At 48.6% G+C, this 57,671-nt stretch carries 48 protein-coding genes and 1 rRNA gene (1 of these 49 running past the window's edge); 13 read left to right on the forward strand and 36 right to left on the reverse strand.

Features of this window, described 5'->3' with window-relative positions; genetic code table 11:
* Positions 1–90: ribosomal RNA gene (locus tag ACR0QE_RS00915) — 16S ribosomal RNA — on the reverse strand; the annotation flags it as partial.
* 560 nt (positions 91–650) lie between these two features.
* Here ACR0QE_RS00915 and ACR0QE_RS00920 point away from each other — a divergent pair.
* Complete coding sequence (locus ACR0QE_RS00920; RefSeq protein ID WP_432626506.1) at positions 651–2,147, forward strand: DUF1576 domain-containing protein; 1,497 nt, start codon at positions 651–653, stop codon at positions 2,145–2,147.
* A gap of 91 nt (positions 2,148–2,238) precedes the next feature.
* On the opposite strand, the gene ACR0QE_RS00925 is transcribed toward ACR0QE_RS00920, so the two are convergent.
* The 8 genes from ACR0QE_RS00925 to ACR0QE_RS00960 all read right to left on the reverse strand — a co-directional run bounded on the left by ACR0QE_RS00925 (position 2,239) and on the right by ACR0QE_RS00960 (position 11,133).
* Positions 2,239–3,378 (reverse strand): M20/M25/M40 family metallo-hydrolase, encoded by a 1,140-nt coding sequence (locus tag ACR0QE_RS00925; protein ID WP_432626507.1) that lies wholly within the window; start codon positions 3,376–3,378, stop codon positions 2,239–2,241.
* A gap of 120 nt (positions 3,379–3,498) precedes the next feature.
* The gene (locus ACR0QE_RS00930) at positions 3,499–4,185 is read right to left on the reverse strand and encodes a phosphoribosylanthranilate isomerase (protein WP_432626508.1); all 687 of its coding nucleotides are present in this window, start codon (positions 4,183–4,185) and stop codon (positions 3,499–3,501) included.
* A 7-nt stretch (positions 4,186–4,192) separates the two neighbouring features.
* Entirely contained in the window at positions 4,193–4,978 is a 786-nt protein-coding gene (gene trpC / locus ACR0QE_RS00935; RefSeq protein ID WP_432626509.1) for an indole-3-glycerol phosphate synthase TrpC, read from the reverse strand.
* A 28-nt stretch (positions 4,979–5,006) separates the two neighbouring features.
* Positions 5,007–6,035, reverse strand: coding sequence for an anthranilate phosphoribosyltransferase (trpD, locus tag ACR0QE_RS00940; RefSeq protein WP_432626510.1), 1,029 nt, complete (start codon positions 6,033–6,035; stop codon positions 5,007–5,009).
* A 56-nt stretch (positions 6,036–6,091) separates the two neighbouring features.
* A complete protein-coding gene (locus ACR0QE_RS00945) occupies positions 6,092–6,694 on the reverse strand; it encodes an anthranilate synthase component II (protein WP_432626511.1) in 603 nt (200 codons plus the stop codon).
* Positions 6,691–8,160: an anthranilate synthase component I gene (gene trpE, locus ACR0QE_RS00950; protein ID WP_432626512.1), complete on the reverse strand. Its 1,470-nt coding sequence runs from the start codon at positions 8,158–8,160 to the stop codon at positions 6,691–6,693. The genes ACR0QE_RS00945 and trpE overlap by 4 nt, the downstream gene beginning before the upstream one ends.
* 551 nt (positions 8,161–8,711) lie before the next feature.
* Positions 8,712–10,415, reverse strand: a complete 1,704-nt coding sequence (locus tag ACR0QE_RS00955) for an ATP-binding protein (RefSeq protein WP_432626614.1) — start codon at positions 10,413–10,415, stop codon at positions 8,712–8,714.
* Between the two features lie 25 nt (positions 10,416–10,440).
* Positions 10,441–11,133 carry a response regulator transcription factor gene (locus tag ACR0QE_RS00960; RefSeq protein ID WP_432626513.1) on the reverse strand — a complete coding sequence of 231 codons (693 nt, stop codon included), beginning with the start codon at positions 11,131–11,133 and terminating at the stop codon, positions 10,441–10,443.
* Positions 11,134–11,407: 274 nt separating this feature from the next.
* Here ACR0QE_RS00960 and ACR0QE_RS00965 point away from each other — a divergent pair, with 274 nt between their 5' ends.
* Positions 11,408–11,995 (forward strand): GNAT family N-acetyltransferase, encoded by a 588-nt coding sequence (locus ACR0QE_RS00965; RefSeq protein ID WP_432626514.1) that lies wholly within the window; start codon positions 11,408–11,410, stop codon positions 11,993–11,995.
* On the opposite strand, the gene ACR0QE_RS00970 is transcribed toward ACR0QE_RS00965, so the two are convergent.
* The 3 genes from ACR0QE_RS00970 to ACR0QE_RS00980 are packed head-to-tail and all read right to left on the reverse strand — an operon-like array spanning position 11,992 to position 17,324.
* Positions 11,992–14,841 (reverse strand): AAA family ATPase, encoded by a 2,850-nt coding sequence (locus ACR0QE_RS00970; protein WP_432626515.1) that lies wholly within the window; start codon positions 14,839–14,841, stop codon positions 11,992–11,994. The two genes, ACR0QE_RS00965 and ACR0QE_RS00970, sit on opposite strands and share 4 nt — an antisense overlap.
* A gap of 2 nt (positions 14,842–14,843) precedes the next feature.
* Positions 14,844–15,983, reverse strand: coding sequence for an exonuclease SbcCD subunit D (locus tag ACR0QE_RS00975; RefSeq protein WP_432626516.1), 1,140 nt, complete (start codon positions 15,981–15,983; stop codon positions 14,844–14,846).
* Positions 15,984–15,986: 3 nt separating this feature from the next.
* A complete protein-coding gene (locus ACR0QE_RS00980) occupies positions 15,987–17,324 on the reverse strand; it encodes an MATE family efflux transporter (protein ID WP_432626517.1) in 1,338 nt (445 codons plus the stop codon).
* 498 nt (positions 17,325–17,822) lie between these two features.
* Between ACR0QE_RS00980 and ACR0QE_RS00985 the strand changes: the two genes are divergently transcribed.
* Positions 17,823–19,901: a M28 family peptidase gene (locus ACR0QE_RS00985; RefSeq protein WP_432626518.1), complete on the forward strand. Its 2,079-nt coding sequence runs from the start codon at positions 17,823–17,825 to the stop codon at positions 19,899–19,901.
* 72 nt (positions 19,902–19,973) lie between these two features.
* A complete protein-coding gene (locus tag ACR0QE_RS00990; protein WP_432626519.1) occupies positions 19,974–20,609 on the forward strand; it encodes a GNAT family N-acetyltransferase in 636 nt (211 codons plus the stop codon).
* 137 nt (positions 20,610–20,746) lie between these two features.
* Here ACR0QE_RS00990 and ACR0QE_RS00995 read toward each other — a convergent pair whose 3' ends face one another.
* The 10 genes from ACR0QE_RS00995 to ACR0QE_RS01040 form a co-directional block, all read right to left on the reverse strand.
* Entirely contained in the window at positions 20,747–21,484 is a 738-nt protein-coding gene (locus ACR0QE_RS00995) for a transglycosylase domain-containing protein (protein ID WP_432626520.1), read from the reverse strand.
* Positions 21,485–21,792: 308 nt separating this feature from the next.
* Positions 21,793–22,941: a class II fructose-bisphosphate aldolase gene (locus ACR0QE_RS01000; RefSeq protein WP_432626521.1), complete on the reverse strand. Its 1,149-nt coding sequence runs from the start codon at positions 22,939–22,941 to the stop codon at positions 21,793–21,795.
* Positions 22,942–22,993: 52 nt separating this feature from the next.
* On the reverse strand, positions 22,994–24,490 hold the full coding sequence (locus tag ACR0QE_RS01005; protein WP_432626522.1) for a lactate racemase domain-containing protein: 1,497 nt from the start codon (positions 24,488–24,490) through the stop codon (positions 22,994–22,996).
* 17 nt (positions 24,491–24,507) lie between these two features.
* Positions 24,508–25,395 carry a triose-phosphate isomerase gene (locus tag ACR0QE_RS01010; RefSeq protein ID WP_432626523.1) on the reverse strand — a complete coding sequence of 296 codons (888 nt, stop codon included), beginning with the start codon at positions 25,393–25,395 and terminating at the stop codon, positions 24,508–24,510.
* Positions 25,392–26,588, reverse strand: coding sequence for a diphosphate--fructose-6-phosphate 1-phosphotransferase (locus ACR0QE_RS01015; protein ID WP_432626524.1), 1,197 nt, complete (start codon positions 26,586–26,588; stop codon positions 25,392–25,394). Before ACR0QE_RS01015 ends, ACR0QE_RS01010 begins: the two co-directional genes overlap by 4 nt.
* 48 nt (positions 26,589–26,636) lie before the next feature.
* On the reverse strand, positions 26,637–27,809 hold the full coding sequence (gene nagA, locus ACR0QE_RS01020; protein ID WP_432626525.1) for an N-acetylglucosamine-6-phosphate deacetylase: 1,173 nt from the start codon (positions 27,807–27,809) through the stop codon (positions 26,637–26,639).
* 15 nt (positions 27,810–27,824) lie between these two features.
* Positions 27,825–28,643 carry a glucosamine-6-phosphate isomerase gene (locus ACR0QE_RS01025; RefSeq protein WP_432626526.1) on the reverse strand — a complete coding sequence of 273 codons (819 nt, stop codon included), beginning with the start codon at positions 28,641–28,643 and terminating at the stop codon, positions 27,825–27,827.
* Between the two features lie 220 nt (positions 28,644–28,863).
* Entirely contained in the window at positions 28,864–29,955 is a 1,092-nt protein-coding gene (locus ACR0QE_RS01030; protein WP_432626527.1) for an ABC transporter substrate-binding protein, read from the reverse strand.
* 87 nt (positions 29,956–30,042) lie between these two features.
* Positions 30,043–30,834, reverse strand: a complete 792-nt coding sequence (locus ACR0QE_RS01035) for an ABC transporter ATP-binding protein (RefSeq protein ID WP_432626528.1) — start codon at positions 30,832–30,834, stop codon at positions 30,043–30,045.
* On the reverse strand, positions 30,810–31,616 hold the full coding sequence (locus ACR0QE_RS01040; protein WP_432626529.1) for an ABC transporter permease: 807 nt from the start codon (positions 31,614–31,616) through the stop codon (positions 30,810–30,812). The genes ACR0QE_RS01035 and ACR0QE_RS01040 overlap by 25 nt, the downstream gene beginning before the upstream one ends.
* 347 nt (positions 31,617–31,963) lie before the next feature.
* Between ACR0QE_RS01040 and ACR0QE_RS01045 the strand changes: the two genes are divergently transcribed.
* Positions 31,964–33,034 (forward strand): LacI family DNA-binding transcriptional regulator, encoded by a 1,071-nt coding sequence (locus ACR0QE_RS01045; RefSeq protein WP_432626530.1) that lies wholly within the window; start codon positions 31,964–31,966, stop codon positions 33,032–33,034.
* Positions 33,035–33,155: 121 nt separating this feature from the next.
* Entirely contained in the window at positions 33,156–34,073 is a 918-nt protein-coding gene (locus tag ACR0QE_RS01050) for an aldose 1-epimerase family protein (protein ID WP_432626531.1), read from the forward strand.
* A gap of 1 nt (position 34,074) precedes the next feature.
* Here ACR0QE_RS01050 and nrdG read toward each other — a convergent pair whose 3' ends face one another.
* The gene (nrdG, locus tag ACR0QE_RS01055) at positions 34,075–34,602 is read right to left on the reverse strand and encodes an anaerobic ribonucleoside-triphosphate reductase activating protein (protein ID WP_432626532.1); all 528 of its coding nucleotides are present in this window, start codon (positions 34,600–34,602) and stop codon (positions 34,075–34,077) included.
* A gap of 79 nt (positions 34,603–34,681) precedes the next feature.
* Positions 34,682–36,808, reverse strand: a complete 2,127-nt coding sequence (nrdD, locus tag ACR0QE_RS01060; protein WP_432626533.1) for an anaerobic ribonucleoside-triphosphate reductase — start codon at positions 36,806–36,808, stop codon at positions 34,682–34,684.
* Positions 36,809–37,167: 359 nt separating this feature from the next.
* Between nrdD and ACR0QE_RS01065 the strand changes: the two genes are divergently transcribed.
* Entirely contained in the window at positions 37,168–38,118 is a 951-nt protein-coding gene (locus ACR0QE_RS01065; RefSeq protein WP_432626534.1) for a nuclease-related domain-containing protein, read from the forward strand.
* On the opposite strand, the gene bioB is transcribed toward ACR0QE_RS01065, so the two are convergent.
* The 6 genes from bioB to ACR0QE_RS01095 all read right to left on the reverse strand — a co-directional run bounded on the left by bioB (position 38,087) and on the right by ACR0QE_RS01095 (position 44,575).
* Positions 38,087–39,079 (reverse strand): biotin synthase BioB, encoded by a 993-nt coding sequence (gene bioB / locus ACR0QE_RS01070; protein ID WP_432626535.1) that lies wholly within the window; start codon positions 39,077–39,079, stop codon positions 38,087–38,089. The two genes, ACR0QE_RS01065 and bioB, sit on opposite strands and share 32 nt — an antisense overlap.
* A 56-nt stretch (positions 39,080–39,135) precedes the next feature.
* Entirely contained in the window at positions 39,136–39,294 is a 159-nt protein-coding gene (locus ACR0QE_RS01075) for a hypothetical protein (protein ID WP_432626536.1), read from the reverse strand.
* A 162-nt stretch (positions 39,295–39,456) separates the two neighbouring features.
* A complete protein-coding gene (locus ACR0QE_RS01080; protein WP_432626615.1) occupies positions 39,457–39,663 on the reverse strand; it encodes a hypothetical protein in 207 nt (68 codons plus the stop codon).
* A 12-nt stretch (positions 39,664–39,675) separates the two neighbouring features.
* Positions 39,676–41,877 (reverse strand): phenylalanine--tRNA ligase subunit beta, encoded by a 2,202-nt coding sequence (gene pheT, locus ACR0QE_RS01085; RefSeq protein WP_432626537.1) that lies wholly within the window; start codon positions 41,875–41,877, stop codon positions 39,676–39,678.
* A 20-nt stretch (positions 41,878–41,897) separates the two neighbouring features.
* On the reverse strand, positions 41,898–42,941 hold the full coding sequence (gene pheS, locus ACR0QE_RS01090; protein ID WP_432626538.1) for a phenylalanine--tRNA ligase subunit alpha: 1,044 nt from the start codon (positions 42,939–42,941) through the stop codon (positions 41,898–41,900).
* A 716-nt stretch (positions 42,942–43,657) separates the two neighbouring features.
* A complete protein-coding gene (locus tag ACR0QE_RS01095) occupies positions 43,658–44,575 on the reverse strand; it encodes a LysR family transcriptional regulator (RefSeq protein ID WP_432626539.1) in 918 nt (305 codons plus the stop codon).
* A gap of 371 nt (positions 44,576–44,946) precedes the next feature.
* On the opposite strand from ACR0QE_RS01095, the gene brnQ reads away from it, so the two are divergent.
* The 5 genes from brnQ (at position 44,947) to ACR0QE_RS01120 (ending at position 48,426) form a co-directional block, all read left to right on the forward strand.
* Positions 44,947–46,329: a branched-chain amino acid transport system II carrier protein gene (brnQ, locus tag ACR0QE_RS01100; protein ID WP_432626540.1), complete on the forward strand. Its 1,383-nt coding sequence runs from the start codon at positions 44,947–44,949 to the stop codon at positions 46,327–46,329.
* Positions 46,330–46,414: 85 nt separating this feature from the next.
* The gene (locus ACR0QE_RS01105) at positions 46,415–46,546 is read left to right on the forward strand and encodes a TetR/AcrR family transcriptional regulator (RefSeq protein ID WP_432626541.1); all 132 of its coding nucleotides are present in this window, start codon (positions 46,415–46,417) and stop codon (positions 46,544–46,546) included.
* 36 nt (positions 46,547–46,582) lie between these two features.
* Positions 46,583–47,026: a TetR/AcrR family transcriptional regulator gene (locus tag ACR0QE_RS01110; protein ID WP_432626542.1), complete on the forward strand. Its 444-nt coding sequence runs from the start codon at positions 46,583–46,585 to the stop codon at positions 47,024–47,026.
* 74 nt (positions 47,027–47,100) lie between these two features.
* On the forward strand, positions 47,101–47,811 hold the full coding sequence (locus ACR0QE_RS01115; RefSeq protein ID WP_432626543.1) for a flavodoxin family protein: 711 nt from the start codon (positions 47,101–47,103) through the stop codon (positions 47,809–47,811).
* 183 nt (positions 47,812–47,994) lie between these two features.
* A complete protein-coding gene (locus ACR0QE_RS01120; protein WP_432626544.1) occupies positions 47,995–48,426 on the forward strand; it encodes an RNHCP domain-containing protein in 432 nt (143 codons plus the stop codon).
* 114 nt (positions 48,427–48,540) lie between these two features.
* Here the strand turns inward: ACR0QE_RS01120 and ACR0QE_RS01125 are convergent, their stop codons facing one another.
* Together ACR0QE_RS01125 and ACR0QE_RS01130 are read right to left on the reverse strand one after the other, a co-directional pair.
* Positions 48,541–49,077, reverse strand: coding sequence for a MazG nucleotide pyrophosphohydrolase domain-containing protein (locus ACR0QE_RS01125; protein WP_432626545.1), 537 nt, complete (start codon positions 49,075–49,077; stop codon positions 48,541–48,543).
* Positions 49,078–49,165: 88 nt separating this feature from the next.
* Positions 49,166–51,124: a sigma-54-dependent Fis family transcriptional regulator gene (locus ACR0QE_RS01130; RefSeq protein ID WP_432626546.1), complete on the reverse strand. Its 1,959-nt coding sequence runs from the start codon at positions 51,122–51,124 to the stop codon at positions 49,166–49,168.
* Between the two features lie 422 nt (positions 51,125–51,546).
* Between ACR0QE_RS01130 and iolM the strand changes: the two genes are divergently transcribed.
* Positions 51,547–52,722, forward strand: a complete 1,176-nt coding sequence (iolM, locus tag ACR0QE_RS01135) for a scyllo-inosose 3-dehydrogenase (protein ID WP_432626547.1) — start codon at positions 51,547–51,549, stop codon at positions 52,720–52,722.
* A 70-nt stretch (positions 52,723–52,792) separates the two neighbouring features.
* Here the strand turns inward: iolM and ACR0QE_RS01140 are convergent, their stop codons facing one another.
* From ACR0QE_RS01140 to ACR0QE_RS01155, 4 genes are all read right to left on the reverse strand, one after another.
* Positions 52,793–53,914, reverse strand: coding sequence for a 5-methyltetrahydropteroyltriglutamate--homocysteine S-methyltransferase (locus ACR0QE_RS01140; protein ID WP_432626548.1), 1,122 nt, complete (start codon positions 53,912–53,914; stop codon positions 52,793–52,795).
* Between the two features lie 359 nt (positions 53,915–54,273).
* Positions 54,274–54,657 (reverse strand): hypothetical protein, encoded by a 384-nt coding sequence (locus tag ACR0QE_RS01145; protein ID WP_432626549.1) that lies wholly within the window; start codon positions 54,655–54,657, stop codon positions 54,274–54,276.
* A gap of 23 nt (positions 54,658–54,680) precedes the next feature.
* On the reverse strand, positions 54,681–57,308 hold the full coding sequence (ppdK, locus tag ACR0QE_RS01150) for a pyruvate, phosphate dikinase (RefSeq protein ID WP_432626550.1): 2,628 nt from the start codon (positions 57,306–57,308) through the stop codon (positions 54,681–54,683).
* Between the two features lie 295 nt (positions 57,309–57,603).
* Positions 57,604–57,671 carry the end of a DJ-1 family glyoxalase III gene (locus tag ACR0QE_RS01155; RefSeq protein WP_432626551.1) on the reverse strand. 487 nt of this gene lie beyond the right edge of the window, so the window shows 68 of its 555 coding nt (coding positions 488–555); its start codon lies beyond the right edge, outside the window — the gene reads right to left on this strand; its stop codon occupies positions 57,604–57,606.

Consider the following 57,671-nt stretch of genomic DNA (forward strand, 5'->3'; position numbering starts at 1 on the left):
GAAAAGTCATTCACAAGCGCTTCGCTCGACTTGCATGTGTTAAGCACGCCGCCAGCGTTCATCCTGAGCCAGGATCAAACTCTCAAATTAAAGTTTGTTTCCCGATCCAATGATTAACTACTAGCTAATAATTAAACCGTTCTACTGTTGTTTGGTTTGTTTTGTTTCTGAATTTCTCAATTCAAAGATGCCTTTACCAAAAGACTCTTTTTTATAAGAATTTTCAGGGTTTTAAACACTGTTCAATCTTTCATTTTCAAGGTTCAGTTTGTTGCTTTTGTTCTCAGCAGCAACTCGTTCATTATATCAGAGTGTCGCGAGTTTGTCAAGCACTTTTTATTTTTATTTTTTCGATCTTTTTCAGATCGTTGCTCCGTTTTGCGGTGCGTTCATTATATTACCAGACCCTCCACAAAATGTCAACCACTATTTTACATTTTTTTACATTTTCTTTTTTCAGATTTTCCCATTCCTCTCCACACCCCCGCAAATCCCGGTATTTATGCTCATTTTCACCAAATACTTTCCCGTTTTCTTCGATTTCTTATTGTTTTTATAAAAAAACAGGTTTTTCTCAACAAATCATGTTATGATTACGTTAAGAAGTCATTATTTATTCTATCTATTAATCAGGGGGATTTTTTTCGTTTATGAACGCCACAAAAAACAGCCGAATCATCAACGGCATTGCCTTCGGTTTTTCAGCCGCATTTCTTATCTCAGCAGGAATCGCTACATTATATACGGGGAAAACGATTTCTGCGGTTTTATATGGATGGTATCTGATCATGATCACTCCATGTCCCCTCGTCACCGACTATTTCGCTGTCGGCGGTCTTTCCAGCGCCATGCTCAATGCCGGCGCCTGCGGTCTTCTGTGTGCCATTTTGATGGTCAGCCTCAAAGGTGAATCCCGTGCCAACACGATGGCGGGATATTTTCTTGTCGTTGCGCATTGTTTTTACGGATTAAATATCCTGAACATGCTGCCCTGCCTCTTTGCTCCTTTTATCTATTTAAAACTGAAACACTTGAACTTTAAGAGTAACCTGCATGTCTGCATGTTCACCACCTCTTTTGCTCCATTCATCAGCGAATTTTTGTTTCGCTACACGATCGGGGACAATTTTGTTTTCGGACAGGTGCAACTCACTGCGAAAGGCGTAATCCTTGCAATCCTGTTCAGCCTGATGCTCGGTTTTGTCGTACCGGCGATCCTTCCGGGTGCACATGCCTGGCACAAAGGCTACAATCTGTACAACGGTGGACTGGCATTCGGCATCTTCGGTTTTCTCGTATTTAACTTCATGTACCGCACAATGGGAATCGAAGTTCCGAGTTCTCTCGTCGTGGACACTCCGGTCTATGAACATTTTGGTCACAGTTTTCGCCTGTACGGAAACTGTTTTTACCTGACAATCTTTGCAATCTGCATCGTAAGCGGATATCTTTTAAACGGAAAGAGTTTTCATGGACTGAAACATCTGTTTAAAGACACCGGTTTTCGGAGTGACTTTGCAGAAAAGTACGGAATGCCGATCTGCCTGATGAACATTGGATTTTACGGCTGTATCTTCTTAATTTATTTAAATCTTGCCATTCAGTTCTCCGAGGGTGCCGGTTTCACCGGTCCGACTTTTGGAATTGTTCTGGCTGCACTGACCTTCACCGCAATGGGACAGCATCCGCGCAACATCCTGCCGATTCTTCTCGGCTATGAATGTCTGTACCTGTTCACCCTGTTTTTCTGTCATATCAACGGCAGACAGCTCACCTGGTCAATCTCGATGCAGGGTTACTTAAACGGTGCGGCTTTTGCCACCGGCATGAGTCCGATTGTCGGACGCTACGGCACACGCGCCGGCATCGCCTGCGGCTTTTTATGCGCCTCGATCTGTACGGCAACAAGTGCTCTCCACGGTGGTTTCGTGCTCTATAACGGCGGCTTTACTGCCGGAATCACAATCCTGATTGTTCTGCCAATCCTCGAGCACTATGTTCCTGCCACCCGCGAGGAGATGAAAGATCAGAATATGAATATGAGGGATCTGATCACCCTTGTCCAGAACAATGTGGATCCCAATCTGATCCGCCCATACGATTCCTCCCGCTACAACGAGCTTGGCGACGATATGGACGAACATTGAGCTTTCCGATACAAAAAGATACAAAAACAGCAACCCTGCAACAAAAAAGCCTCCGCTGACCATTTTACTGGCAGCAGAGGCTTTTTTTAATCTAAAAATATCTCAAAACGCCGCTCAAGGCTGTCTCATATCCCATCTCGAGTGAATTCCGCTCCACATACTCTTCCCTCGTGTGCGCCCCTGCACCAAAACACGTTCCATAGCACACACTTGGAATTCCCATTGAAAGTGGAATATTGCAATCCGTAGAAATCGGAACCAGTTCCGGCACCTTTCCGGTCACATGCGTGAGTGTCTCTCTTGCAAAATCAAGCATTTCCCGGCGGGTTTTCTCCTGACTTCCGCTCAGCCGCTCGCAGGGGCGCAGCCCCACAACTTCCACCGTTACCTCTGCACCCTCTCTCTTCTTTGAAAAAATCTCCTCAAAGCGCGCTTTCATCCACTCAAGGCTGTCCGCATCATCCGAACGGTATTCACAGAGCAGGTGAATTTCCTGAGCGATGGTATTGACTGATGTTCCGCCCTCGATCACGCCGACATTGTAAGTTGTCTTCCCACCTTCCGGCACCGAGATCTCATAAATCTCCCGAACCAGATCTGCCATAACCGCAATCGCATTGGTGTTTCCAAAACAGCTGTACGAGTGTCCACCCTCCGTCTTCACGCTGACACGAAAGCGCTCTGATCCCACTGCCCGGCAGGCGATGGTATCCATCGTACAGTCAAAACTTGTAAATGCCGCAATTCTCGTTCCATAATCCTCACAGATCTTTCGAGACCCCCTGAGATTTCCAAGCCCTTCTTCACCCGTGTTGCACACAAACAGAACGCCGTATCCGTCTGCCGGTTTCAAATTTCTCTGTGCGACATACTTTGCGGAGAGCAGAAGTGCAACAAGGTTTGCCGTGTCATCTCCGACACCCGGACAGTATAAGCGTCCGCCCTGCTCTTTCCACGGAAGCGGAGTCTCATCCGGGAACACCACATCCATATGTGCCATAAAGACAATCACAGGATTTGTTTTCGTCACATGATGCGGATACACCACATTTCCGGCAGAATCCACATAGACTCCTTTTGCCCCGTTCGCCTCAAGCCAGTTTTTGCAAAACTTTGCCCGGCGTTCTTCATGATTCGACGGCGCCGGAATCTGCGCCAGTTCCTTTAGAAGCTCATATCCCTCTTCTGCATGTTCCCTGATGTACGATTTTTCTTCTATTCCAAGTTCCATGATCCCATTCCTCTCCCGTATGTTTTTTGCTTGTTAACGCTCCCTCTTGCCTGCACTCGCAAACTCGTGCTAACACACTCCTCTGTCTGCTAACGCAGACGGTTTGCTCGTTAACGCTCATTATATCACCGAATTTGAGGAATGGGAACGCACCGCTGCAATCATCCGGCGAATCTTTTGGGGATCTTTTTTTCCATCAGTCTCAACTCCGCTGCTGACATCCACCCCGAACGGCGAGAATCTCGCAATCGCAGCGGCGGCATTCTCCGGGTTCATTCCCCCTGCAAGAAACCATGGTTTTTGAATCGGCAGATGGGAATCAATCAGATTGTGATCAAACGTCTTTCCCGCCCCTGCATTCACCGCATCCAAAAGCAGGTAATCTGCCTCACTCTGATCCCAGATTCCAAGATCCGTCTCTGTGCTCATCCGAACTGCCTTAATCAACGGAACCTTTCTGCCAAGATGCATCCTCAGTTTTTCAAGATCACAGGGAGTCTCTGTGCCATGCAGCTGGACCATATCGATGACCTTCCCGGCAACAAGGCATTCAATCTGCTCAACCGGCGCGTTCACAAACACCCCGACCACCAAAATCTCAGCACTCAGGCGCGCGCGAAGTTCCATTGCCAGCTCCTCACTTACCTGTCTGCGGCTTGGCGCAAACACAAATCCTGCAAAATCAGGTCGGTACCTATTCAGCGCATCGATATCCTCCATCCGTGTCAATCCACAAATTTTCACTTTCGTCTGTTTTGTCTTTTTGCTGTCCGTCATTCTGTGATCTGCCATTCTGCTGTCTGCCATTTTATTTTCATTTTCCCCCAAGCTGTCTCAATGTCTCTGCCTTATCCGCACTCCTCATCAGAGTTTCACCGATCAGCACGGCATTTGTCCCGTTCTCATAAAGTTTTCTCATATCCTCTGCTCCCCGGATTCCACTCTCCGATACAAACACGATCTCTCTCGGCACAAGACTTCTCAGACGCACAGAATTATTGACATCCACCTGAAATGTTCTCAGATCACGGTTATTTACCCCGATGATCCTCGCTCCGGCATTCTGCGCGCGTTCTACTTCTGTTTCATCGTGAGCTTCCACGAGGGCAGAAAGACCAAGCTCATGCGCCTGCGCTAAATATTCCTTCAACTGTCCATCATCAAGAATGGCACAGATCAGAAGAACTGCCGATGCCCCAAAGACTTTTGCCTGATCGATCATGTAGGAATCCACTGTGAAATCTTTTCGAAGAACCGGAATGGAAACCATCTTTACAATCTCCTTAAGATACTGATCGCTTCCCTGAAAATAAAATGGCTCTGTCAGAACCGAGAGCGCACTCGCGCCCGCCTGTTCATACTCTCTTGCAATCTCAAGATACGGAAAATGTTCTGCAATCACACCCTTTGACGGAGATGCCTTTTTTACCTCGCAGATAAAAGAAAGCCCCGGTTCTCTAAGCGCTTTTTCAAAGCGAAATTTTCTATCTTCGGGATTCCGAGCAGACTCTGCAAGTTTCCGCATCTCCTGCGCAGATATGTTTTTCTTTTCTTCCTGAATTCTCGCCCTTGTCCTCTCTGCAATCTCATCCAAAATCATACGATTTTTTCCCCTTTATTTTTCACTTTTATTTTTCTGACGGATCATTCAGACCTTTTGAGCCATTTACAAAGGCTTCGAGCTGGTGCTTTGCCCTTCCGCTGTCAATGATCTCTCCGGCAATCCTGATTCCGTCCGCGATTGATTCTGCCTTTCCTGCCAGATAGATCGCTGCTCCGGCATTCATCATCACCGCATCTCTCTTAGGACCTTTCTCTCCGTTCAGAATTGCCATTGTAATTTCAGCATTCTCCTGCGGTGTTCCGCCAGCCAGATCTTCTTTCTGGCATCTCGAAAATCCAAACTGCTCCGGCGTAATCTCGTAACTGGTAAATGCACCGTCCTTTACCTCGCAGACTTTTGTCGGTGCACTCATCGAGATCTCATCGAGATGATCCGTTCCATACACGACAAGAGCTCGTTTCACACCGAGATTTGCAAGGACCTGGGCAAGCGGCTCCACTAAGGTCTCATCATAGACTCCCATCAGCTCCATATTTGCACCTGCCGGATTCGCTAACGGTCCGAGAATATTGAAGATGGTTCGAATACCGAGTTCCTTTCTCACCGGAGCAACGTACTTCATTGCGCCGTGATATTTCTGTGCAAACAGGAAGCAGATTCCTATTTTTTCCAAAAGTTCCCTGCTTTTTTCCGGAGAGATCGTGATGTCAACACCGAGTGCCTCAAGCACATCTGCCGCCCCGCATTTGCTCGACGCAGCGCGGTTTCCATGCTTTGCGACCGGAATTCCCGCCGCTGAAATCACAAGGGCGGACGTTGTGGAAATGTTAAACGAGTTTGCCCCGTCTCCACCGGTTCCGACAATTTCAAGCACATCCATCTCGTGAAGCAGGCGGACACAGTGCGCTCTCATTCCTGCCGCAGATGCCGTGATCTCCTCCACTGTCTCTCCCTTCATCCCAAGTGCAGTCAGGTAAGCACTCATCTGCACCGGGCTTGCCTCACCCTCCATGATCTCATTCATCACCTGCTCTGCCTCATCATAGCTGAGATTCTCTTTTCTGTATGCTTTTAAAATAGCTTCCTTAATCATCGTCGCTCTCTCCTTTTTTATTTTTCTTTCCGTGCTGTTTCAGACCTCACCATGATTCAGATTCCACCGGATTTTGTAAATCCGTTTTCGCTGCAAAGGCGGAGAAAATTTTCAAGAATCGTCCTGCCATCCGGCGTCAGGATGGATTCCGGGTGAAACTGCACCCCAAACACCGGGCTCGTTTGATGTTCCACTGCCATGATCTCTCCGTCCTCTGTCCTCGCTGTCACAACCAGTTCTTCCGGCATCGTCTCTTCCTCTGCCGCCAACGAATGATACCGTCCGACCGGAATTGTGTCATCCAGTCCCGCAAACAGCCGGCTCTCCGGATCAAGCGAAATCTCTGAGACCTTTCCGTGCATCAGTTCCTTCGCATATCCCACAGTTGCCCCGTATGCCCTGCAGATTGACTGATGGCCGAGACAGACTCCAAAAATCGGGATCTTTGCTCCGAGTTTCTGCACCACTTCTATGCAGATCCCGGCATCCTCTGGTCTTCCCGGCCCCGGCGAGAGAATGATCGCCCTCGGATGGCATTTTTCAAGTTCCTCCACTGTGATCTGATCGTTGCGGACCACGCGGATATCCGGGTCAATGCTTCCCACAAGCTGATAAAGGTTATAAGAAAAGCTGTCATAATTATCAATCAAAACAATCATTCGTCCATCCCTTTCTGTGCCGTGTCAATCGCACTCACAACTGCTCTCGCCTTGTTCAGGCACTCCTGATACTCGTTCTCCGCTATGCTGTCCGCAACAATTCCCGCGCCCGAGCGCACGTAAACCTTTCCCTGTTTCGCATAGGCAAGGCGGATTGCAATGCACACATCCAGATTTCCGGAAAAATCCAGATATCCGATTGCTCCCCCGTAAATTCCCCTGCGTCCGCCCTCGAGTTCCTGAATGATCTCACAGGCTCTGAGCTTTGGCGCTCCGGACAGGGTGCCTGCCGGAAGAATCGCATCAACTGCATCGACCGCATCACACTCGGGGCGAATCGTTCCGCTCACAGTCGATCCAATGTGCATCACATGGGAGTATCTCTCGATCTCCATATATTTTTCCACGCTCACGCTTCCGATGCGGCTGATTTTTCCGATGTCATTCCTGCCAAGATCCACCAGCATATTGTGTTCCGCGCGCTCCTTCTCATCTGCGAGCAGTTCCCGCTCAAGTCTCTGATCTTCTTCCCTTGACGCTCCCCTTGGGCGGGTTCCGGCAAGCGGGTAAGTGAAAAGTTTCCCATCTGTGAGTTTGACGAGCGTCTCGGGGGAAGCTCCGGCAATCTCGATGTCATCGCTGAAGAAATAAAACATATACGGGGAGGGATTCGTCGTCCGAAGCACGCGGTACACATCGAGAAGACTTCCCTCCATCTGTGCTTCCAGACGATTTGAGAGAACCACCTGAAAAATATCTCCCTCGCGGATAAAATGTTTTGCTTTCTCTACCATCTCACAATATTTTTCTTTTGAGAATGTCGGCCGAAGCTCTCCTTTCAGTTTCAGAGGCTGATTCGGTGACAGTTTCCCATTTCGGATCAGATAAGCGAGGCGCTCTAATTCCAGTTCTGCCTTGTGATACTCCTCCTCCATCGCATCTGTTTTCATATTGACGATCAGAATGATTTTCTGGCGGAAATTGTCAAATGCGATCACTTTGTCAAACAGCATCAGATCCACATCTTTGAATGAATCTTCATCCGCTTTCTCAAGTTCAAGAGTCGGCTCCGCGTACTTGATGTAATCGTAAGAGAAATACCCCACAAGTCCTCCGGTGAATGTCGGAAGATTTTCAAGGCGCGGGCTTTTATTTTCCTCGAGAATCTGACGAATCGCATCTTTTGGATGATCGACTTTCTGTGTCACCGTCGTGGCCCCCTTGATTGTGAGCACTCCATCCTGGCAGCTGATCTCAAGAAGCGGGTCAAACCCAAGAAACGTGTATCGCCCCCACTGTTTTGACTCCTCCACACTCTCAAGCAGATAGCAGTGACGGCTCACCTGCTTTAAAATTCTCAGAACTTCCAGCGGAGTGCGAATATCTGAGTAAATCTCTTTGCTTAGCGGAATTCTTCCGTATCTGCCTTCCTCAGCCAGTTTCTTTGCCTGTTCAAGCGTCATCATCTCTCTTATCCTCCTTCTGACCAGATCAATCGAATGTGGAATATATGATATAGATGGTACGGAGCATTTTTTGTATGGTAGGACGCAGTTTCTTATCATACAAAAAAGTCCCGTCCATGACAGACTCTCAAAATAGAAAGTCTGCCAAGGACGGGACTGGATGTGTTCACTATGCCCGCGGTGCCACCTTGATTCACTTCACCGGAAGCTCTGATTGAACCGGACTTTTCATTTTTCAATAATAATGATCCGTTCTGTATCACATATCACTCCGGCTTCCGTGCGCTTTACGGAATACCATCATATTCCTGACCTCTCACGCGTGTCTCACGTCGCAGAATACTCAGCCGTCTTTTCCTCGCCGGCTTTTGACTGCGCCCTCCGCGGTCCATTTAACAAGCTGCGTTCTGACGGTTCTCAGCCTCCCGTCTCTCTGTAAGTGCACGATTTGTTTTTATCTCCGCTTCATCGGTTTGATTGAATTTATATTTTGTTTTTTCACATTTTAAGACTTTTTTCAATGTTTGTCAACTATTTTCTGTATCTTTCTCTCAACCTTCTCTTGTATCGGTCTTTTCTGTTTTTGCAGCTGTCTCTGCATCGGCATCGCCCTGTGCCTGAAGCGTAAACCAGAACTCCACGCCACCTTCCACATTTGCAACTCCGCACGTCTGATGATGAATATCCATGATTGCCTTCACAATCGAAAGACCGATTCCGCTTCCACCGTAAGCTCTCGTTCTCGCCTTGTCCACCTTGTAGAATTTCGTCCAGAGGTTCGGAAGATCCTCCTCGGGAATCGGATTTCCGGTGTTGAAGACAGTCACTTTCACACTCTCCCCGCTCTTCTCGACGCGGATCTCAATCCTGCGCTCTCCCTCAAGATGATGAATCGCATTTGTCAGATAGTTCGTCACGACTTCCTCAATCTTGAACTCATCTGCAACCACCATGCACGGTCCGTCCGGCTTAAAGCAGACGTTCGCCTCGTTTTGCTGAAGCAGAATCGAGGAAGAGCGTATCAGATCCTGAATCAGCTCTGTGATGTCAAACGCATCCATCGTCGCCGTATCATTTCCAAACTCCAGTGCCGTCAGTGTCAGAAGCTGCTTGACCATCTTGTTCATCTTCCCGGCCTCATCCATGATGACCTCACAGTAATAGTTGCGGCTCTCCTCATCCTCGCACATTCCCTCGGTCAGGCCCTCCGCATATCCCTGGATCAGGGCAATCGGGGTCTTGAGCTCATGCGAGACATTCGCGATAAATTCCTTTCGCATCTCATCAATCTGCGTCTTCTCGTCAATATCGTGCTGGAGCTGACGGTTCGCATCCTGAAGTGCCCCGATCGCATCTTTTAATCGGCTCGAGAGATTGTTCATATTTCGCCCGAGAACTCCGATCTCATCCTTGGCATCCGCCTCATAGTGGGCGTCAAAATCCAGATTCGACATTTTTTCTGAGAGTGCCGCAAGCGCAAGCACCGGCTTTGTCACACGGTCTGCGACAAAATACATGATGATCGTTCCGAGAATCAGAGCCGCAAGTCCCACAAATGTCGTAAAACGGTTCGCAAGCATCACGCTGTCATGGATGCCTGCAAGCGGCATTGACATGATAAACAGCGTGCTGTTGTCGGAAAAGAAGCCCCACGCCTCCATGTAGCTCGCATTGGACCGCTTGTCATAATTGGTCTCCACGAGATAATTGTCGTGCTGTTTTAAGACCTGGGCATCGCCTCCACCTTTTCCGAGCACATAGCGCTGCACCTTCTGGGCGAGAAAATCGCTCTCACGCCCGGAACTTAAGAAGGCCTTTCCAGTGGAACTGTCGATCAAAACGGTTGTCAGATTGTTTCTCTCCCCGTAAGTCCGAATCGTGCCGAGAAGGGTGTCACTGTCCTCATCCGAAGTTGTGGCGATCTGGTACTTGTTTTTCTTTCGTTTTTTCTGATGCGTCTCGGAGTCGGTGCCCTGCTCACCCGCCTCCTCGTCCTCATCAATCGGCATCTGTCCCCAGCGCTTCCACTCTGCCTCTAGCTCACGGCTGATCACACTGCTGATGCTCTCACCGTCCTGCGCTTCCTCCATCACCGCATGATTAACCGTATTGTAAGCTTCCTCCATCACCTTGAGTTTCTGGTTGACGTAGTAGCGCTCAAGCCACCAGTTATTGACGACGAGAATCGCAAGAATCGTCGCCACCATCAGTCCCATGTAAATCAGCATGATGCGGTGACGAATCGAATGGCGCATACTCTTGTCCTGATGAAGCTGTTTCTCAATCTTTCTGATTGTCATCATCCACCTCGAATTTATATCCCATTCCCCAGATTGTCTTGATGTAGTTGCCCTTCTCTCCCATCTTGCTTCTCAGCTTTTTGACATGGGTATCGATTGTGCGCGCATCGCCGAAGTAATCATAATTCCACACATTGTTGAGAATCTTCTCTCTCGAGAGGGCAATTCCCTGATTTTCGATGAAATAGTTGAGAAGTTCAAACTCCTTATAGCTTAAATCAATCGGCTTTCCATCGATCGTCACCTGATGTGCTGCCTTGTCGAGACAGATTCCTCCGACATCGGAGACTTCCTTGACCGCCATATTGCTCCGGCGCAGAATTGCCTCGACGCGCGCAACGAGAATCTTCGGGCTGAACGGCTTGGAAATATACTCGTCCACGCCGAGCTTAAAGCCCTGAAGCTCGTCTCTCTCCTCACTGCGCGCAGTCAGCATGATGATCGGCACCTTCGAATACTGGCGGATCGTCCGGCATACCTCCCATCCATCCATCTTCGGCATCATCACATCGAGAATAATCAAGGAAATATCCTTCTGCTTAAAGAACAGATCCACGGCCTCCTCGCCGTCCCCCGCTTCCAAAACCTGAAATCCTTTCACGGTGAGGAAATCCTTCACCAGTTTTCGCATTCTCGCCTCATCATCCACGACAAGCACTTTTAATCCATCCATTGTCTCATCCTCCTGACTATCGTATTTCATCGTATTCCAATTCCATCTTAATTTCAGATCGACGCCACGTATCTCATAATTCTGGCTTTTTCTCCGGTACCTTAGAAGGCTTCTTTGGTACCTGTTATCTGCATTGTAGCAGATTTATTTTCGCATTTCCACGTTTTCACAGAGATTTCACAGACAGACTCTTCACGACCTTTTCCTTGTTTTTCGACCCATTCTGTGCTAGAGTTTGTCTGAAAATATCCTTACTTACCGGAGGTCAACGATTATGGACATTCGAATTGCATCAAAAAAGGACGCAGCTGCCCTCTTAGACATCTACGCCCCCTATGTGACAGACACTGCCATCACGTTTGAATATGAAATTCCCTCTGTCGAAGAATTCGCAGAGCGGATTGAACACACCTTGAAACGCTTCCCTTATCTCGTCGCTGAGGAAAACGGAGTTCCCGTCGGCTATGCGTATGCCGGTCCGTTCCACGATCGCCCTGCCTACGACTGGGCCGTCGAGACCTCCATCTATGTAGATCGCTCCCGCCGCAAAAACGGAGTCGGCCGTCTCCTCTACCATGCTCTCGAGCGCACGCTCTCCGCCCAGAATATTTTAAATTTAAACGCCTGCATCGCCTGGCCCGCATCTGAGAACGATCCCTATCTGACAAAGGACAGCGTTCGTTTTCACGAGAAACTCGGCTACCGCCTCGTCGGAGAATTCTATGAGTGCGGATACAAGTTCCACCGCTGGTACAATATGGTCTGGATGGAAAAACACATCGGAAAACATCTGACAAATCAGCCTGCCGTGATCCCGTTTTCCGATCTGCACGACGTCTCTAGCTATCTGCAAAATCTTTAGCAGACAATTTTTGCCCGGCTTCCGGTCTTTCCCGCCTGCCGGGTTTTCGTGACCACAATCTTATTCTCAATGCGGTCCTTGAGTTCTGCGACATGGGAGATGATTCCGACAAGCCGGTCTCCCTCTGTCAGATTTTCGAGAGCCCGCACCGCCTGCGAGAGCGCATCCTCATCGAGGGAGCCGAAGCCCTCATCCACAAACATTGCATCGAGCCGAATGCCTCCCGCACGCGCCTGAATCTCATCCGAGAGACCGAGTGCGAGGGAGAGGGATGCCTGAAACGTCTCTCCTCCCGAGAGTGTCCGGACACTTCTCTGTGACCCGTTGTAATGGTCAATGACGTCGAGTTCAAGTCCCGATTTTTCTTTTCTGTTTTCTGAATCGCTGCGCCGCTTCAGCTCGTACTGGCCGCTGCTCATCGTCATCAGGCGCAGGTTCGCCCTTCTGAGGATCCGGTCAAAATACGCCATCTGCACATAGGTTTCAAGCTCAATCTTTTCTTTCCCGGAAAGAGTCCCGTTTGCCGTGTCAGACAGAGCACGCATCCACATATACTTCTGCTCCGCATTCTCAAGTTCCGCCTGTCTGATTTTGACGCGCGCTAAAATCTCCTCATTGTTCTTTCCCGCTGCATACTGATCCTGAACACTCCGGTTCCACTCGCGCTCCTGTGCCTCAAGTTCCGCGATTCTCTGATCGGAAGAAAGTTCCTCTCTCTGCCCGCTCTCTCTCCGTTCCTGTTCAAGCTGCATCAGTCTCTCTCTGCGAAGCCGGACACTCTCCTCCATGCGCGCCCTCATCTCCCCTGCGCTTCTGCGGGCTTCTTCTGCCTGTTTTAAAGCTTCCTCCAGCTTTCTTTTTTCTTCCTGTTTCCTTTGGATCAGCCAATCCAGATCGCCTTCTTCCTGCAACGTCTCTGAAATCAGGCTGTTCTCCGGTTCTTCCTCTTCCTGCCGGATCAGCTCTTTCTGTTCTGCATACATTCCGGCAAGGGCGACTTCCGCCTTCTGGATCTTCTGACGAATCTCAAGGCGCTTCTTCTCCATCTGCCCGGTCCATCTCTCCCACTGCTGATACTCGTTTTCCTCCTCACTCAGCACGTTCAGACAATCTTCAATCTTTTTAATCTGCTCCGTGAGATCCATATCCAGATCGACAAGATCTGCCTCGTCATTTCTTCCTCTGTCATTTCCTGCCTTGGCATTCTTCTCCAAAAATTCTCCGGCGCGCCGTACAAACTCTTCTCCCTCCTGATCTCTCTGCTCCATCCACTGCGCCGCACGCACACTCGCGCGCTGCGACCTGCGGCGGATCTCCTCAAGCTTCTCTTTTTCCCGCTCAAGCTCCGCCTTCTCCGGAACATGCTCAGCAAGATGTGCCGGATTTGGATGTTCAAGCGAACCGCAGACCGGACACGGACTCCCCTCCCGCAGATGGCGCGCAAGAACTCCTGCCTGTGCATCGAGAAACATCTGTTCCAGACACAGATACCGGTGCTCGGCCTCTGCCCGCTCTTCTGATGTCCGCCGGTATTCCTTTTGTTCCCGCTCAAGCTGAAGCTCTAACTGACGAAGATGATTTCCCGTCTGCAAAAGCGCACTTCCCTCAGCCTGACGTTTGATCCGCCCGGCATGCTCGGCCGCTCTCCGCTTCACGGACTCCTCACTCTCAAATTTCTCTGCACAGCATGCAAGCTCTTCCTGAGCGTTTTCCCGTGAACACTCCTCATCCTGAATCAGATTCTGTAACTTGCCAAGACGACTTTTTCGCATTTCCCGGCGTTCTTTCCGTTTCTGTTCCTCCTGAAGAAGTAAAATCTCCTGCTGGAGACCCTGGCCACGCCCGGCCTCTGCCCAGCATTTCTCATATTCCTGCCCTGCCTGCTTCTGTGCCTTAACCGCACACTCAAGCTGTTTTTCATCCTGTTCCAGTTCCAGACTCAGATGCTTACACTGCTTCATCCGCTCCTGATCTTTCCGCTCTCTCTGCAAGCGGTCGCGGCACACGCTGAGATGATCCTGCAAGTTTTTCAGACGCTTCGCATCCGCGGCACAGAACTCCTCTAACAATTTTATTCCATGAACCGTACAGCCCTCAAAACGGGCTGCTTTCATGTTCTCCCACTCGGCGATCCTGTCTGATCTGTCTGCATCCTCATCCCCGTCTTCTCTCAGATCCTCTTCATCCTTTTGTCCCGGGATCCGGACTCCGTCGAGATACTGAACCATGCTCTTTCGCGTCTCATCGTATGTCTTCCAGCACTCTTTTGCAGAATTCTTCAAGCGGTTCTGCAATTCCTGATATGGTCCCGTGTGGAAAATCTGTCGAAAAATCTCTGACCGCTGCATAGTGCCCGCAAGGAGAAGTTTCTGGAAATCTCCCTGTGCAATCATCGCAATCTGCGTAAACTGGCGGTAGTCGAGCCCGATCAGTTGTGTCACCGCCCGGGTCACTTCACGAGTTTTTGTGACCGGAAGTCTCTGATCCGGAAATGTCAAAACAGCATCTGCCTTCTGGACTGTCATTCCCTCCCCGCGCGTCTTTGGACGCCGGTACTCCGGATTTCTCCGCACCGTGTAAGACTTTTCCTGACAGGAAAAAGTCAGCTCCACAAAAGTGTCTGCCGCCGGTTCTGCATACTTGCTCCGAAACATTCCGGCATCGCGCACCTGTCCGCTCGCCTCCCCATAAAGTGCAAAGGCGATCGCATCAAAAATCGTCGTCTTTCCCGCTCCCGTATCCCCGCAGATCAGATAAAGACTCCCTCTTCCAAATTTTGTAAAATCAAGTTCTGTCCGTCCCGCATAAGGTCCGAACGCACTGATAATCAGATGTTCCGGTCTCAACCTTACCTGCCTCCTTCCGAGAGAATCTTTTCGAGCTGTTCTAGACAGAACGCTCTCTGCTGCTCGCTCATTGCACCATTATTCTGAATCTCATAGAATTCCTCAAACAGTTCAAGCTCAGATTTCTTTTCCACATTCTCCGCCGACTCCACACTCTGGTCATCTCTCGTCCTCCGGTTGTCGTACATCAGCTGCATCAGATTCGGATAGATTACCCTGAGTTTTTGCAGACCGTCCGGGATATCCTCCTCGTCCGTCAGTGTTGCCCGGAGATAATCCTCCGTATTCGTTCCCTCATAGAATGATTTTGCCGTCAGCTCTAAATACGTCCCGCGAATCTCCCGAAGATCGCGAAGCGGATGAAGCGGAATGGTTCGAATCGAAGTTCTTCCCTTCTCTGCAAGCTCCACAATCGTCACCGACTTGTTCTGATGCACTTCCGAGAAGGAGTACTTGAGCAAAGTTCCGCAGTATCGGACGCTCTCCCTGCCCACACTCTGGGGACCGTGCAGATGGCCGAGAGCCACATAGTCAAATGCATCAAAGAGTTCTGCCGGAATCTGGTCGACTCCGCCGACTGCAAGCTCTTCCGACTCACACCGGCTGGCCCCCGTCACAAACTGATGCGCCACAAGCACATTTCTCTCCCCGGGAGTGCACTCCATATGGGCGAGCGCCGTTTTAACAGCATCCTCCGTCGTCTCCACCTCATCGTCCTCCCACACATGGCGGACAATTGCCGGTTTCAGAAATGGGAGCAGATGAATCCGAACCGTGCCCCACTCATCACTCAGACAGATGTTCCGAATCTTTCCGTCATAGACCGGCGAGACATAGACATGGCTCTTTTCCATCAGAATATTTCCGAATGCAACGCGCTCCGCACAGTCGTGATTTCCATAAATCACACAGACTGCTTCACAGATTTCTGCGAGGGCGCTCAGAAATTCATCAAACACCCCCACAGCCTCCGCAGACGGCACTGCGCGGTCATAGATATCTCCCGCTAAAATCACCGCAGACGGCTTCTCCGCCCTGGCGATCGCAAGCACTTCCCTCAAAATGTGTCTCTGATCCTCTAACATCGAATACTCGTAAATTCGTTTGCCGATGTGAAGATCAGACAGATGCATCAGCTTCATTTTTTATTTCTCCTCTTTTTTATGGACACCCCGGTAAATCATAACAGAAATAAGTCCGGAGACTGCCTCCGTCACCCAGAATGCATGCCATACTCCGACTGCACCGAGAAACTGACTCAACAGCCATGCCATCGGAATGATAATAACCACATAGCGGCACAGAGAGATCATTAACGACGGAATTCCCTTTCCAAGCGCCTCGAGCGCTCCCGAGGAAACCACAGAGAGCGCAGACACGATAAATCCAAGGCTGATAATCCGAAGAGCCTCTGCTCCCGCCTGAATCGTCTCTGTTCTCGTCGTGAACATCTGAATCAGGGACCCCGGAACGAGCTGACAGAAAACCGTTCCCGCCACCATGATTCCTGCGGACAGCGCAAGTGCCGTCACATAGATCTGGCGCACTCTCTTTTTCTCCCCCGCACCGTAATTATATCCCATTAACGGGCGCATTCCCTGAATAATTCCGTTTGCCGGAAGGTACAAAAATGTCTGGAGCTTATAGTAGACACCGAGCACAAAAACATAAATCTGACCATATCCCGCAAGAATGATATTCAAGGCAGACACGAGCAGGGACGGCAGTGCAAGATTCAGCGCCGCGGGAATTCCGATCGCATAAAGGCGGATTCCCATATTCCGCGTCGGTTTCATCTGACTGAGACGGATATGGACGGAAATCGGTTTGATTGCATAGAAAATCACATATAACCCTGCATTTACCGTCTGTCCGATTCCGGTCGCAAGCGCCGCTCCCTCAATTCCAAGTTTTGGAAATGGTCCGAGTCCAAAAATCAGAATCGGATCCAGAATGATATTTACGACACAGCCCATGATCATGCAAAACATTGAGACTGCCATTTTTCCGACCGCCTGGTACGTCTTCTCAAATGCCAGTTCCACAGCAAGCGCAACCGCAAACAAAAATACGATGTTGGAGTAACGCACGCCGAGAGAAATGATCTCCTCATCTCCGGTAAAAAGCCGCAAAAACGACGGCATGACCGCAATGCACACAACCGTCATAAGCAGTCCCTGTGCAACATTATAAAACAATCCCTGCGAAGCTGCATCATCTGCTTTCTTAAAATCTTTCGCCCCGAGATAAAACGCAATCACTGCGTTGATTCCGACGCCAAATCCGATCATCAATGCATTCACGAGATTCTGAAGCGGATAGACGAGCGACAGCGCCGTCATCGCACTTTCACTGATTTTCGCGACAAAAAAGCTGTCCACGATGTTGTAAAGCGAATTCACCATCATGGAAATGACCATCGGAAGTGCCATCGACAGCAGAAGTCCGAGAACCGGCTTCTCTTTCATTTGTGTCTGTTTCATTTTCTGTTTTCCCCCTGTCCTGTTTTTTCCGTTTATTTTTTGTGTATCCCTGTGGAAGATTTTTGTTTCCCAGAATACAAGTTCCCATACGTTTTCCCAGATATGTTCTAGTCATTTTTTATGTCTTTTCCTGCGAAAGCACATCCTCGCGGATCGTTTTTGTATGATAGGACGCAAGTTCCTATGCAACAAAAAACGCCACGCAGCCACCGGACAAACCGGAAACTGTGTGGCGAAAATAGAGTCTCTCTAGAAAAATCCACATCCTCATGGGTTTTAGCAAACGCGATTATATCATCAACCTTCATCCTGTGTCAAGCACAAAGCCATTTCCATCTGCTCTCTCACTTACCGCACAGAATTTTCTGTTCCGAAAACTCCTGCCCGTGTACAGTAACCAGAAATTCCCAATGCGAAAAATTCCTTTTCAGGAACGGTAGCCAGTTTTTCATTCCGGTGCTATAATGAATCTGAATTTGACAGGAGGAAAAGCGATTAATGACTCTTCAGGAAACGATTTTAAAACATATTGATATCGACTATTCTTACCGTCTTGCAAAACGGATGGAACAGTTTCGTTCCAACGAAGTTCTGGGTTACCGCAGTGCCGGTTCCCGGGCAGAATTTGAGACCGGCGAGATGCTCAAAAAAGAAATGGAAGCCATCGGTCTCTCAGATGTGACAAAAGATGCCATCACTGTTGACGGATGGGAATTTAAAAAAGCGGTTCTTCATTTCACGGAAGAAAATGGAAACTCCCGCGAGGTCCAGCTCGGCGCCTACCAGACGACGCTCGTGACGGATGGCCCCGAGGAATTTGAACTGATGTATCTCGGAAAGGGAACTGCCTCCGACTACGAGGGAAAGGATGTCACAGGCAAACTTGTTCTCGTTGACATCAACCAGCGCGATGAGTGGTGGATCAATTATCCGGTTTATCAGGCTCATTTAAAAGGAGCACGCGCACTGATCGCCGTCCAGTGCGGAGGATACGGAGAGATCGATGATGAAGCGCTCAATGCACAGGATATTGCGGGACCGGAGGATGCCCCTGCATTCTCAATCTCACGCAAAGACGCCGAAGCACTCAAGCACCTGCTCCACGCCAAGGAGGGAGTTGCCGGGGACGAAAGCGTCAAAGTCATTCTCGATTCTGACACGCGCGTCATCCGCGACTGCACGACTTACAACATCGTCGGACGGATTCCGGGACTTCACCCTGACCGCATGGTGATGCTCTCCGCCCACTACGATTCCTACTTCAGCGGATTTCAGGATGACAACACGGCAATCGCGATGATGATTGGCATCGCAAAAGCCCTGATCGACAGCGGATTCAAGCCGCGCAATACGATCGTCTTCTGCGCGATGGCAGCGGAAGAATGGGGGGTTGCAGATTCCAACTTTGACTGGTCCACCGGCGCTTACGAGCAGGTCTTCACCGCCCATCCGGAGTGGGTCGGCAAAGTCATCGCCGATCTGAACTTTGAGCTTCCGGCACTTGCCCACGGCACCCGTGCACGCATCCGAAGCTGTTATGAGTACACCCAGTTCCTTGAGGATTACCTCTCCGAGCTTCCCGAGCTGACCCGGGCTTACCCGGAGGAGACGAGAATCACCGCTCCGATCGAGACCTGGTCGGATGATTTCTCAATTGCCATCTCCGGAATTCCGTCGATGGTCAATGACTTCACCGGCGGCAGCTTTATGGAGACTCATTACCACTCCCAGTTTGACAATGACGAGTTCTACGATGCTCAGGTTTACCGCCTGCACCATGAACTCTTTGCCCTGCTGATTGTGGCTCTCGATGAGACAGCCGTTGTTCCGCTCTGCTTCGCCCCGGTCATGCATCACGCTTTCCACGGACTTGACGACAACGATCTGGATTTTTCCGAGAACAGCAAACACGGACTGCACTCCGGCACCGATGCTTCCGGCGCAGATCTGGAATTCCAGATTTCTTCTCTCTGTGACCTGCTGCGCATCGCAGAGCAGAAAGCCTGGAGAGACTACGATGACCTTGAGGTGTCAAACAACCTGTACCGCCATCTTTTAAATGAGGGCGAGGATGCGCAGGCGGAAGAACTTTTCCAGAGAGCACGTGAGACGGAGGCACTCCTGCTCGACCGCTTCAAAAAAGCGCAGGACGCACTTGTCCGCATCGACTGGTACGGAAATGTCCTGTATCCGCACGAGATTCTTCTCAAAAACTTAAAGCTCGTCTCCGGATCCATCCACGCGCTGAAGAGCGGAAAACTCTCTTCTGCACTCAGACGCCTCTATCAGGTCGACAACAATGCATACGCCTTCATGTTTGATGAAGATGTCTACAATCACTTCACCAACTATGTGCTTCACCAGCCGAAAGAGCGCCTGAAATGGGGATATGGACGTCTGATGCCCCATGAGAACCTCTACGGTCTGGTCAAGAGCCTTCTGAAAAAGCAGGAAACCGGCGAAACGGATTACGAAGAGGAAATCCGTCAGCTCACCGTCATTCGGGACAACCAGCACAGATTACTTGCGGACACGCTGGTAGAACTCTCCCGACTGGTCAAGACGGTATTCCTGTAAGAACCAACAACATTTTACTAGAGGAATATTCACGAAAGGAAAGACAACCGTTCTCATACGGTCAATCAATTTATGGACAGTAACAAACTATACCGCGTACAGCGCAAAGATTTGCCACAGCTTGAACAGCTTTTAAACCGATGTTTTGCACATGATCCCCTTTACGAAACTCTGATTCCCGATCCGGATGTGCGCAAGCGTTTGATGCCGGAACTGTTTCACTGCGATATGGACGAGTTCTACGAGACCTGCGAAATCTTTGCGGACAGCCCGGATTTAAACGGAGTTCTCGTTGTCTCCGATGAGGCGGAGCCGTACAACATCTTCCAGTTTTATCTTGCAGAGACAAAGGCAAAACTTCAGACAGACACCTACCTGATCAAGGAAGACCACTCCCTCAAGACTTTTCAGAACTTTTTGAAGGGAAATGATTACCTCAACTCCAGCTGGACAGACCAGCTGCATCAGGACCAGCGCCTCCACATCATCTATCTGGCAGTGGATCCGCAGATGCAGCACCACGGCATTGCCGCTTCCCTGATGGAAGAAGCGATTGATTATGCTGAAAAACACCGCATGATGATTTCTCTTGAAACACACAATGAGAAAAATCTTGATTTCTATCATCATCTGGGATTCAAGACTTACGGTGTGATGAAGAGGAATTTTCCTCTCAAGCAGTATTGTCTGATCCGTGAAATTCAGTAACTTAAACGTACATATAACCAACTTATTACTCACATAAAAATAACGTGGCTCAAGATCATAAAAAACGGATCCTAAGCCACGTTATTTTGGGTTTTATGTCAATAGTTAGGGGGCGGGGCTTTTTAATTCTTCCTCGCTTAATTCGCTCCCGCAAAATTCAAATTCATCGCGAGAATCTGCGCATTCACCTCACTTGTCTCCTCCTTTGTCAGATATCCGCAGACCTGCATCCGGCTGAGCACCTTCTGCTGGCGCTTTGCCGCAAGATCGGGATGTTTTGACGGGGCATAGCGGGACGGGGCATTCGGAACACCCGCGAGAAGCGTGCACTCGTAGTCACTCATCTTCGACGGGACTTTTCCGAAATATCCACGGCTTGCCTGTCCAACGTTCTGGTAGCCGTCCCCGTAATAAATGCTGTTGACGTACAGTTCGAGAATCTCCTCCTTGGAATACTTCTGCTCGAGATCCAGTGCTAAAAAGACTTCTGCAACCTTTCTCGAGAGCTGCTTTTCCTGACTGAAATACAGGTTCTTTGCAAGCTGCTGGGTGATCGTGCTTCCGCCCTCCACATACCGTCTGGCTTTTAAATCCCGGACCAGAGCCCGTCCAATCGCAATCGGATCAAGTCCAAAATGGTGATAAAACCGATGATCCTCTACAGACACAACCGCCTGCGCATAGGTATCGGGAAGCTCCGAAAGTTTTGTATATCCATTTTTCGCCCGGATCTGTGCAATCTTGTCGTCAAGACTCTGCGCCTCAACTGCCTCCTGATATGCCTCATATCCTTCCTTCAGAACGGTGAACCCGGTACAACTCATCACCGTCAGCGCTGTCGCTGTCATCCATCCAGTTAATTTTCTCAGTCTCATGTTCACCGCTCCTTCCGCGTATTTTATAAATTCTTCTTCATGAATTTCTTTTATGAAACTTTCTTTTATCGATGTATTTATTCTAGCACGGAAGGAGGCGGTAAGACTTTACCAATCTCTTATACTTTATGACAATATTTGGAAAATTCTGACGGATTTATTACAAGATTCGGAATGCCATCTTCATGTTTTCAACACAGTTTCTACACAATTCACGATTTCCCACAAGCATAAATAAGAAGCCCCCCAAAAGTCAGATCCGAAAATCTAACATCTGGAGGTCTTCTCTGGAAATACGGGAATAGCAATCAACCCTTATAAAATTCGATCATTTCATCCAGCGATTTCTGCTTGACAAGCGGTGCCTTTCCGAAAGAGCCAAACCGGACAATCAGCGTTCCGACAACCTCTTTGACTCCGCGCTCAAGGCAGTCCACAATTGCGGCGACATCCTCATCCGGAACCGTTCCATACATCACGGTATCCATGATCGGCGGAAGGAAGACTCTCGGATCAAACTGATCCCGTTTCGTCTCAAGAAGCTCATAAATCGCACCGATCGATGCGCTTGTCCGCTTCTCAGGGTACTTTGCAAAAAGCTCCTTCATGTTGCGGGTCACTGCAAGACGAATGTCTGTATCGACGTTGATCTTGCTGATGCCACACGGAATGGCCGCCTTCAGTTCCTCGATCGAGATACCGTAAGTGTTGCTTAGGGTTCCGCCAAGTGCATTGATCTCATCCACGATATACTTCGGCACGGTGGAGGAACCGTGGGAAACGAGGGCACAGAAAATTCCGAGATGATTCAGACATTCCCGAATCGCAATCGGGATCTCTTTTCTGAGTTTGACATTCTTTCCCTTTGAGGCGCCATGCATCGTGCCATAGGAAACGGCAAGGGCATCAACTCCGGTATTCTGGATAAATTTCACTGCATCGAGCGGATTCGTGTATGTCGAGGAAGCCGCAAAGACGTGATCTTCCACTCCCGCAAGAACGCCGAGCTCTCCCTCCACGCTCACCCCTCTCGCGTGCGCATATTTGACAACTTCCCTCGTCAACTCCATATTCTCCTCAAACGGAAGCGACGAACCATCAATCATGACGGAAGTGTATCCCCCCTCGATCGCTGCCACACACGACTCAAAATTACGCCCGTGATCGAGATGAAGCACAATCGGAATCTCTGAATCTGCCCCATATTTTTTCACGGCATCCGCGATATTTTTTGCGCCGATCTTCTTGTCCTCAATCGTCGCATTCGCAAAATCTGTCCGCCCGCCCATGAATCCATTTGCGAGATCTGCTCCCTGCAAAATGGCAGCGGATCGGAACATCTCATGCACCTCAATCACAGCCTTCGCCTGGGCAACTGCATTCACATTGAATGCACCCTGCCCAAATCCATATGTTACCGTCGCCTCAAGAAGAGGACGTAAAGGAATCAGCGGCATAAATTTTCCCCCTTATCTATTCATCCGAAAGTCCGCCTGATGCTCCATCTTTTTACATGTGATGCATATGGGCAGCACAATGGCAGTCCTGTGCACCCTTTCCATCCGGCGTCTCCCCCTCCATCATCAGATGCACGGCACCCAGCTTGAATGTCTGCGGGAGTGCAAGAATATTCGGGTTTGGTCCGACATACTTCTTCATCGCATCTGCTAAAGCCTCCTCGATTGTCGCACGGGTCTTGAGTCCCATTCCGCGCGCATAGCCCGGTTCCTGGGCTCCGCAGAGGTAAATCGCCGACGTGTTCATCTCCGCAATGTGTGCACAGCTTATCATCGAGAAGCCGTGGAACGGATGAAATGCATTGCAGAAGCGATATTTGCGGATGTACTCCTCATTCGTCGCAAAATACTCACCGTAGCGGTTCAGATCCGGAAGCGTGTTCATGTAATCTTTCTGGAACATCTCATAGAGTTCTCTCAAATACGGCCAGCGCTCATCGTGGAAATATCCATTGCAGATGGAAGAACAGATGATAACGCAGTTGTCGCTCATCACGCGCTTGTGCCGGATCACCTGAGCCGAGATTGCCTGCATGAGCATGATCGGGTTTGTTCCCATTCCGTTTCCATAGTGGAACGCCTGCGGCATACCGAAAATCATCACATCATACTTTTTCTTTGCCCACGGCACATAGGTGCGCTTGTCTGCCATGATCCAGGAGTGCGGCTGCATAACCTTTGCATAGCCGCTGTTGATCTCAATCTGGCGGGAATAGGTATCTAAAACTGCATCGCAGCAGAAGAACTTCTTGCCCATGCACTTCTCCATGTGCTGACCGATCTCATCAAATTTCGTGCGCATCAGGGATTTTCCACTTACCGGGGTGAAATCTGCACGGTGCATAACCTCCGGGACATGGTGGGAGGCAATGGAACGCCAGTGCGTGATTCCGGTCGCACAGTGTTTGTATCCACCGGAATATCCGCCGTAAGGATTTCCCTGCGTGTGTCCGATCAGAATCGCCACATCGCTGTCATACACATATTTGTTCATCAGAACCGGATCCCCGCGGTCTGTCGTTCCGAGATCTACCATGTGATCGTAGTCCTCGCTGTCGTGGGTGATGATCTGATGGCTGTACCAATATTCCTGAAACAGCTCCGGCCCGAGAATCTGGCGAAGTTCCTGTTCCGTGCTTCTCGGATGCAGACCGTTTGAGCAGATCAGAAGAATGTCCTTTTTCTCCACCCCTGCGTTGTAGAGCTCCTGTAAAATCAGCTTGATCGATACTTTTCGATGGGAAGTCGGCTGAGTGCCGCCCTTCACGATGTCCGGGAAAACGATCGTGACCTTTGATCCCTTGTGCGCAAGCTCAGACAGAGGCGGCATTCCCATCGGATTGCGGATAGACTCGAGCGTCTTTGCCTCTATCTGATCTTCCGGAATACACGGCGGATCCGGCACGGTTTCCCCGGGAATAAAAACATCTGTGGTATCCGGCAATTCTGCACTCATCAGTCCCTGTCCATATTCAAACGATAACTTCATTCTCCGTCCCTCCTGAATCAATACTTTTTGTCTTTCTCTACACCATCCATGTAAAGGCGGATGATCTCCAAATACTCCTCCGGATAGAAACCGATCTCCCCGGAAAATCTGGTCAGTGCAATCAGACCGCCATCCATTGACGGCACACCTGCAAGCAGCTTTGCATTCTCCTTCTTCAGACCGCCTCCGTAGACGACATCCATTCCACCGGTGACTTCCTTGACATAAGCGCCGATTTTCTCCATATACGCCTGATCCGGCGGAGTCTTTCCGGGTCCAATCGCCCAGATCGGCTCGTAAGCGATTGTGATCTCAGACCGCTCCACGCCCGCAAGCCCCGTCTCAAGCTGTTCTTTGAGCACGTCTCTCCAGACCGGCTGTTCCTCGGCAGATTCCCCGATGCAGTAGAGCACCTTCATTCCCGCGCGCACGGCCTCCCGGATCTCCTGATTTAAAATGCGGTTTACGGCTTTTCGCACCGCATCTTCTGGAATCTCAGGTGTCCCCGCAGAATGCATCAGTTCCCTCATGATTCCGCTCTTATCCCGTCTCTCCTCACAGTGGCCGATCAGCACACTCTCACAGCCGAGGGCCCGCATCGCGTTTGCGGTTCTTCCGGTCGTGAATGCTCCAAAATTTCCTCCGCACTCGGTATCCGCGCGGAAGACCCCCTGACAGCCGACCTGAATCGGGCTGTTCTCTCCGAGAGCTTCCAAAGCCGGAATCAGATGAGCTTCCGGAAAATACATCGCAAATTCCACGTCTTCCCGGTTATACTCCCGCAGGGCATCCTGCGTATCCCGAATAATCTTTGCTCCCCACTCCCGGATCGGTGCAAGTGCATTCACCCCTCCGGCCTCTTTCGGAATATCAAATCGTTTCAGATTCAGATAAATATGTTTCATTCGCTCTTCCCCTTCCGTTCCCAGTAGGACTCCTGAAAATCGATAAACTCCCGGTGTTTGATATCTGCAAGCGGTCTGCACCATGAGACAAATGCATCCGTCACATCATTTCCCCGCGTGTTGATGTAGGAGTCCGGTACTTTTCGCTCATACATCATGACTTCCTGAATCGGAACTGTTCCCGGATGCATCCGGTAACTTCCGTCCGCACGGTCCTCCCGCACAAAGCTGACCATCACGCCGGTCTGTCCGGAGTGCGCTGCCTCAAATGCGGTTCGCCCTGCAAGCACCGCCTCCTCCCGGTCGACCGCTGACTGGAGCGGAATCGAAGCCCGCCCGCAGATTCCCGGTTTCTCGCTTCTCGCCTTGATTCCAAGCTTACGGATCACAAGCTCCGCAAGATACGCTCCGACATCTCCGTAGTACACGGAACGCCCCGAGCGAAACAGCGGAGGCACGATCGGTTCCCCGTTCTCCTTTTTGAGTCCCTCACTTGCGACGACGACCACTCCGCCAAGTTTTTCGTGCAGGCGTCTGACATCCTCGAGGAATTCCTCCTCCCGGAACGGGCGCTCCGGCAGATAAATCAGGTGCGGGGCATCTCCCTTTTTCTCTCGCGCGAGAGCGGATGCTGCGGTGATCCATCCGGCATTTCGTCCCATCGCCTCGACAATGCACACATGAATCGGCAGCGATTTCACATCGGCGCCAATCTCGGCAACCGTCTCCGCCAAGTAGCGCGCCGCGCTTCCATATCCCGGTGTGTGATCGGTGACTGCAATGTCATTGTCGATCGTTTTCGGAATTCCAACCACACGGATTCCCGTGTTCTCACATGCCTTCTGGATCTTTCCGCAGGTATCCATCGTTCCGTTTCCACCGGTCGGAAGCACATATCGGATGTTCCACCGCCCAAAAATCTCCGGCATTTTCGCGTAATCCTCATCACTCAAGGCATACCGCGAGGAACCGATCGCCGTGCCGGGTGTCACAAGAAGGCGTTTTAAATCCTCTTCCGGAACCTGCATCAGATCCAGAAAATCCTCCTTCAAAATCGCCTCACTGCCTCCGATCGCCCCATACACATGAGAAATCTCTCCGCTCTCTCTCGCCGCCAAAACAGCCCCGTAAAGAGAGGCATTCAGCACAGCTGTCGGACCTCCGCCGTGGATCACGAGCACATTTTTTTCCATCTTCCGATCCGCTCCCTTCTGCTTTTTCGCTGCGGGTTCTCTTTCCTGCTATTTGCTCTGCGGGTAACAGCAGTTTCCCCTCGCAATGGTGTAAACGACCTCCAGGTTTTCATCGATAATCGTCAGATCCGCATCTTTCTCCGGCGCAATCGATCCCGTCCGGTCATAGATCCCAATCAGCTTTGCCGGGTTCTCCGTCATCAACGGCACAACCTCAGCGAGCGATTTGCCGGTAAACTTGACAAGATTCTGAATCGCACGAACCGCAGTCAGCGTACTTCCCGCTCTCGTTCCATCGCTGACCAGTTTTGCATCTCCATCCTTCACGACAACCTCATTGACACCGAGATGATAAAATCCATCCGGAAGTCCCGCTGCCATGATCGAGTCTGTGATTGCGACCGCATGCTCCACTCCCTTTGCCTTCAAAATCAGGCGAACCGTTCCGGGATGCAGATGGCGCCCGTCACAGATCATCTCCGCATAGACATTCTGATCCTCAAGCACCGCCCCGAAAATCGCTGGTTCATGCTGATGCAGAAGTCTCATCGCATTTCCCACATGGGTAGCACTCGCCGCCCCGTTTGCAATTGCCCGGCGCGCCGTCTCATAGTCGGCCCCGGAATGCCCGATCGCAACCGCCATTCCAAGTTTCTTTATCTCCGGAATCGCCTCAACCACACCCTCTACCTCAGGCGACACCGTGATGTAGCGAATGTCTCCTCCGGCTGCCTCCTGATATTCTTTAAGAAGCTTAAGATCCGGAGTCTTTAAGAGATGCTCCGGCATCGCCCCCTTGTATTCTTTTGCAAGAAACGGTCCCTCAAGATGAATGCCGAGCAGCGTGGCTCCCTCGTGGGGAAGCTGTTTCCAGCGCCGGTATTCCCCGATTGCCCACAGCGTCTGCTCCCTCGTGTCCGTCAGAATCGATGCCTGCCATCCAGTCACACCCTGACTCGCCTGAAAGCGGCAGATCTTCTCAAAATCTTCTGCCTGCGCTGAGTTGACGTCCACACCGACCGCTCCGTGTGTGTGAATGTCGATCAGCCCCGGAATCACTGAGAGTCCGCTCACATCCAAAATCTTTGCCTCAGAACCGATACCGGGCAGAGCATCCAGATTTTCTCCCACTTTCACAATTTTCCCGTCCTTAATCCAGACGTCTTTCTCTGCAAATCCATGATTTTGATATACCTTGCCATGTCTCAAAAGCAGTTCCATGAGCGATCTTCCTCCCTACTCCAAATTTGCCACAAAATCTGTGAAAGTCAGTGTGAGATCCGGATGATCCTGAAGAAGTGTCACCGGAAATGCAGATGTCTGCTCTCCGTAAGCTGCGCGCCGAACAACTGCCCGGTGCCAGTTACGGAAACATCCGAGGCGGATCTTTCTCGCATGGGAGATCTCATACATACCGATCGAAATGCAGTAGTGCGGCATGTCCTCAAGCGCACCATTGAAATCCCCGATCGCATTTGCGGTGCGCGTCTCCGGTGTGATCGCAAGCACTCTCGTCTTCTGATTCAGAAACGCTTCATTTGTGAGGGAGGGATCTGCCTCGTTAAATGCCACATGTCCGTTGATTCCGATTCCGCCAAAGGCGATGTCAACCCCGCCGAGTTCCTCAATCAGTCTCGGAATGTATCCCACATCGTTCGGATCCGGAAAAACTCTCTGTCTTTTCGGCATCAGCAGTTCCTCATAAATCTGTGAGTAAACCGTTCTCTCCATAAATCCGCGAAAACTTAAAGGATGATCCATCGGAACCCACTGTTTCTGATCATCTAAATACTCGTCCATATTGATGAACCAGACGTTTTTCAGGCTCAGTCCTCGCTCATTCACCATCTCCACAAAGTACGGATACTGCCCCACCGGGCCGACCGGACAGATAAACACCGTCTTTCTCTCTGCACGATTGTTCTTCTCGATCTCATCGATCATCTGGTCTGCCATCTGGCGGAAGACCGCTTCATTGTCCGGAAGACAGCTCAGAGCGATTTTCGGATCTCTCAGAAGTTCTTCCTTGTTGTACTGATAATACTCATGACGCATATTCTGTTCTTTCCTTTCCTGCTAAATAAATTGCCACGTCTGAAGTCTTCCGTTTCTACGTCCAGGCATGTTTCCGGAAAGACAACGATAAGTGAATGGAAATCCAGTCAGAAAGAGACTGCCGCCAGATGACGGCAGCCTCCATACTGTTTAAGCTGTTCTATTTCCCTTTATTCGTTTCTGTCCCTATTCGCCTATTATTCGCCGCTTTCCGTATCTATTATTTTCCTGCCTCTACCATATTGTCAAGCATAACATAATCGGAAATCGGAACTTCTTTCTCTACCTGACCGCCTGCAATGAAATTCTCCTGCTGGGTCTTGTAGTATTTCTCAACCGTTCCGTCTGCTGCTCCCTTTGCAACTTCTGCTCCGGTCAGCCAGTCTGCATCTCCGCGCTGCTCATACACACTGCTCTCATCCGTCTTTGTCTGGTTGGCAACGTATTTCGCAACTTCCTCATAGTTTCCGTCTGCCGCATAGTCCATTGCCTTAAACAGAGCCTTCGTGAAGCGCAGGATCTTATCCTGATTGCTCTCTGCATACTTAGGAGTTACAATCCAGCTTCCCAGAGAAACCGTCGTGTCAGAGAACGTCATATTATCCGCAAGCTTCGTGGAATCCTTCACTTCCTCGAGAATCTTTAAGCTGTTCGGAGACCAGGTTGCGCATGCATCCACACCACCGGAAACCATTGCGGTAACGATACCGGAGGCATCCATATCAACTGCCGTGATGTCGCTCATCGAAAGACCTGCCTTGGTGAGTGCATTTGTCAGGATATCCTCACTCGAAGTACCGGAGGAGTATGCCACTTTCTTTCCCTTCAGATCCTCAAGCGTCTTGACTTCCGGCCCGCCGATCACGGCATCACCGTTTGAGATGTGAGACAGTGCAATGATCTTTGCCTGTCCGTTGATACACAGCTTATGGGCGCCCTGACCGATGTATCCGATATCGACGCTTCCCGACTCCAGTGCCGCAATGATCGTCGGTCCATCCGCAAACTCGATCATATTTACGGTGATTCCCTGCTCCTCCATGTAGCCTTTCTCTGCTGCCGTCGTCACTGACCAAAGGCTTCCATAGTTCGGCATGTAGGCGATGTTGAGGGTAATCGGATCCTGCGATGTCTGCTCCGCCTTGCTCTCTTCCGCTTTTGCCTCTGCACTCGTCTCTGCTGCCTTCGTCTCCGCTGCTGCCGCAGTTGTCTCCGCTGCCTTCGTCTCAGCCGGTTTGCTGCCTCCACATCCCACTAAGGAGACTGCCAGAAGAGATGCCAATGCCGCCGATAAGATTCTTCGTTTTCTCATAATAAGATCCTCCTTGATCCTTTTCTTTTCTCATCCCACTTTGCAAAATCAAAAAACATTTCTCACGTTCCAAATTCAACTCTCGTCCTATTTTCGAACTTCCAGATATTCCTTGTAAACTTCGCCCCAGATATAGGTCTTGAGATCGAGGAATGGAAGCTCCATCTTCATCTCCTGTGTTCTCGGGTACGGCAGATTGACATTCACGATCTTCTTGATCCGTCCCGGGCGGGCACTCATGATGATAACCTTCGTTGCGAGGATGACTGCCTCCTCCACGTCGTGGGTGATGAAGAAACAGGTCTTCTTCTCCTCCTGCCAGGTGCGGATCAGTTCGGACTGAAGCTGCGTCCTCGTCTGCGCATCGAGCGCTCCGAACGGCTCGTCCATCAGAAGCACCTCCGGCTGTACCGCATACGCGCGGGCAATCGCCACTCTCTGTTTCATGCCTCCGGACAGTTCCTTCGGATAGGCATCCACGAAATCCTCAAGCTGTACCATGCGGATGTATTTCATCGCAATCTCTTTTGCTTCCTCATCCTTCATGCCCTTTAATTTCAGACCGAACATGACGTTCTTGAGAACCGTCAGCCATGGAAAGAGTGCATACTGCTGGAAGACCACGCCTCGCTCTGTTCCGGTTCCTTCCACTTTTTTTCCGTCCACGTACACGGCACCGGAAGTCGGCTCAAGCAGTCCCGCAATGATGTTGAGCAGAGTGGATTTTCCGCATCCGGAAGGTCCTACCACACAGATGAATTCATTCTCCATGATGTCGAGGTCAATTCCGTTTAAAGCGACCATCTTTCCCTTTCGGCCCTCATAAATCTTCTCGACATGGTCTATCTTCACTTTTACACGTTTCTCGTCTCCTGCCATCCCGTAAACTTCCTTTCCAGATATTTGATTACCTTCTCACTTGTCAGTCCGATGATACCGATGATGATGACATACAAAAGCATCGGCGCCACCTCGAAGCTGTTGTTCAGCGACCGGATTCTCATTCCAAGTCCTGCGATTGCACCGGTGGACTCTGCCGCAATCAGAGTCGTCAGCGCTACGGATACACCGAGACGGACTGCCGTGATGATGAACGGCGTCGTTGCCGGGAAAATGACTTTCACAAACAGATCATTATCCTTTGCGCCAAGCACTCTCGCCGCCTTGATCAACGTCTCATCCACATTTCGCACACCCTGATAGATCGTCACGGTCATGATCAAGAACGTCGCCAGCCAGATAACAATGACCTGCGGTCTGCGTCCGACACCCGCTGAGATAACTACGAGTGGTACGTAAGCCAGCGGCGGAATATTTCGAACAAACTGAATCCACGGCTCCACGATATATCGAACCGGGCGATACCATGCCATCAGAAACGCAACCGGCACGGAAGTCACAAAACCAAGTATAAATCCGAGAATTACCGAGATCATACTGCTGGCGAAATCATCCCAGAGTACTCCACGTGAGAGCATCGTCTTGAGCGCCTCGAGCACCTCCGGCAAAAACGGAAAACTGCGCGATGTTCTCGGATTGATCGACAGCCACTTCCACAGTGCAATCGCTGCAAACAGTGAAATCAGAAGCCATCCCCCATTCGGAATCTTTCCAATCAGATCTCTTTCCTTCTTTTTCTGTTTCTCTGCATCAGAAGACATCTCGTTTCCTCCTTCTCCTTTTTCTATTTCATTTGCTTTCCCCTGTCTGTTTTTGCTTTCCCCTATCTTTCCCTTGTCTTTTTCTTATCTTTTCGCTCTGTTCTTCCTCCTTTTTTGCTTTCCCCGTCTATTTTTTGTGTATTTTGACACTTTTCTTTTGAGTTTGTAATGCTATTATAACATATTTCACAATAAAAGCACGTCCTTTTTAAGCAAACGTTTGGCTTTATTTTGCCTAATTTTTTGCCTTCCTTTTTGTGTAATCCGCTCTGTTCTTTTTGCACAAAATCCGCTATACTCTTAATAAATAAAAGAAAATAGCGAAAAAACAGAAGTACCCAAATTTTATGAAAAGGAGGAAGGAACACCAGATGACACTGAAAGAGATTGCGGCCCAGGCCGGAGTTTCCATTTCCACAGTATCCCGCGTAATCAATAAGAGCGGACGCTGTCCTGCCAGCAAGGAAGTGCAGGATCGAATCTGGGAGATTGTCCGCCAGACCGGATACACCCCTAACAGCTCTGCCCGGCAGCTGAAAAAAGGAAATGAGCATTCAGATCTCACCCGATCTCACACTCTCGCCTGCCTGTTTGCGCGAGTCGAGGACACCAACACCGACAATTTCTTTTCCCCGCTTGCGCGCAGCATTGAGAAGGAAGCCTTTCGCCACAACTATATTTTAAAGTACACGTTTTCCGCCTTCGACATCCACCATCCAAACACGTACCGTCTGATTCTGGACAATCACGTGGATGGCGTTGCCGTCCTCGGGCGCTGCGACAAACAGCTCCTGAAATTTTTAAAACAGTACTTTCAATATGTGGTGTATGCCGGACTCAACGGTCTTGATGCCCGCTATGACCAGATTATCTGTGACGGCTATCAGGCTGCCGTCACGGCGATCAATCATCTGATTCATCTCGGTCACCAAAAAATCGCCTACATCGGGGAGACAGAGCGCGAAGACCGCTACCGCGGATATCTCGACGCCCTAGGGGCAGCACAGATCTCCGTCTACAAAGGATATGTCAGCAATGTGACCCTCTCGTCGGAGGGCGGATACCTCGGCGCAAAAAAACTTCTTGAACAGAACTGTGACGCCACCGCCTACTTCTGTCCGAACGATATGACCGCCATCGGCGCCATGCGCGCAATTAAAGAAGCCGGATACTCCATTCCCGGCGACATCTCCGTCATCAGCATTGACGATATCGAGACTGCCCAGTATCTGATCCCGATGCTGACGACCGTCCACATCCCGATTGAGGAGATGGGACAGATGGCTGCCAAAATTCTGATTGACCGGATTGAGGGCGGCCATACTCTCCCGATGAAAATCAATCTTCCGTTTTACATTGCAAACAGGGAGAGCTGTGGACCTGCACGCCCACTGCACCCGAGAGACGAAAATTATTGACGAAAACAATGGGAAAATAAAAGAAAAGAAAATAAAAGAATTCATAATAAAAAGAAACGCCAAAGAAACACGTATAAAAAAAGAAAACCATAAAGAAAAAGAAAAGGGAGGATTCTGCCGTATGATTTTTACGATTCACAGCAACATTTCCGGTAAGCTTCACGAGGATCACGAGAACTTTATATCTTCTGCATCGATCGACTCGCTCGGGGCACAGCTGATCTCTCTCAAAGATCAGTCCGGCAGAGAGCACATCTGGCAGCGGGACCCTGAAATCTGGGGATTCTGCTCTCCTCTGCTCTTCCCCGCGATCGGAAACAGCAGAAACAACCGGACAAAATTTGACGGCAAATGGTACGAGCTTGCCAAACACGGTTTCTGCCGTACCTCAGAGTTTCAGGCGAAACAGCTCTCTGATTCGGAGGTACAATTCACCCTCTGCGCAAACGAAGAGACGCGGGCCCATTATCCATATGAGTTTGTCCTGGCTCTGACTTACCGGCTTGTTGATGGGGTTCTTCAAATGGATTACCGGGTGGAAAACCCAATGAACCGTGAAATCTGCTATTGCATCGGCGCTCATCCCGGTTTTCTCTGTCCGATGGAAGATGGCGCAGTTTTTGAGGACTATCAGTTAGAATTTGAAAAGAAGGAATCGATCTCATCCGTTCTCTATGATCTCGAAAAACTGGAATTCGATCCGGCAAAGCACGGAATCACTCTCGCAAATGAGTCCGTGCTCCCGCTGCACTATGATCTCTTTGATCGGGATGCCGTCTACTTCGAAAAAACCGAGGCTCATGCTGTGCGTCTGGTCAATCGAAACAGCGGTCACGGTGTCGAGGTCGCCTACCCGGATTTTGATGGGATCGGCTTCTGGACCCCAAACGGAAAACATGCTCCTTTCCTCTGCATCGAACCCTGGAACGGATGCGCAATCCGTGCGGACGAGGACGATGAGTTCATCCATAAATATCAGGTCCAGCGACTTGCGGCGCACACGGTAAAAAGTTACCAGATGAGGATTCGGATGGTGTAACTTAGCGGAATTCCTCCACCCAGACGGCTTTTCCCTCTCTCAGTGATTCTTTTACGTTGAGGATTCTCTGATTCTCGGAACCGCGGAATTTCAGGCTTAAGTTTCTCTTTTCCTCCACAAAACGTCCATCCACCATGACATCAAACAATGAGAGAAGCGCTCTCGTCGTCTCTGACTCCGGTACCATCTTTGCGAGGATTTCTTTCTCAAAATCATATCCGGTGAAGCACCAGATTGTCTTATTCGGATAGGTATCGCGAACTTTTTTCACAAACGGAAGCAGAGCTTTCTGGTTGTTCGGATCCATCGGTTCTCCTCCAAGCAGGGTCATTCCCTCGATGTAATCCGGAGCCAGAAGGCCAAGCAGATACTCCTGCGTCTCCTCCGTAAATGGTTCACCGTACTGATAATCCCAGGCCTCCTCATTGAAGCAGGCCTTACAGTGGTGCGGACACCCGCTCACAAACAGAGACACCCTGACTCCCGGTCCGTTTGCGATATCCACCGACTTGATTGTTGCATAATTCATCGTTTTCTCTCCTAATGCCGGCACTCAGATCTGCGCCTTTATATTTTTCTTATTTTCAAACGGACCGGACTTGAAATTCTCACAGGTGCAAAACCCTGCTCTTGATCTCCTTCGTCTTTCCGGTATTCCAGAAATTCTCTCCGAGATATCCACAGGTCCGCCGCGTCACATTCATCTTGCTGTGATCCTTATTTCCGCACTGCGGGCACTCCCACTCCAGATTGTCATTGAGTTTAATCTCTCCCTCATATCCGCACACCTGGCAGTAATCCGACTTCGTGTTGAACTCCGCATACTGGATGTTGTCGTAAATGTAAGTCACGAGAGTCTCCATCGCCTTGAGGTTGTTCATCATGTTCGGGACTTCCACATAGGAGATCGCCCCTCCGGTCGAGAGATTCTGAAATTCACTCTCAAAACGGAACTTGTCAAATGCATTGATCTTCTCGCGCACATCGACATGATAGGAATTCGTGTAATATCCCTTGTCCGTCACATTCTCGATCACGCCATACTTCTGCTGGTCGATCCGCGCAAAGCGATAGCAGAGAGACTCTGCCGGCGTTCCGTAGAGTCCGAATCCGAGACCAGTCTCCTTCTTCCACGCTTCTGTCTTGTCATGCATATACTTCATGACCTTCCATGCAAACTCCCGTCCGACCGGATCTGTGTGGCTGACACCCTTCATCAGATACGTCATCTCATAGATTCCGATGTAGCCGAGAGAAAGGGTGGAATAACCGTCATTCAGGAAACGGTCGATCTTTTCGCCCTTTTTCAGGCGCGCAATCGCCCCGTACTGCCAGTGAATCGGACTCACATCAGAGAGAGTTCCAAGAAGCGCATTGTGACGGCACATCAGCGCCTCACGGCAAAGCTCCAGTCTCTCATCGAGAAGTTTCCAGAACTTCTCCTCATCTCCTCTCGCAAGAATTCCGATCTGCGGAAGGTTGATGCTGACAACACCCTGATTGAAACGTCCCTCCCACTTGTAGTTTCCGTTCTCATCTTTCCAGGGCGACAGAAATGAGCGGCATCCCATACAGCTGAACACATTGCCCTCGTAATTCTCCCGCATCTTCTTTGCGGAAATATAGTCCGGGTACATCCGCTTTGCAGAACATTCCACCGCCATACGGGTCACATCGTCATACGGACCACCCTTTAAGCAGTTGCACTCATCAAGCACGTAAATCAGTTTCGGAAACGCTGGTGTCACATAAACTCCGGCCTCATTTTTCGTTCCCTGAATCCGCTGGCGGAGAATCTCACGAATAATCATGACATTCTCTTCCACATATTCATCATCTGGATCAATCTGCAAAAACAGGGTCACAAACGGCGCCTGGCCATTCGTCGTCATCAGCGTGTTGATCTGGTACTGGATCGTCTGCACACCGGAACGAAGCTCGTCCCGCAGACGGATTCCGACGATCCGCTCGCGCTCCTCGGCACTGATCTCATCATGGAATTCCTCGATCAGCTCCCGCTCAAATTTTTCCCGGCTCCGGCGCAGATACTTTCCGAGGTGTTTGATCGCCACGGACTGACCGCCGTACTGGTTGCTTGCGACTGCCGCAATGATCTGCGTCATGACAATGCACGCAACCTGAAAGCTCTTCGGCGTCTCAATCAGCTTTCCATTCATCACGGTGCCATGATCAAGCATATCTGCGATATCGATCAGGCAGCAGTTGAAAATCGGCTGAATAAAATAGTCTGCGTCGTGAAAATGCAGGACACCGTTTTCATGTGCCATCGTAATCTTCTCCGGCAGAAGCAGACGCTTTGTCACGTCTCTTGACACCTCTCCCGCAATGTAATCTCTCTGCGTCGACGCAAGAACCGTATTTTTATTAGAATTCTCCTCCGCCAGTTCCTTGTTCTCATTGCGAATCAGTTTTAAGATCGATTCGTCTGTTGTGTTGGTCTTCTGAAGCAGTGCGCGCTGATAACGGTAAATCATATATTTCTTCGCCAGCATATATTTGTTGTGCCCCATCATCTGTCTCTCGACCAGATCCCGGATCGTATCGACCGGAATCACATCCTCTGCCTGCTCTTCCACACAGCGAATCGTCTGCTCCACAAGCCCGTCATCTGCCTGTTCGGATTTCTCCACTGTCTCATTTGCTCTGCGAATTGCCGCCCGGATCTTGTTGGCATCATAAACCGCGATTCTTCCATCCCGTTTCTGTACTTTCATCCCCGCTCGTCTCCCAACTATATATAGTTATTTTTCACGCTCATGCATCAATATATAGTATTTATATATGACACTGCAAGCTTTATTATACGAGCAGAAGTCCACTTTGTCTATATGCGGATTCCATAAAAAAATCAGCTCCTGATCTCATGTGCTCCCGCCTTTCCCGCGATACTTCCCTTAAAACCGTTCTTTTCTCGACTATGCAAAAAGCCGAAAAGAGAAAAAGGGGATCTTCGCGGCATACTTGCCGAAAAGAAAATCTGTGCGTATAATAAACTTCGGGATTTCGTAACTGTTCAGTACCTTCACAGTCACGAGCAAAAATCCATTAATAAAACTGGAGGACAAAACTCACCATGCATCTGCTAAACAACAATCTCAATCTATCTGTTTTTATTCCGATCCTTGTCCTTTTTGTGCTTCTTGCACTCTTATGGCATCACTTTACAAACAGCCCTGCCGGACAATTTCGCAAGACCACTTATCACAAAATCACTCACAATTCCTATCGGAAAATCCAACAGGATAAGGGTGCTCACGGCGAATACCAGATTTACCAGAATCTCGCGTCCTACGAGAGAGACGGTGCTAAGTTTTTATTCAACTGTTATCTTCCATGGCGTTCCGGGGAGACAACTGAAGTTGACGCAATGATGATCCACCACAGCGGAATCTATGTGTTTGAGAGCAAAAACTATGGGGGTGTGATTGCCGGAAAGGAAGCAGATGAATATTGGACGCAGACGCTTCCGGCAAAAGGCCATTCCACAACGCAGAATTCCTTTTTCAATCCGATTCTGCAGAACCGCTCCCATATTTCCTGTCTAAAAGAACTTCTGTCACGGGAATTCCGGGATCTTTCTGCACAGAATGGCAGAAACAAAATCTCTGCCGCTGCCTCAAATGGCAGTGCATCCGGGACATACAAATCTGCAAATTCAGGATCGGCACCTTCCCGATATGGAAATGCAAGACAAACAAAAAAAGACGTGCCGATCCACTCGGTCATCGTCTTTTCTGATCACTGTGATTTAAAATCTGTTCCCAAACGGACGACGGAGAGCATCACGGCAACTTACAGCACCCTGCCAAAAACTGTCGCTCCGATCGCCTCAAAAAAGCGCCATGCGCTGAGTGCAGAAGAAGTCGAGCAGATTGCAAACCTGCTCTATCCATGCACTCAGGTCAGCACAGCGCAAAAACACCGTCACATCAAATCCGTCCAAAAACATGCGAGTCAGTCACAGACTCAATCTGCCGGAAAATCAACAAAACCTACACCCCGGAAGACTCAATCTCACAGGTAAATCCGGCATCCGTAACTGCCTTTATGGTGTCGGAGATTCCCTGCCCGCCGGCAGTCAGATAGCCGGATGCAAAGATTGAATCCACGACGCTTAAAAGCTCCTTCTCTCTTCCCTTAAAGTAGATCTCACGTCCTGCCGCACAGCGGATGTCGGTCTGCGGGACGAGAAGGCGCGCAAGGCAGAGCACTTTCAGCCCATACTCCGGAGTCAGGATCGAAGTGTCGATTCCCTCGAGCGGAGTTCCCGGAATCGGGATCAGAAAATTGATCGGAAGCGCCTGCGGACGAATCTCGCGAAGATCGAGAAGCATATCGACAACATCCTCCCTGCTCTCGCCCATTCCGATGATTCCACCGCTGCAAATCTCAAATCCGAGTCTCTGAAGCATACGGATATTCTGGACACGCTGCTCGTAAGTGTGGGTCGTACAGATGTTGTGATAGTAGGAGCGGCTGCTGTTTAAGTTGTGGTTGATCCGGTCAAGACCGGCATCTTTGAGCATCAGAGCCTGCTTTTCTGTCAGAAATCCGATAGAACAGCAAAGATGGGTGCCCTCCGCCTTCATCACGCGGATCTTTGCGGCAAGCTCCTCAATCTCCGCATCGGTAAATCCCATTCCGCTCAGTCCGATGCAATGGCGGGAGAGATGGTTCTCCTGCACAAAGGTATTGTCGCGGTAGAGCTTCTCATCTGCAACCCACTTATACTTGTCAATATCCGCCTGGGAACGGCTCGACTGCGCGCAGTACGCACAGTTCTGGGAACAGTTTCCGCTTCTCGCATTCGTCAGGATGTGAATGCTCACGCGGTTTCCCTTGTATTTTGTCCGCAGATTTCCTGCAACACGCATCAGCTCTCCAAGTCTCTCATCCGGCAGGTTGATAAGCGCAATCGCCTCGTCACGCGTCAGGTTCGGCTCCTCCTGTGCAAAAATCTTTGCATAGATCTCTTCGTTATTCACAGAATTCTTCTCGGCAGTCATGAACAGATTCCTCGCTTTTCTCTATCTCTTTTTTCTTATTTCTTCTCGTACTTCTTCCATGTTTCTTTTCCATCACAAGTACGTTCGTCCTCCGGGCGTCTCCCTTCAGACTCCTTTTTGCGATAATAATAAACTTTATCACGAACCGCCTCATATGTCAACTTGTAATATTTATTCAGTTTACAAGTTGACATTCATATAACTCCTCTGCTCACCCATGACCGGAAAAACAAAAAAACGAGAGCCGGAAGCTGTGCATCTCTGCAAAGTCTTCCGACTCTCATTTAATGAAATCTCTTGCTGATTCTCTTATTGAATTTTCTGTTTTCTTACGTCTCAGCGCTTCTTCTTACGTCTTAGCTTCTCAGCTCAATTCCGTAAGTCTTGTTCAACTGCTTTAAGATTTTCTTTACATATCCATCCACGGTATCTGCACCGAAAGCCTCATCCTTCGGAGTGAACAGAACCGTAAATGCCATTGACTTCTTGTTTGACAGGATCTGCTTGCCCTCGTATACATCGAAGAGGGTGACATCCTTTACAAACGGGCTTGCCTGATAAATGCACTCTTCAACCTATCCGCAGGTGATGTCTTTGTCCATGACAAGAGCCAGGTCACGCTTCTCCTCAGCGAACTTCGGAAGCGGCTCAAATACCGGTGCCTTGCCGTACCACTTCTCAAGAGCCTTCATGTTGATCTCGAGAACATAGGCATCCTCACGCATTGCCTCTTCCTTCATGATCTCATATTTTACCTTTCCAAGGTAACCGATCTTTTCGCCCTCACAGAAGATTGCTGCGGTCTGATACGGATGTAAAAACGGCTTCTCGGTTCTCTCATAGGTGAAAGAGAGATGCAGAACATCTGCAACCGTCTCTGCCATTCCCTTTAAGGTGAAGAAGGACTCATTCTTACCAAATGCACCGATGCACAGCGTCTCGCGCTCGTCCGGATATTCGGTCAGCGGAAGAGACTTCGGAATAAATGCATTTCCGATCTCAAAGATACGACCCTCAAAGATTCCTCTCTTCTGGTTGCGTCCCATCGCATGAATCATCTGCGGAGCAAGCGTCGTTCTCATCAGGGAGAGATCCTCATTAATCGGATTCATGATGCGGATTGCCTTGCGCTCCGGTGCATCCTCTGCAAATCCCATCTCATCAAGGTCTGCCGGGGAGAAGAAGGAGTAATGGATTCCCTCAAATGCGCCCACACTGCACAGCGCTCTCTTCACTTTCAGAATCGTCTTCTGGCGCAGGTTGGTTCCGCCGATCGTCACCTTTGCAGTCGGAAGGAAGGTGGACTTGATGTGCTCATATCCATACATACGGATGACTTCCTCTGCAACATCCGGGTAATCCTCCATATCCTCACGATATGCCGGGAAATGCATCGTCAGCTCATCACCGTTGATCTCCGGCTGGAAGTTCAGACCGGTCAGGATGCGAAGAATATCCTCATCCGGAACGGTGATACCGAGAACACTATTTACCTTCTTGATGCTGGTCTTGAAGGTTACCGGCTCTAAGGAATTTCCGGTGTTGACATTCTTGTGGGTCTTTGATACCTTTCCGGCACCAAGCTCCTCTACGAGATGCAGGGCACGCTTCATTGCCATCTCAGTTGCATACTCATCGACACCCTTGGAGTATCTCTGGCTTGCATCAGAAGACTGGCCCAGAGCACGGGAGCTTCTGCGGATGTTGTCGCGGGCAAATTTTGCGGACTCGAACATTACCTCAGTCGTCGTGTCACGGATCTCAGAATTCAGTCCGCCCATGATTCCTGCAAGAGCGACCGGCTTCTTGCCATCGCAGATGACAAGGTTGTTTGGGTTCAAGGTGAACTCCTTCTCATCGAGGGTCACGATCTTCTCGCCCTCAGCTGCACGTCTCACGCAGATTGCATTTCCCTCAAGGTAATCGCAGTCAAATGCATGAAGCGGCTGACCAAGCTCACGCATGATATAGTTTGTGATGTCCACGATATTGGAGATTGAATTGTTGCCGACGAGAGCAAGTCTTCTTCTCATCCATGCCGGAGACTGTCCCAGCTTTACATCGTATACATAGTGAGCGAGATAGCGCGGGCACAGATCCTGAGCCTCAACGGTAACCTCAAATCCCTCTTTCTCCACCTCAGTCTCGGTGTAGTCGAGTGCCGGCATCTTGAGCGGCTGACCGAGAGCTGCTGCAACCTCTCTGGCAAGGCCGAAGATGCTCTGGCAGTCCGGGCGGTTTGCAGTGATCGAAACATCGAAGATCCAGTCGTTAAGGCCGGTGATCTCCTTCACATCTGCACCGATCTTTGCATCTTCCGGCAGAACGAGCAGTCCGCAGTAGCCTGCGCCCGGATACAGATCCTCATTTAAACCGAGTTCCACACCAGAGCAGAGCATACCGTAGGACTCATATCCTCTGAGTTTGCCCTTCTTGATCGTAACCACGCCCTCAATCGTGACATGGTCTTTTGCCGTCGCATAAACCTGAGCACCGATCATTGCAACCGGATATTTTCCGCCTGCCTTTACATTGTCTGCGCCACAGCAGATCTGCAGCAGCTCCGGGCCACCTACATTTACCTGACACACATGAAGATGGGTCTCCGGAATCGGCTCACAGGACTCCACGTAACCGACAACGATTCCGCTGATATCCTTTCCCACCTGCCATTTTTCTTCCACTTCAAATCCACAGTCGAACAGTTTTTTCTCCAGCTCATCTGCGGAAACATTGATATCTACATAGTCATTTAACCAGCTTAACGGTACAAGCATTTCTAATCCTCCTGTCCTGATCAGTCATCGATCTGATCCAGCACACGCAGATCAGACTCAAAAAGCATCTTGATGTTGTTAATGCCGTATTTCAGCATTGCGATACGCTCCAGACCAAGGCCGAACGCAAATCCGCTGTATTTCTCGGAATCAATTCCGCAGTTCTCGAGCACCTTCTTGTTTACAACGCCTGCGCCGAGAACCTCAATCCAGCCGGTTCCCTTACACAGTCTGCATCCCTTGCCCCCGCACTGGAAGCAGCTCACATCAACCTCAACGGACGGCTCTGTGAACGGGAAGTAGGACGGGCGAAGTCTGGTCTTTGTGGACTCGCCGAAAATTCTCTGAACGAACATGTCGAGCATGCCCTTCAGATCGCAGAGTGTGATGCCCTCGTCAACGACAAGACCCTCCATCTGGCTGAACATCGGAGAATGGGTGGCATCATCATCAGAACGGAATACCTTACCCGGGGAAACAACCTTGATCGGCGGTTTCTTTGCTTCCATGACATGAACCTGACCTGCGGAAGTCTGGGTACGGAGCAAAAATTCCGGAGACAGATAGAACGTATCCTGCATATCGCGTGCCGGATGATCCTGCGGGGTGTTCAGTGCGGTGAAGTTGTAGTAATCGGTCTCGATCTCAGTTCCCTCATACACCTCAAATCCCATCGATGCAAAGATATCGGTCAGCTGATTGCGAACCGTTGTCACCGGATGCAGGTTGCCGTAGCGAATCTTTACCGGAGGCATGGAGATATCAATCTTCTCGGACTTATAGCGCAGCTCCTGCTCCTTCTCCTTCAGCTTCTGATCCAGCTCGTCAAAGAACTCGTTTGCCCACTCCTTTGCGCTGTTGATCGTCTTACCAAACTCTGCCTTCTGATCGTTCGGAACATTGCGCATCTCCTTCATCAGAAGACCGATCTTGCCCTGCTTGTTGTCCAAAAAAGTCTTCTTGAACTCATAGACACTTCTCGAGGTCGTCAGATTGTCTGCGCCCTCACGGATTTTTTCTTTGATCGAAGCGATCACTTCATTCAGTTCTTTTAAATCCTGCATGATTTCTCTCCTTTTCTATTACTCTAAAACATCTAAAACATGCTCTGCAATCCACACATTTGTGCACGTCAGCTTCCTCAGTCACCTCTCTCGGTTTTCTTGGTCAACCGCAGTGTTGTGGAAAAAGGATATGGATTTTTGTATGATGGGACGCAATTTCCTACTATACAAAAAAAGTCCCTCTGCACAAATGTGCAAAGGGACGATTAGACAATAATTATTCTACCGCGGTACCACCCAGCTTCCTGCAAACAGACGAAAAACATTCTGTCACAGACACTTTCCGGTGCGTAACGTACACCAAACGTCAATGCCTACTCAACCACTCTTCTTCTCGGTATTCAGCAATGAAGCTCCCGTGGGAAATTCGGATCTCTGTCTGAACGGAAAGGGGCTCACAGCCGACGACCTCTTCTCTCTGACCGGAAACAGAATCTTAAAAACACGATCTTCGCTTTTTTATTCTGAAATTATGATTGCAGATATGACTGTTCGGATCAAATATGAGTATCCTAGTATCCTGTTTTTCCTACCATTCCTTACTATTCTATCCTCACATCGTCATGAACAATTCATAGCCTATGGTTCATTCTACTCATTTCGGTCAGAAAAGTCAAGTTTTTTTCAGCATCCCACCGGCATAGCCCCTTTTTTGCGCTCCATCCCTGCCTGCTTCTCCTTTTACTGTTTGATTTTTTTCTCCCCTCACCGGATTGCTACAACTTTGTAAAACAGTTTGCCCCGGCTCCTTTTCTTCGCTCTGCCTCCTGAATATACTCCAGCACGCAGTCTTTTAACTTCTGCATATTTTCTGAGAGTGCCACACCCTTCTCCGTTCCCATCCCAAGTTCGCGGATGCTCTTTGGCGTGACCGGGACACAGCAGACATCATCGGTATTTCCACGGATCATCAGCTCTGACATCATCGAAATTCCGAGTCCCTTTCCCACCATGCGGATCACCGTCTCGTCATCCACATAGACAGTCTGCTCCTTTGCCTTGACTTTAGCCTCCCCGAAGGTTCTGTGCACATCGATATCGAAGCGGCCGTACGGCATCAGAAATTCTTTTCCCTCAAATTCTTTCAGCGGAAATTCGCTCCGATTCCGAAGAGGATAATTTTTCGGCAGGATCGCATAGAGAAGTTCCTGATAAAGCGGCGTCCACTCACATTTTCCCACATCCTGACGACTCGCAAAAATCACATCGGTCTTTCCATTTTCAAGCAGCTCAAACGGCTCGAGCGCGTGATCCACCATTCTGAGATCCACATCGACATTCGGACAGATTCGCCGAAAACGATAGAGAATCTCCGGCATCCAGCACATTGCCATACTCGCATACGCTGCAATGCGGATCGTCTCCGTCTGCTGCTTTGCAATCGTCTGAATCCGATTTTCCAGATTCACATTCGCCTGCAAAAACTGCCGGATCGCCGGCATAAGCTCCCGTCCCTGCTCCGTGAGAGAAATCCCGTTATGGCTCCTGACGATCAGCGGAAATCCGATCTCCCGCTCCAGACTGTTTACAAGATGCGTCAGCCCCGACTGGGTGTAGCCCACCACCTCCGAAGCCTTGGAAAAGCTCCCGAGATCCACCGCCGTCATCAAAATCTCCAATTTCTTTGCATCCATCTATACGCCATTCCCCCGTTTCTCTGTTTTTCTAAGTTTTCTTATTATTTCTTTTATTTCTGCTTTTTTATTTCTGTCTTTTCTGATTTTTTTGGTTTTTCTGTTTTTTACGGTTTGCTATCCCTTTATTTTCTTTGCATTCCTGCCTCTTTTTCTTAATATTAGGACTCCCACATTCTTCGGTACACGAATTATCGCTATGACATAATTATCGCTATGACAAGGGGTATTACACTTTGTCATACTTCTATTATAAAGATGGATTTCCCAAACTGCAAGTTGATGCTTACAATGAGTATTATAACTCAGGATGGGAACAATCCCCTCCTGAATAATACGCAATATGTAACAAATATAACGAGGTGATTTTTATGATAGAACAAAGACAACTCTCCCATCTTTCCTTCAGGCAGCGTGCACTGGTGGCCGTCACTCTGTTTGGCATGTTTTTCGGCGCCGGAAATCTGATCTTTCCGGTTCATCTCGGACAGCTTGCCGGGCGCAATCTTTTTCCCGCCACAGTCGGTTTTGTCATCACTGCAGTTGGCATCCCGATTCTCGGAGTTGCCGCAATCGGCAACACGCATTCTGATGGACTTCAGGCACTCGCATCAAAAGTTGGCAGGCGCTACAGCTACATTTTCACCTGTCTGCTCTACTTAACGATCGGTCCGTGCTTTGCAATCCCAAGATGCGCGACAACTTCCTTTACAACCGGAATTGCTCCGATGCTTGGAACTCAGATTTCAGAACGTTTTGCTCTCTTTCTGTTTTCCGCCATCTTCTTTGCACTGGTGCTGTTCTTCTCCTTAAAACCGGGAAACATCACACTCTGGATCGGAAAAATCATCAACCCACTGTTTTTATTTTTCCTCGCAATCCTGATTTTCTCCGCCCTGCTTCATCCGAGTACCTCGATTTTTGCCGCAATTCCGGATGCCTCCTATGAAAATGGAGCCTTCTTTCACGCTTTGTCGGAAGGCTATGGAACCATGGATGCAATCGCGGGACTCGCGTTTGGCATCGTTGTCATCAATGTGATTCGACAGATGGGTGTGAAGAAAGATGAGATTATCGCAAAGGAGGTTCTGCACTCCGGTATTCTCGCCGGACTTTTGATGGCACTGATCTATATGCTGACAATCCTAATCGGCGCACAGTCATTAGGATTATTTGCCATTTCTGAAAATGGCGGCATTGCACTCTCCCAGATTTCAAGCCATTATCTCGGAAAAGCCGGTATGCTGATTCTTGCAGTCACAATCACCTTTGCCTGCTTAAAGACCTCACTCGGACTCGTGACGAGCTGTTCGGAGACTTTTGAAAAAATGTTTCCAAACCGCTTATCCTACACTGCATGGGCAGTTGTGTTCACCGCCTTTTCGTTTTTCATCTCAAACATGGGGCTCTCAACAATCATCCGTTACTCCGTCCCGGTGTTGATGTTGATCTATCCGCCGGCAATCACGCTGATCCTGCTTGCGCTGTTTGGCAAGCATTTCGAGCATAGCCAGAATGTCTACCTCTGGGTCACGGTATTCACCTGGTCAGCTTCGCTGTTCGACTTTTTTAAGGCACTTCCAGAACAACTCCAGATGGCACTTCATCTTGATCTTGCCGTGGAATTTGCAGAGAGATTTCTTCCGTTCTTCGATCTGAATCTCGGCTGGATCGTCCCGGCATTCATCGGATTGATTGTTGGACTGATGGTACAGAAAAAAGAGGCAGTTGTGAATGTGGGGATGAATTTTTAAATTGACAAGTAACCATTCGGTCACTATAATTAGTCTTATAAGATTAGTTACCGAGTGGTTACTTTTTTTGTTAAGGAGGTGGATCATGGCAGGCAAGCGCAATACAAAAGACCGCATTTTGGAAACCGCACTTGAGCTGTTTGCACAGCGTGGCTATATGGGAACCTCTATGAATAACATTGCCACACAGCTTGGGATCACAAAATCCGCACTGTAGCATTATACTGGAAAGCAGGAGATTCTCGAACGAATTGTGGAAGCGATGGAACAGCAGGATTACGAACGCGCACACGAATATGAGATGCCAGAAGCAGAACCAGATCATCTTGCAGAAGATTATTTGAATGTCCCTGTGGAAAAGATCCGTGCTTACACGGTAGCACAGTTTTCTCATTGGACGAAAGAGCCATTTTCCGCTAATTTCCGAAAAATGCTGACGCTGGAACAATACCGTTCTCCCCGGTTTGCACAGCTTTATCAAGATTATCTTGCAACCGGACCGCTGACTTATATGACAGCCATTTTCCGAAATTTAACGGATTCCGATCAAACCGCCATACAACTGGCACTGGAATTCTACGGGCCTATGTATCTGCTTTACAGCGTCTATGACGGCGCAGAGGACAAAGACACGGTCGCTCCGCTTTTGGAAGCTCACATTGACCAGATCATCAAAAAAATCGAATCTTTGCGCTGATCAGCTAAGATTTACGAATGTGTTGTGTATGTAGTTTATGATTGCAGTCACATAACCTTTGAACGGAGATTTTTATGAATATCACTGTTATTTATTCTACGGGTCGAAAAGGCTCATCTTCCACTTATCAGATTGCACAGATGCTCATAAAAGAACTTTTGGAAGACGGCACCTGCTTTGAATTTCAGCTTCCAAAAGATATGCCTCATATCTGCACCGGATGCTATGCGTGCATCCACGGACAGGAACAAAAATGCGGTGGTGCTACTGCCATGGCTCCAATTCTTACTGCTATGGAAGAATCCCAACTGATTCTGTTCTGCGCTCCGACTTATGTATTTCACATACCCGGACAGATGAAAACGCTTCTCGACCACTTTGCTTACCGCTGGATGGTTCACCGCCCTGATCTCTCTTTTTTGAAAAAGCAGGCAGTTATCATCAACACAGCCGGCGGAGGTGGCATGCGCTCAACGCTCCGCGACATCAAGGACAGCACAGAAAACTGGGGCATTGCACGCACATACTGTCTCTCTCAGAGTGTTTGGAATTATACCTGGAAGGAACTTCCCGTGTCCTTCCAAAATTCAATTCAAATCAAAGTAAAGCGCACTGCCCGGAAAGTCCGACACCATGCCAAGCATCTCACCCCATCGTGCAAAGTCCGCTGTCTGTTCATGCTCTATCGTTTTCTGCACAAACACCAGAAAATGAGTGCTGTCGATGATGCCTACTGGCAGAAGAAAAGGTACACCACCGGAACCCCTTGGAAAGCTAATCTTTAATTTTTAATTTAAGGAGAATTTTTTGAAACTTATTATTTCATCATTTTCATCATTTTTATCACTGGAGAGTGTGGGCTGACCGGGAGGTCTGGTAAATCCACACTGATCTGATACCATTCCTCCCACAAGATGATTTACTTGTTATGTTATTTACTTGTATATCTTCAGGAGGATAAATAAAACATGAATCGCGAGAATAAGCGCAAATTATTTGAAAAAGGTTACTACAAAAATCATGCCTGCAAGGATTCTTTCACCTGCAAGGTCTGTGGACGACTCTGCACCCCGGAACAGGCCGGTTCTGAGCACCGCAATCATTGTCCTAACTGTCTGTCCAGCCTGCATGTCGATGTCACTCCAGGCGATCGAGCTTCAGACTGTGGTGGAATCATGGAACCGGTAGCGGTCTGGGTACGAAAAAGTGGCGAATGGGCGATCATCCACCGGTGTAAGCGCTGTGGCGCCCTCCACTCCAACCGGATAGCCGGAGACGACAACCCGATGAAACTCATGAGCATCGCCATGAAGCCCCTGTGCGAACCGCCATTTCCACTCGAGCGCATCGAAGAAATGACACGACTGATGGGTGGAGAAGGAAGTTTAGACTTGAAGTAACAAGAAACTAGCGTGAAACCAACAAGGACGAATAACAGATCGTTTTCTTGACTGTCTGCTATTCGTCCCAAAGTTTCCTAAATTTTTATAAATTTTGTAGATGGATGAATCTTTCTACTTGCCAAGTTTGTCAAATCCTTTTCGCTTTTTTGCAACCTCAATCAGCTCTTCTGCCTCATCAAACGCTCCCGGAAGATAAGCTTCCATCCACTCTTTTCCTTTTTTCTCTTTCTTTTTGATCTCTGCCCAACTCGCCGGAACCTGTCCGGAACCGGAAACATCTGCTGTGCCAAACACATGAGGATGTCTGCGGATCATTTTTTCTGTAATTCCACAAATCACGTCCTCCAGTGTAAATAAGCCCTCTTCCTCTGCAATCTGCGCATGCATAACCACCTGCAACAGCAGATCCCCCAGTTCTTCTTTCAAATTTTCCGCATTTCCAGTCTGCTCCAGAATGTTGATTCCGCCAATGACCTCTGCCGATTCTTCCACGCACGCTGACTTGAGAGAAACATGTGTCTGTTCCCGATCCCAGGGGCATCCATCTTCCGCCCGAAGTCTGGCAATTACCTGCACCAGATGATTAAGTTCTTTGTCTAACTGATTATATTTTTGCTGATCGCATTTCTCGTTCATATCCGCTCCCATCTCTATCTCCTCTCTTCTTTTTTCCCAACCTACTTCTGTCCCCTGTCTTCTAGTTTCCTGATAAAGCTCCTAATAAAATTATGTATTCTCACTCTTCCAGTTCTCCCCACTGTTGATACTTTTTTGGATCAATCTTATATTTTCCACATTTTCTATACAACGTGCTCAGCGGGATATTTAAAAGACTTGACGCTGTTTTTACATGCCCATGAACCTGCTTTAAACACCGAACAATCTCTCCGTATTCCCGATCTTCGGGCGATACGATCAGCTGTGTTTCATGCTCTCCGACATATCGTTGTGTGTAATAAGCGGATATCAGTTCTTCCGGCAAATCTGAAAAACAAATGACCGGTCCCTTCGCCAAATTGACCAACCGCTCTATTACACTCTCTAACTCCCTCACATTTCCCGGCCAGTTATAATTAAGAAGAACTTCCATACACCGTTTCTCCATGCTGGTCACTTCTTTTTTTAATATTTTTCGATAGCGACTTATATATTGCTGAATCAATGGCTGTATATCTTTTCTGCGCTGTCGCAGAGGAGGAATCAAAATGTTGATCACATTCAACTTATAATACAGGTCTGTGCGAAAAGTTCCTGCCACTGTCAACTGAAACAGATCCTTTCGCGTACATGCAATGATTCTGACATCCAGATTTTTTCTATTATCTGCGGTCTTTGTATCCAGAAAATTTACCAAACGGATCTGACATTCCATGGATAGCTGATCTACATCCTCCAAAAACAGAGTTCCCCGGTCCGCCAGTTCCAGCCTGCCAACCTGACTTCCTGTCTTATCCCCAAACAATTCTGTTTCCATCCACTCTCTCGGCACACTGCCACAGCGAACTGTAATAAACGAATGGTCTTTTCTTTCACTTTCATTGTGAATCGCCTGCGCCAGCAATTCTCTTCCCGTTCCACTTTCCCCTCTTATCAACACGCAGGAAGCATTTTTTGTTGCGACCGCTCCCAGTTCTTTTACCCGGCGAATCGCCTCTGAAGTGCCACAAATGTCAGAAAGCCCTCCGCTTCTCCTATATCCTAAAAGCATTCCTCGTTCCCGATTCGTCTCATCTGCCGTATTGAAAATCAGGATATACAGATCTTCCTTGTTATTTTCACAAATTGGTACGATCATCAGGGATAATGCAATCTGGCTCTGATTTTTCCGTGTGAGTACATATCGGAAACGATTTTTGCCATATTTCATTCCCAACTGCACCATCTCATCAAACTCATTGAGAAAAAAATCCTGAAAATATCCACCTGCAAGATTTCCGGAAATTCCAAGACATTCCCGTGCTTTTTCATTGAACTTTAAAATTTTCTTCTTTGCATTTAGAACCAGAAATCCCTGTGACAGATTTTGCACAATCACCTGCATAAGCATATCTGTCTGAATAAAATGGAGTTCATTTTCAATCGCATGAATCATCATTTTACAGGCGCTGGCAATAAATGGGCGATATTTATCCAATGGTCCTGTGATGCAAATACAACCTACCTGTTTATTTCCCAAACTATGAATCGGCATACTGAAACAAGCCAGATTATGATAAATCGTCTGATAATGCTCGTACCCACGCAACAAAACAGGCGCATCCTCATACAAGCACAGAGAAACTCCGCTTGTCCCACAGGCATCTTCTCCATAATCACAACCATTTATCACCGAAACATGATCCATCAAATTCCGCAATTCTTCATCGTCAGCCGAAATATTTTTCAACTGCTTTCCCTGTTCATCTGTCAAAAGTACATTCTGGGTGGTATCTTTTGCGATTTCGTAAAATTGAATCATATATGGTACCGCGATCTGGATCAGATCTGATTTTTCCCGAGTCAGCTGTTGCAGTTCCTGATGATTTAACAGAACCGGTCTGCGCTCAAATGGATTGATCTTTTTTCTGGAACGTTTCCACGATTGTAATATGGAGTCCCTCAAACCATCCAAATGTTCTGGCAACTCTTCGCCCTGTTCTACATACCGCTTCCAGTAACGCTTGATTGTTTCCGGGTCATAGGGTATCTCTTCCATTTTCTCTTCCACTTTTTCCTCTATTTTCTTCTATATTTCTTATTTATTTTCTCATTCATTTTCCTATCTATCTTTTTATCCTCAGATTTTATCAACATGGAATTCTTTTATTTTTCTCTGCATTCTTATCTCTCTTATCTCTCTGTTTTCTATTTCTGTTCTCCTATTATAACGCATTTTTCTTCTAGTTTCTCTAATTTTGAGAAAAAAATAAGAATTTAGTAAATATATGAGAATTATTTGAGAAAAACGAGGTTTTTCTGCTCAGGCATGCTATATTAAAGACAACAAACAATAGCAATATTAATCGTATTAATAATCATAACATCAGTGCCACACCACACATAACATCAGTGCCACATATAACATCAGTACTACACTACAAATTCAGGAAATCAGAAAAAAAGAAAAGAGGGTCATCTATGAAAGAAATGATGAGAGCATTTGTAATTGATGGTGAATTTTCACCAAAAGAAGATTATGTCCTGAGTGAACGGGAAAAGACCACGAAAAGAGCTCTTCGTGGAAATATGATTTTCAATCATATCAAAATCGGACTGCGAGATGTAGAAATACCAGAAATTGAGGATGATGAAGTTCTGATCAAAATAGGCGCCTGTGGAATTTGCGGAACCGATCTGCATCTTGTGGAAGTAGGCGATGACGGATATACCGTATATGGTTCCCACTGTAAATTTCCAGTGATCTCCGGTCATGAATTTTCCGGCGAAGTCGTAAAACTTGGCAGTAAAGTAAAGACCGTACAGATCGGCGACCTTGTTTCTGTAGAAGAAATGCAGTGGTGCGGTCAGTGTCCATCCTGTCGGATCTCCAAATTCAACCAATGTCAGAATCTGGAAGAGATCGGTATTTCCAAAAACGGTGGTTTTGCCATGTACTGTGCTGTAAAAGAAAAGTTCTGCTGTAACATCAACAATATCGCTGAATTTTACGGAGACAAAATGGCGGCTCTGGAATTAGGTGCACTGGCTGAACCTACCTGTGTGGCATACAGTGGCATGATCATCAACGGTGGCGGTGTCCGTCCCGGCGATACCGTAGTTATTTTCGGCGCAGGTCCGATCGGTCTGTCTTCCATTGCTGTCGCAAAGTCCAGCGGAGCGGGAAAAATCATTGTATTCGATACCCAGGAAGAAAAACTGGAACTTGCAAAAACACTGGGCGCCACCCATGTATATCATTCCCTCAAGGTAAGCCCGCATGAGGTGGTTCATGAGTTAACCGATCACAAAGGGGCAAACATGATCGTAGAATGTGCGGGTGCATTTTCCGCTACTTATCCTGAAATCTGCAAGATGTTAGCCATTGAGGCAAAAATCATCCAGTTAGGAATCTCTTCTAAAACTGCTCCGGTTGACATCACTGCTCTTCAGGTAAAGAACGCAAGACTTCAGGGCTCCTTGGGACATGCGGGAAGTGGCATTTATCCCTCCGTGCTGAGTATGATGGCTTCCGGTAACCTTGACATGCGAAAGATGGTCACTGGCCGTTATTCTCTCGAACATATTGAAGATGCTTTTAAGGCTGCAAGACAGCCCGGAAGCGGAAAAGTGTTAGTTTCCTTCCGATACGAATAACATTTCATACAAAAACAAGGACCTGTCAATTTGCGACAGGTCCTTATTTTCACTACATTAATTGTATAATTTATTTCCAAACTTCCTCTGCAATCTCTTTTACTAATTTTAACTTTGCCCACTGCTCTTCTTCGGTCAGCTTGTTACCGATCTCACAGGAAGCAAAACCGCACTGCGGGCTCAAATATAAGCGATCCAGCGGAACGTATTTCTCCGCCTCATGGATTCTTGCAATCACAGCCTTCTTGTCTTCCAGAACAGGTGACTTCGTGGTTACAAGACCAAGAACCACTTTCTTGTCACCGGAAACCTTTGCCAACGGAGCAAAACCACCTGATCTCTCGTCATCGTATTCCAGATAATAGGCGTTTACATTTTCCTCGCCAAAAAGCAGATCTGCTACTCCGTCATAAGCACCGGAGCTGAAAAACGTGGAGTGATAGTTGCCACGACACACATGAGTGTTGATCACCAGATCTGATGGAGCCTGTGCTACGACTTCGTTATTTAACTGAAGAAGCAGTGCCTTATAATCCTCTAATTTCTGACCTTTTCTGCCCGTCAATGCAACTGCCAGTTTCGGATTTACCATACCGCCCCATACGCAGTCATCAAACTGAAGGTTGCGACAACCTGCCTCATAGATTTCATTTACAAATTCCACATATGCCTTGATCACATCCTTTGCAAATGCTTCTTCTGTTCCATAAATCTCAAGTGTCGTTGCAAGAAGTTCTGCACCGGTAAAATATGCATAAAACTGGCCCGGAGAAGGAATCGTCTGCTTTGCTACGGTATTTTCATCCTCCAATGCCTTCACAAATTTGAAATGTTCTACAAATGGATGATTCTTCACAGAGATCTTGCCTACCATATAGGTATCGTCAATCATCGCTGCCTCTGCATCGAAAGTCGTATTTCCCTGTACAGTCTTTTTATGTTCAATCCCCTGAAATCCCCACATGAAATCAAGATGCCAGGTCGATCTGCGGAACTCACCATCCGTGATTACATGATATCCAAGCTTCTTGATCTTTCCTACCAGATCACGGATGCAGTCATCTTCCACCGCCGTCAGCTCTTCCCTGGTGATTTTACCTTCCTCAAAATTTTTTCTTGCCTGCTTTAATACTTCCGGTCTTAAAAAACTTCCTACAAAATCATAACGAAATGGTGTTCTCAAATCTGCCACTGTCTTATCCTCCGTTTTTATACTTCAAAACCAAGATTTCCTCAAGATTTTCTTTCAAAAATTTTCTGTTTTCTGGTTTTTATCTATTTTTTTCTAGTTCTTTTCTAACGATAGTTTAACAATGATTTTTTCTTCTGGATAATACTTTATTTTAGCATTTGTCCATAGTTTTAATCTATGGCTATAAAATTTTCCTCACCCACACGCTAAAAATATCCTGCATCTGGCATTTTTGATCATCATGACATATTTGTTGTTTCATGCTATATTCATTGTATTTTATTTTATTCATCGCATTTTGTGAACTACTCAGTCATTGAACAACCAAGTAGTTCCGCTCAGATGTCCAAAAAATATAATCAATTATTGGCTGATGACTGCCTTTTTATTATTACACAGTCATAATCGGAAGTCGTTTCTAATTCACCATCCAGCAACTCATATACCGTAATTCCATCTGATATACATTTTTGCAATATTTCAATCCATTCGTCCTCATTATATACCGAAGGTTCATTTGTAGGTCTTTCGCCGAAATGCACTCTGTACTCTTCCATCAATCTATCCAACTGTTTCTCTTTTTCGCTTGCTTCCACTCTGTTTTCTCTTCTCAAAAATTCTGGTAAACTCATTTTTCCTCCAATTCCAAATTTCCTATCATACAAAAAAGGAGCAGGATTCTTTCGAATCCCGCCCCTCTTAAATGAACCAGAGAATTTCATCAGATAAATTCTCTTACTCATATGGCTTCATTCTTTACGAACGATTATTTATTGTTGATAGCTGCCTGAGCTGCTGCCAGTCTTGCGATCGGCACACGGAACGGTGAGCAGGATACATAATCCAGACCGATCTTGTGGCAGAACTCTACGGAAGACGGATCTCCACCGTGCTCGCCGCAGATACCTACATGCAGGTTCGGATTAACCGGCTTACCTAACTTGATAGCCATCTCCATCAGCTTGCCTACGCCAACCTGATCCAGTTTTGCGAACGGATCGTTCTCGTAGATCTTAGCGTCATAGTATGCACCCAGGAACTTACCAGCATCATCACGGGAGAAGCCGAAGGTCATCTGAGTCAGATCGTTAGTTCCGAAGCAGAAGAATGCAGCCTCAGTAGCGATCTGATCAGCGGTCAGAGCTGCTCTCGGGATCTCGATCATGGTACCAACCTCGTACTCCAGATCAACACCAGCTGCTGCGATCTCAGCGTCAGCGGTCTCAACAACAGTCTTCTTGCAGTACTTTAATTCCTTGATGTCGCCAACAAGCGGAATCATGATCTCCGGTTTGATGTTCCAATCCGGATGAGCCTTCTTCACGTTGATTGCAGCGCGGATAACTGCGGTGGTCTGCATAACAGCGATCTCCGGGTAGGTAACAGCCAGACGGCAGCCACGATGACCCATCATCGGGTTGAACTCATGCAGGGAGTTGCAGATAGCCTTGATCTGCTCAACAGTCTTGTTCTTAGCCTTAGCCAGCTTCTCGATGTCAGCCTCCTCGGTCGGAACAAACTCATGCAGCGGCGGATCCAGGAAACGGATGGTAACCGGATCACCCTCCATAGCCTCGTACAGCTGCTCGAAGTCGCTCTGCTGTAACGGCAGGATCTTGTCCAGTGCCTCTTTTCTCTCCTCTACGGTATCGGAGCAGATCATCTCGCGGAATGCCTCGATTCTGTCTGCCTCGAAGAACATATGCTCAGTACGGCAAAGACCGATGCCCTCAGCGCCCAGCTCACGAGCCTTCTTAGCATCTGCCGGGGTATCTGCGTTGGTGCGTACCTTCAGAGTTCTGTACTGGTCAGCCCAATCCATGATACGACCGAACTCGCCTGCGATCTTAGCCTCAACAGTCGGGATTGCTCCGTCATATACACAACCGGTAGAACCATCGAAGGAAATTACATCTCCCTCATGATACTCTTTACCGTTCAGGGTGAACTTCTTGTTCTCCTCATCCATGATGATGTCGCCACAACCAGATACACAGCAAGCGCCCATACCACGAGCAACTACTGCTGCATGGGAGGTCATACCACCACGAACAGTCAGGATACCCTGAGAAGCCTTCATTCCGGTGATATCCTCCGGAGAGGTCTCCAGACGAACCAGAACAACTTTCTCACCTCTTGCAGCCCACTCCTCTGCGTCAGCAGCGGTGAACACGATCTTACCACAAGCAGCACCAGGAGCAGCGCCCAGAGCCTTTGCGATCGGGGTTGCAGCCTTCAGAGCAGCCGGATCGAAGGTCGGATGCAGTAAGGAATCCAGGTTACGCGGGTCGATCATAGCAACTGCCTCTTCCGGAGTTCTCATGCCCTCGTCTACCAGATCACAAGCAATCTTTAAAGCTGCCTGAGCGGTTCTCTTACCATTACGGGTCTGCAGCATGTACAGCTTGCCGTGCTCAACGGTGAACTCCATATCCTGCATATCTCTGTAATGATCTTCCAGAGTCTTGCAAACTTTCTTGAAGTCCTCAAATGCCTCCGGGAACTTCTCTGCCATCTCGTCGATGTGCATCGGGGTACGAACACCTGCTACAACGTCCTCGCCCTGTGCATTGGTCAGGAACTCACCGAACAGGCCCTTTGCACCGGTTGCCGGGTCACGGGTAAATGCAACACCGGTACCACAGTCATCACCCATGTTACCAAATGCCATGGACTGTACGTTAACAGCGGTTCCCCAAGAATACGGGATATCGTTATCACGACGGTATACATTTGCACGCGGGTTGTCCCAGGAACGGAATACAGCCTTGATTGCGCCCATCAGCTGCTCCTTCGGATCATCCGGGAAATCTGCGCCGATCTTATTCTTATACTCAGCCTTAAACTCATTAGCCAGCTCTTTCAGATCATCAGCGTCAAGCTCAACGTCCTGAGTAACGCCCTTCTTCTCTTTCATCTGATCGATCAGAGCCTCAAAGTACTTCTTGCCGACTTCCATAACAACGTCGGAGTACATCTGAATGAATCTTCTGTAGCAGTCCCATGCCCAACGAGCATTGCCAGACTTCTCAGCAATAACGTTTACAACGTCCTCATTCAGTCCCAGGTTCAGAATGGTGTCCATCATACCCGGCATGGATGCTCTTGCGCCGGAGCGAACGGATACTAACAGCGGGTTCTCCAGATCACCGAACTTCTTGCCGGTAATCTCTTCCATCTTTCCGATGTACTCATTGATCTGCTCCTGAATCTCCGGATTGATCTCACGGCCATCCTCATAGTACTGAGTACATGCCTCCGTGGTAATGGTGAAGCCCTGCGGAACCGGAAGACCAATGTTGGTCATCTCTGCAAGGTTAGCTCCCTTGCCTCCCAGCAGGTTTCTCATAGTGGCATTGCCCTCGGTAAATAAGTAAACCCACTTCTTTGCCATCTGTTTTTCCTCCTCAAATATGCATGTAGAATTGATTCTACGAATTTTCACCCCGCTACTGGTTTTGTATTCCCCAAATACATGAAAAAGCCGTTTGCGGTCTGCTATTAGTATAGCACATTTTTCCATTACGTAAAGATCTTTTTGTCAAAAAATCGATAAATTTTGTGCAAACTTAGGTAAATTCAAGCATTTCTGTTTTTGTTTTCAGTCATTTTCACATATCCGTAATCAATTCGTATATACGAATGTATATGATGTGAAATTAACGAGATTTAAGATTGATCCAGATAATCTAGCAGTACTGGATCTTTTTGCGGGTGTCTTCTGCCACTTCCTCGCCTGCAAACATCTTCACAAGCT

The sequence above is a fragment of the Brotaphodocola sp. genome (genome assembly GCF_050873065.1).
Lineage (GTDB): Bacteria > Bacillota > Clostridia > Lachnospirales > Lachnospiraceae > Brotaphodocola.

Bases quoted from the DNA above. Each gene is read 5' to 3' on its own strand.
- ACR0QE_RS00920 (WP_432626506.1), top strand. From the start codon at position 651: ATGAACGCCACAAAAAACAGCCGAATCATCAACGGCATTGCCTTCGGT.
- ACR0QE_RS00925 (WP_432626507.1), bottom strand. From the start codon at position 3,378: ATGGAACTTGGAATAGAAGAAAAATCGTACATCAGGGAACATGCAGAA.
- ACR0QE_RS00930 (WP_432626508.1), bottom strand. From the start codon at position 4,185: ATGGCAGACAGCAGAATGGCAGATCACAGAATGACGGACAGCAAAAAG.
- trpC (WP_432626509.1), bottom strand. From the start codon at position 4,978: ATGATTTTGGATGAGATTGCAGAGAGGACAAGGGCGAGAATTCAGGAA.
- trpD (WP_432626510.1), bottom strand. From the start codon at position 6,035: ATGATTAAGGAAGCTATTTTAAAAGCATACAGAAAAGAGAATCTCAGC.
- ACR0QE_RS00945 (WP_432626511.1), bottom strand. From the start codon at position 6,694: ATGATTGTTTTGATTGATAATTATGACAGCTTTTCTTATAACCTTTAT.
- trpE (WP_432626512.1), bottom strand. From the start codon at position 8,160: ATGATGACGCTTGAACAGGCAAAGAAACTGGCTGAGGAAGGCAGATAC.
- ACR0QE_RS00955 (WP_432626614.1), bottom strand. From the start codon at position 10,415: ATGCGCCATTCGATTCGTCACCGCATCATGCTGATTTACATGGGACTG.
- ACR0QE_RS00960 (WP_432626513.1), bottom strand. From the start codon at position 11,133: ATGGATGGATTAAAAGTGCTTGTCGTGGATGATGAGGCGAGAATGCGA.
- ACR0QE_RS00965 (WP_432626514.1), top strand. From the start codon at position 11,408: ATGGACATTCGAATTGCATCAAAAAAGGACGCAGCTGCCCTCTTAGAC.
- ACR0QE_RS00975 (WP_432626516.1), bottom strand. From the start codon at position 15,983: ATGAAGCTGATGCATCTGTCTGATCTTCACATCGGCAAACGAATTTAC.
- ACR0QE_RS00980 (WP_432626517.1), bottom strand. From the start codon at position 17,324: ATGAAACAGACACAAATGAAAGAGAAGCCGGTTCTCGGACTTCTGCTG.
- ACR0QE_RS00985 (WP_432626518.1), top strand. From the start codon at position 17,823: ATGACTCTTCAGGAAACGATTTTAAAACATATTGATATCGACTATTCT.
- ACR0QE_RS00990 (WP_432626519.1), top strand. From the start codon at position 19,974: ATGGACAGTAACAAACTATACCGCGTACAGCGCAAAGATTTGCCACAG.
- ACR0QE_RS00995 (WP_432626520.1), bottom strand. From the start codon at position 21,484: ATGAGACTGAGAAAATTAACTGGATGGATGACAGCGACAGCGCTGACG.
- ACR0QE_RS01000 (WP_432626521.1), bottom strand. From the start codon at position 22,941: ATGCCGCTGATTCCTTTACGTCCTCTTCTTGAGGCGACGGTAACATAT.
- ACR0QE_RS01005 (WP_432626522.1), bottom strand. From the start codon at position 24,490: ATGAAGTTATCGTTTGAATATGGACAGGGACTGATGAGTGCAGAATTG.
- ACR0QE_RS01010 (WP_432626523.1), bottom strand. From the start codon at position 25,395: ATGAAACATATTTATCTGAATCTGAAACGATTTGATATTCCGAAAGAG.
- ACR0QE_RS01015 (WP_432626524.1), bottom strand. From the start codon at position 26,588: ATGGAAAAAAATGTGCTCGTGATCCACGGCGGAGGTCCGACAGCTGTG.
- nagA (WP_432626525.1), bottom strand. From the start codon at position 27,809: ATGGAACTGCTTTTGAGACATGGCAAGGTATATCAAAATCATGGATTT.
- ACR0QE_RS01025 (WP_432626526.1), bottom strand. From the start codon at position 28,643: ATGCGTCATGAGTATTATCAGTACAACAAGGAAGAACTTCTGAGAGAT.
- ACR0QE_RS01030 (WP_432626527.1), bottom strand. From the start codon at position 29,955: ATGAGAAAACGAAGAATCTTATCGGCGGCATTGGCATCTCTTCTGGCA.
- ACR0QE_RS01035 (WP_432626528.1), bottom strand. From the start codon at position 30,834: ATGGCAGGAGACGAGAAACGTGTAAAAGTGAAGATAGACCATGTCGAG.
- ACR0QE_RS01040 (WP_432626529.1), bottom strand. From the start codon at position 31,616: ATGTCTTCTGATGCAGAGAAACAGAAAAAGAAGGAAAGAGATCTGATT.
- ACR0QE_RS01045 (WP_432626530.1), top strand. From the start codon at position 31,964: ATGAAAAGGAGGAAGGAACACCAGATGACACTGAAAGAGATTGCGGCC.
- ACR0QE_RS01050 (WP_432626531.1), top strand. From the start codon at position 33,156: ATGATTTTTACGATTCACAGCAACATTTCCGGTAAGCTTCACGAGGAT.
- nrdG (WP_432626532.1), bottom strand. From the start codon at position 34,602: ATGAATTATGCAACAATCAAGTCGGTGGATATCGCAAACGGACCGGGA.
- nrdD (WP_432626533.1), bottom strand. From the start codon at position 36,808: ATGAAAGTACAGAAACGGGATGGAAGAATCGCGGTTTATGATGCCAAC.
- ACR0QE_RS01065 (WP_432626534.1), top strand. From the start codon at position 37,168: ATGCATCTGCTAAACAACAATCTCAATCTATCTGTTTTTATTCCGATC.
- ACR0QE_RS01075 (WP_432626536.1), bottom strand. From the start codon at position 39,294: ATGTCAACTTGTAAACTGAATAAATATTACAAGTTGACATATGAGGCG.
- pheT (WP_432626537.1), bottom strand. From the start codon at position 41,877: ATGCTTGTACCGTTAAGCTGGTTAAATGACTATGTAGATATCAATGTT.
- pheS (WP_432626538.1), bottom strand. From the start codon at position 42,941: ATGCAGGATTTAAAAGAACTGAATGAAGTGATCGCTTCGATCAAAGAA.
- ACR0QE_RS01095 (WP_432626539.1), bottom strand. From the start codon at position 44,575: ATGGATGCAAAGAAATTGGAGATTTTGATGACGGCGGTGGATCTCGGG.
- brnQ (WP_432626540.1), top strand. From the start codon at position 44,947: ATGATAGAACAAAGACAACTCTCCCATCTTTCCTTCAGGCAGCGTGCA.
- ACR0QE_RS01105 (WP_432626541.1), top strand. From the start codon at position 46,415: ATGGCAGGCAAGCGCAATACAAAAGACCGCATTTTGGAAACCGCACTT.
- ACR0QE_RS01115 (WP_432626543.1), top strand. From the start codon at position 47,101: ATGAATATCACTGTTATTTATTCTACGGGTCGAAAAGGCTCATCTTCC.
- ACR0QE_RS01120 (WP_432626544.1), top strand. From the start codon at position 47,995: ATGAATCGCGAGAATAAGCGCAAATTATTTGAAAAAGGTTACTACAAA.
- ACR0QE_RS01125 (WP_432626545.1), bottom strand. From the start codon at position 49,077: ATGGGAGCGGATATGAACGAGAAATGCGATCAGCAAAAATATAATCAG.
- ACR0QE_RS01130 (WP_432626546.1), bottom strand. From the start codon at position 51,124: ATGGAAGAGATACCCTATGACCCGGAAACAATCAAGCGTTACTGGAAG.
- iolM (WP_432626547.1), top strand. From the start codon at position 51,547: ATGAAAGAAATGATGAGAGCATTTGTAATTGATGGTGAATTTTCACCA.
- ACR0QE_RS01145 (WP_432626549.1), bottom strand. From the start codon at position 54,657: ATGAGTAAGAGAATTTATCTGATGAAATTCTCTGGTTCATTTAAGAGG.
- ppdK (WP_432626550.1), bottom strand. From the start codon at position 57,308: ATGGCAAAGAAGTGGGTTTACTTATTTACCGAGGGCAATGCCACTATG.